Genomic DNA, 57,671 nt, shown 5'->3' on the forward strand with positions numbered 1-57,671 from the left:
TTCCACGCCCGTTTTGTATCGTGGAGGTACTATAATGGAGCGGTTATTCTGCTAGAATGGCTCCGTCCTGCGCGGACCCGCAGGGTCCACGCTACTTTTCTCCAACGCGGGCCCAAACCTCTACGTTAGCACCTGCATGACGAAAGCTGTTTTTATCGCCACCGCCGAGCCCTACAGCGGCAAGTCGCTGGTGGCCCTTGGGCTCGTAAATATGCTGCTAGGGCAGGCCCGCCGGGTCGGCTACTTCAAGCCGCTCATCGACCACGACCCCACCCAGCAAACCGACCCGCACCTGGCGGCCATCATCAGCTACTTCAAGCTGCCGCTGCCGGCCGCCGACACCTACGCCTACACCCGCGCTGAGGCCCTGCGCTTGTTCGAAACCGGCGCCCAGGGTGAGCTCATTGACACGGTTATCCGCAAGTTCAAGCACTGGGAGGACAGCTGCGATTTTACGGTGGTGGAGGGCAGCGACTTCGTGGGGCCGGGCACGGCGTTCGAGTTCGACGCTAATGTATCGATTGCTAAGAATCTAGGGGTGCCAGTTATCCTGGTCATTTCGGGGGCGGGCAAGAGCGTGGCCCAGGTCGTCAGCACGGCGCTCACCACGCTGCGCAGCTTCGAGAGCCGCGAGGTACCGGTGCTACTGGTGGTGGCCAACCGCATCGCGCCGGCCCAGCTAACCGATGTGGAGGCGCTGCTACGCAGCCAGCTGCCGGCCGAGATTCTGCTCTCCGTCATCCCCGAAGACCCGAATTTGCTGCACCCCACCATGCGCGAGATTCAGGACGGGCTGGGGGCCAAATTGCTCTTTGGCGAAGCCGGGCTGAGCAACCAAGTCGACAACTATGTTATCGGGGCCATGCAGGTGCCCAATTTCCTGAACTACCTCAAGGAGAACGTCTTAATCGTGACGCCCGGAGACCGGGGCGACATAATCGTGTGCGCGTTGCAGGCCAACCAGTCGGCGAGCTACCCTAGGGTGGCGGGCATCGTGCTCTCGACCGGCTCGGAGCCCGACGAGCCGGTGCGGCGCCTGCTGGAAGGCCTGCCCAACGTGGTGCCCATTATGGTGGTGCCCACCGGCACGTTTGAAACCACGACCCGCGTGGGGGCCATCCGCTCACGCATCACGCCCGATAATCCTAAGAAGATTCAGCTGGCCATCAGCACGTTTGAGCGCTACGTGGCAGTGCGGGCGTTGGAGGAAAAGCTGGTGAGCTTCCAGCCCGAAGGCCTCACGCCGCACATGTTTCAGTATCGACTCTTGCAGTGGGCCAAGCGCCAGCGCCGTCACATTGTGCTGCCCGAGGGCAACGACGACCGCATTCTGCGGGCGGCGGCCCTACTGCTGCACCAGGATATCGTGGACCTCACCATCCTGGGCGACCCCGAGCAGGTGGCGGCCTCGGCCAAGCGCCTGGGCATCAACCTACCCCTAGGGCACCTGCGCGTGATTGACCCCGTGAAATCGGACTACTACGCCGACTACGTGGCTACCTTTTATGAGCTGCGCAAAAGCAAGGGCGTGAACGAAGACATGGCCCGTGACCTGCTGCGCGACGTGTCGTATTTCGGCTCGATGATGGTCTACAAGGGCCACGCCGACGGCATGGTATCGGGGGCGGTGCACACCACGCAGCACACCATCCGGCCGGCGTTGCAGTTCATCAAAACCAAGCCCGGCGTGTCGGTAGTGTCGTCGGTGTTTTTCATGTGCCTGCCCGACCGCGTGGCCGTGTTCGGCGACTGCGCCGTGAACCCCAACCCTACCGCCGAGCAGCTGGCCGAAATTGCCATCTCGTCGGCCGAAAGCAGCCGCGCCTTCGGCATCGAGCCCAGGATAGCCATGCTCTCCTACTCGTCGGGCACCTCCGGCGCGGGCGCCGATGTAGAGAAAGTCCGCCAAGCCACCGAGCTGGTGCGCCAGCGCCGCCCCGACCTCAAGGTGGAAGGACCCATCCAGTACGATGCCGCCGTGGACCCGCTGGTGGGCCGCCAGAAGCTGCCCGACTCGGAGGTAGCTGGCCAGGCCAGCGTCCTCATTTTCCCCGACCTCAACACCGGCAACAACACCTACAAAGCCGTGCAGCGCGAAACCGGTGCGTTGGCGATTGGGCCAGTATTGCAGGGGCTGAATAAGCCGGTGAATGACCTCAGCCGCGGCTGCACCGTGGATGACGTGTACAATACGGTGGTGATTACCGCTATTCAGAGTCAGCAATAACGTATCGTGGACCCTGCGGGTCCGCGCGGGGGTAGACCTTAGGGAAATTACTCCTACCTAGAGCGCACTACTCCCGCGCGGACCCGCAGGGTCCACGGTACTCTTTTCTCCATGAACATCTTTGTTATCAACTCGGGCAGCAGCTCCATCAAATACCAGCTCTTTCGTTGGCCCGCCGAGCAACCGGTGTGCAGCGGACTGGTCGAGCGCGTGGGCTCAGCGCAAGCCACTATTACGCACAAGGTTTTTGACGCGGACGGTGCGCCCACCGAGCAGCGCCTCACCCTGCCCCTCCCCGACCACGAGGCCGGCCTGCACGAGGTGGTGCGCCTGCTCACGGCCGGCGTCATTCAGGACCCCGGCGACATCGACGTGGTGGGCCACCGCGTGGTGCACGGCGGCGAGTCGTTCAGCCAAGCCACACCAATAACGCCCGAGGTGAAGGCTGAAATCAAGCGCCTGTTTGAGCTGGCGCCGCTGCACAACCCGGCTAACTACCTAGGGATAGAAGTGGCCGAGCGGGTGTTTCCGCGGGCGCGGCAGGTGGCGGTGTTCGACACGGCGTTTCACCAGACGCTGCCCGAAAAAGCGTTTCGCTACGCGCTGCCCACAGCCCTGTACACCGAGCAGCGCATCCGGCGCTACGGCTTTCATGGCACCAGCCACCAGTACGTGGCCGCGCAGGCGGTGGCCTACCTAGGGCAGCCCGACGCCCGGCTCATCACCATTCACCTCGGCAACGGGTGCAGCATGGCGGCCGTGCGCGGCGGCCGCTCGCTCGATACCAGCATGGGCTTCAGCCCTCTAGCCGGCCTCGTGATGGGCACCCGCTCGGGCGACATTGACCCCTCGGTGCTGCTGCACCTGACGGGGCCACTGGGCTACTCGCCCGAGCAAGTCAACACCCTGCTCAACAAAGAAAGCGGTATGCTGGGCCTCACCGGCCAGAGCGACATGCGCGACATCAGCCAGGCGCTGGCCGCCGGCGACACCGCGGCGCAGCTCGCTTACGACCTCTACGCCTACCGCATCCGGCAGTACATTGGCGCCTACGCGGCCGTCCTCAACGGGCTGGATGCCATCATCTTCACGGCCGGCGTGGGCGAAAACGACGCCCTGGTGCGCCAGCTGGTGTGCCAGGACATGGACTTCTTCGGCCTGGCCCTAGATGAAGCCCAGAACCAGCAGCGACAACCGGGCCTGCGCGACCTCAGCGCGCCGGGCTCGCGGGCGAAAATCCTGGTTGTTCCGACCAATGAGGAGCTGGAAATAGCGCAGCAGTGCGCGGCACTGGAGGCGTCTGCTTCCTAGAAGCCGTTTGACTCAGTTTTTAGCAAGCAAAAAACTGAGGTAGAGACGCAAAATCTTGCGTCTTACGTTGCTCGGCAATGTTGCTTAACAACGTAAGACGCAATATTTTGCGTCTCTACCCGGTGCTAAGCGGCACTAAAGCGCTCGTCATTGCGAACGCAACTAAGCAATTGCACCTATTGGAGCCCTCTCAGAAAACGGAATAAATAGCACGTTAAGGCATTTGACCGACGAGTAAGCACAAAACTCAATTGGTCGACTTGGCTGCTGCGGCTTTCCAACGACTGTGGACGACGCCGCCCCGCTGATGCAGGTATTTATAGCGCGTGACTTTGGAGATGCGCAAGCGCTGGGCAATCCCGTTCACCCCGAGCTGCTGTTCGCGATAAAGCGTAGACTTGCGCCGTCGCGTGCAAGTCGGGCTCAACAAGGGCGAAGCGCGTAACGCGCTGGCCCGGGCCGTCTTCTTCCACCGGTTGGGCAAAATCCAGGACCGGGGCTTTGAGCAGCAGCGCTACCAGTATTCCGTTTTCTGAGACGACCCCATATTGAGCGCATGGGCGGCCGCTTGGGTCGAGCGGCTCTCGCCCGCTAAAGGCAGGGCCTCGGCCCGAAAGATGACATCATAGCGCCGACGTTTGGCAGGTGGGAGCTGTCTTTCATGACGTTAGAAAGAGCAGACCCTATTCTGTCCATAACTACCCGACCACTTCATTTCAGAAAACAGAGAATATAGTACGTTGAGTGGCACCATACTTTAACGAAATCCACCTTTTTCTAAATTGCCAAAGGCATTATAACCGATACGAGCGAGCCAGCTGGTTCGCTCGTTTGCGGGTGGTGTTACGTTGGTTTCAGCCTCGTTTAGCGCGAAGCCTATTTCAGCGCTAGGCCTACTGGCGGAAGTGGGCTTGCAGCACGTCGTTCACCTTGTCCTTGTTCAGAGGCTTACTCAGAAAGCCGGCTACAGAGAATTGCTGCAGGCGCTCCATGTCCTGCGGGTGTAGGGAGGTGGTGAGCATCACAATGACGATGGCCCCGCGCTGGGGCAAGGGCAGCTGCTCGTAAGCGCTCAAAAACTCGAACCCGTTCATCTGAGGCATGTTGATGTCGAGAAAAACGAGCGCGGGGCAGCTCCGGCTGGCTTCCGTGCATTGCGTCCGCAGCACCTGCAGGGCTTCTTCCCCGTTGAGAGCCACGACCACCTGCTCGGTGACGTCTAATTTTTCCAGCAGCCTGCGGTTGAGGTAGTTGGTAGTTTCGTCGTCGTCGACGAGCAGGGTGCAGCAAAGCTTAGGAACGGACATATCGGGGGATTAGGGTCGGGGAAAATACACGGTGAAGGTGGAGCCCTCCCCTAGGGTGCTGTGTACTTCAATTCGGCCGCCGGTGTTTTCGACCATGCGCTTGACCATGTAGAGGCCGATGCCCGAGCCTTCCACGTGGGTGTGGTAGCGGCGGAACATGCCAAACAGCTCCCGTTCGCGCGTTAGGTCCAGCCCCAAGCCGTTGTCCTGCACTTCCAGCACGTGGCAAGCACCTTCTTCTCTTCCCCGCACCCGCACGAGGGGCACCCGGTCGGGGTGGCGGTACTTGAGGGCGTTGCTGAGTAGGTTGTAGACCACCGAGCGCAGGTTTTTGACTGAAAACTGCACGGTGGGCACGGCGCGCACGTCGATGTCGAGCCGGCCGCCGGTTTGCTGCAACAGCGGGGCCAGGTCCAGGCGCACGTCCTCGATAATGCCCGCCAGGAGGACTGACTCTTGGGGCTGGTCGTGCTCTTTTTGCAGCCGGCTCACGTCGGTTAGGTGCTCGATGGTGCGGGTAAAGCGGTTCACCGAGTCCTGCATCAGCTCCAGGATGTAAGCGACCTCGCCACCCGCGGCCAGCGGCGGCAGCTCGTCACGCAGAGTATCGAGCAGGCCTTCGATGTTGCTGATGGGCGCCTTGAGGTCGTGGCTGGCGGTATAGATGAAGTTGTCTAGGTCCACGTTGGTGAGCGTGAGCTGCTGGTTGCTGTTGCCCAGCTCCGCGTTGGTAGCCTGCAGGGCCTGGTTGAGCTCCTGTACCTGCTGACGGGCCCGAACCTGGGGGGTAACGTCCACGGCCACGCACATGATGCCGGTGGTACGTCCCGCGGCATTGCGCAAGGGCACGTAGTTGAAGTTGTAATAGCCCGATTCTCCGGGGCGGTGGTAGGGCAGCCGCGCCTCCTGCTCGTGGGCCACGTACTCCTGGCCCGAGTGCCAGACCTGCGCGAGCAGGTCGCGGTAGCCTTGGTCGGCCAGGCCCGGCAGCAGGTCGAAAAACCGCTGGCCCAGTACCTGGTCCGGCGGACTGCCCACTATCTGCCCCATGCCGGGGTTGATGATTTCGAAGACGTACTCTTCGCCGCGCACCACGAAAATGGCGACCGGCGCCTGCTCGAACATGTCGCGCAACTGCTGCTGCTGCGCGGCGCGTTCTTGCCGGGCCCGCACCTGCTCGGCCACGTCGAAGGCAAAAATGCTGATGCCCACGACCTGCCCGTGCTCCCGGTAGACCTGGTAGGTAAAGGTGAAGTAGGCCTGGCGGGGCGGGCGCCCGTCGGGCTGCGTGATGGCCAGCGGCAGCTCGTTGCCGAAGAAGGTCTCGCCCGTGCGGTACACGCCGTCGAGCAAGGCTAAGAAGCCCTGGTCCACGGCGTCGGGCAAGGTCTCCGCGATGGTGTGGCCCACCAGCTCGCGCCCCGGAAAGAGGTCCTGGTAGGCCCGGTTGACGTAGTCGAAGCGGTGCTCGGGCCCGCGCAGCAGGGCAATGCAGGCCGGGGTTTGCTCGAAGACCTCGCGGAACGCCGCGCGCTCCTGCGCCTGGCGCTCGGCGGCGGCCAGCAGCTCGGCCTGCAGGCGCTCGGCCCCCTGGCGGGCGCGCACCCGCTCGGTCACGTCCAGCACAAACACCTGCACACCGGTCGTCTGGCCGTGCGCGTCGCGCAGGGGTTGGTACGTGAAATCGAGGTAGTGGGCCGTAGGCACGCCGCCGGGGGGGTGCAGCTCAATCGGCGTTTCGTGGCCCAAGTAGGGCTCGCCGGTGCGGTACACCCGGTCGAGCAAGTCGATGAAGCCCTGCCCGACGACTTCGGGCAGGCACTCGGCCACGCGCCGGCCGGGCGCGGCGCGGTGACCCACCAGGGCGTCGTAGCCGGGGTTAGTGAAGGCGAAGCGGTGCTCGGGCCCGGTGAGGGCGGCTATCATCGCCGGGCTTTGTCGCAGCAGTTCGCGCAGCCGCCGGTCCTGCTGCTCCAGCGTGTGCTGGGCCTGCTGAAAGTCGTCGATATCGAGGTTGGAGCCGAACCACTGGCGGGGTCGGCCGGCGGCCTCGGCTTCAGCCAGCGGCTCGGGCACGCCCTGGCTGGCAAACCAGCGGTAGTGGCCCTCGGCCCCGCGCAGGCGGAACTCGTAGCGCCAGGGCCGGCCCTCGGCTAGGGCCGCGCCATACTCGTGAGCAATGACGGGCAGGTCATTGGGGTGGATGAGTGTGGGCCAGACTTCGTTGAGGGGCGCATCGGGAGCCATGCCGGTGTAGGCGTACCACTGCGGGCTGATGTAGAGCACCTCCCCGCTTTGGTCGACAGTGAAGCTGGTGCTGGGCAGGCTGTCCGTCACGTGCCGCAGGCGCTGGACGGCGGCCACCGATTCGGCCTGGGCGTGGCGCAGGGCCTGGGTGCGCTCGAACACGCGGGACTCCAGTTCCTGGTTGAGCTGCTCCACCTGTTGGCGGACTCGCACCTGCTCGGTGATGTCGGTACCCACGCTAATAATGCCGCTGATGCGCCCGTCGGGCCCGCGCTGGGGCTGGAACACGAAGTTCCAGTACACCGTCTCCGGCCGGCCGTAGCGATGGAGGATAGTGGGCTGTTCGCGGGCCGTGTAAGAAGTGCCGGTAGCGAAGACGCGCTCGAAAATGGCCACCACCTCAGGCGTGGCCGCCTCGGGCAGCACCTCGAACACGGGCCGGCCGAGCACGGCATCCAGGGGGCGGTCCCAAATGGCGAGCGTGGTGGCGTTGGCCAGCTCCACGCGGAACTGGGGGCCCCGGTACACGGCCACGGCCACGGGGGCCTGCTCCAGCAGGGAACGGAGCTCGGTGCGCTGCTGCTCGGCGTCGGCGCGGGCGGCCCGTTCGGCCGCCTGGGCTTCGCGCAGGGCCACTTCCACGGCCGTGCGGGGCTGGTCGGCGGTGTCGGTGAAGCTGACGACGAGCAGGTCCTGGTAGCGCTGGGCGGCGAGGCGGAAGTAGTTGTCGAGGCCATCGGCCTGGTAGTTGACCTCGAAGGTATCGGGCGTGCCGGCGGCGTAGGCGCGGCGATAGAAGTCAAAAACGCCGCTGGCGGCCATTTCAGGAAAGCGCGTCAGAGCCGTGGTGCCCGGCTGCTCGGGTAGGCCCGCCATACGCTGAGCGGCGGGGTTGAGGTAGTCGAGGGTGAAGTCGACGATGTCGGAGCCATCAGGGCCGTACACCGGGCTGAGCAGATTGACGGCCGAGAGCGAAACGGCCAGCAGCGTGGGCAGCAGGGCGTCGGGGAAGGGATATGGAGACGCGGGTGGGGCACCGGGAGCCATAGGCGGATGGGGGGAAGCCAAGAAAGAACAAGGTAAAGAAAGCGAGGAGCTTTGCTACCCAGAAAAAGGGGACACAAAGGTTAAGCCTGCACGGTGGTACTCTCCGAAAAAAGCAGCAAGCGGGCTAGGTGGTCCGCTCACTGCTTTAAGAACGGCGCTTGCTTTTAATCAACTGCATAGTCAAATAAAATTAACGACAGGCTTACTATTCAAGGTTTGCGAAATGCGTCCCCCACGGCGCGTTTCGTAAACCTTGAATAGTAGACTCGTTTTGTAAACTTGCTCGAATTAAATAGGGGTTCGTGGAGCCTGCTTCGCTTCCCCTCGCTCATGAGGAGCGTCGTGTTGGGGGAGCGATGCAAGGCCGCTTAACGTGCTATATTTTCCGTTTTCTGAGAGAGAGCCCTATTAAGCGCGCTATTCGAGTGCGATTGCTTCGCTGCGCGCGCAAGGACAAACGCTTTTGGACGGTATTGGCTTATCCAGCGCGTACCTCCATTCCTGACCCACCTTGCTGGAGGCATAACATCTTGAGGGGGAGAGAACCGGCCGCTGACTAACGCTACAAATCCAGCTCTTTGTACTGTTAAGCTCTAAAAATTAAATACGTATCTACTTAGTTACTTATATTGTTCATTGTAACTTCACAAAAGGACACCTAGGATAGTTATATCCTGCCGACTTCATTTGTATTAACCTTCTTACAAGCCAGGGCTTTCTACTTTATTTATAGCAGTATAACACCTCATCAGTGGCGGTTTTCAGCCTGTCACTTGGTCGCACTTAGCAACCGGCGGCAGCAGCTTAGCTTTTGAAGCTTCTTTGCCGCCGCCCGGCCCTACCGCCGGCGCCCGCATGTGTTGGTGACTACCGGCGGCATTATCAGCTTCTACGCAGTCTCGCGGTAGCTGCCGAGCTCACGCCGACGCAATTTTAGTAGCTCTATTCCATTCCTTTTCCCACCCCCTATATGTTTAAACCGCTTTTCTACGCAGCGCTCTTTGTCGGACTGGGCAGCTGCAAAAAAGACCTTACCCCCCTCGAACAGCTACCCGCGGCCACCCAGGATGGTAATAACACCGCCGGCTGGCTGCTCGACGGCCGCGCTTGGGTACCCGTGCGCAGCACTATCAGTACTGGCCCACCCGTCAGCGGCTCTTGGCAAAAAACTAAGAGTGGCCATGCGCTTAGTGTCAGCTTTCACCAGTTTTCAATAGAAGAAAATTGGGGCGCTGGCTTTTCTCTACTTGATATTCGACAAGCAGGTACGTTCACGCTCAATCAAAGCTCCACCGTTAGTGGTGGGCGCTTTGCCGCTTCCTATGGTCAATATTATCACTCCCGGCCAGCCCCTGACCTTAACTGCTACACTGGCCCCGACGCGCTAGGGCAGCTTATTATCACCCGCTTCGACACGGTGCAGAACATTGTTTCCGGCACTTTCGAGATGACCCCGCGTGACTATACTACCGGGACAGCCGTCACGATTACCAACGGCCGCTTCGATGTCCATTTCGAACGCTAGGCGCTAGACTTCCTCTCCCAACGGGATAAGGTTATGCGCCTAGGTAGCGCCCACAAAAAAGCGCCCCGCCGGCCGAAGCCAGCGGGGCGCTTTTGTAAGCACCTAGAAAGCGGATAACTACGAAACTACCTGCTTCTTGTCGTCCTCGGCGGGCTCGCCGCTGAGCACGCCTTTGGCTACTTTCACCACGTTCTCGACCGTGAAGCCGAACTCTTTGAGGAGGTAATCAGCCGGGGCCGACTCGCCAAAGCGGTTCATGCTGATGCTGGCACCCTCGTCAGTAGTATACTTGCTCCAGCCAATGGGCGAGCCGGCCTCTATGCTCACGCGCTTGCGCACATCACGGGGCAGCACTTGCTCGCGGTAAGCCTTGTCCTGGTGCTCAAATAGCTCCCACGAGGGCATGCTCACCACGCGGGTGGCGGTGCCTTCGGCTTGCAGGACTTTTTGCGCTTCCAAAGCCAGGGGCACTTCCGAGCCGGTACCAATAAGGATAAGCTCGGGTTTGCCGCCCTGGGCTTCGCTCAGCACGTAAGCGCCTTTTTGCACGTTGCCGGCGGCGGGGGTCAGCACCGACTGGTCGAACGGGAGCCAGCCCTGGCGCGACAAGATGAGGCAAACCGGCGACTTAGGCGTGTTCATGGCAATGCGCCAAGCCTCGGTGGTTTCGTTGGCGTCACCGGGGCGCAGCACCACGATGTTGGGCACGGTGCGCAGCGAGGTCACCTGCTCGATGGGCTGGTGCGTGGGGCCGTCTTCGCCCAGGCCAATGCTGTCGTGGGTGAACACGAAGGTCGAAGCCGACTCGGCCAGGGCCGTGAGGCGGATAGCGCCGCGCATGTAGTCGCTGAACGTGAGGAACGTACCGCCGTAGGTACGCAGGCCGGCGTGGTGGGCAATGCCGTTCATGATGCCGCCCATGGCGTGCTCGCGCACCCCAAACCAGATGTTCGAGCGTTCGTAGTGGCCGGGCTGGAACGAGTCGTCGCCCGACTTATCCATCTCGTTCGACGAGGCTAGGTCGGCCGAGCCACCGAACATGAACGGAACAGCTTTCTTAATGGCGTTCAGCGCCTTACCCGAGGCTTGGCGAGTGGCCAGCTTGCCATCGGCGGGCGTGTACACGGGCAGGTCCTTGTCCCAGCCTTCGGGCAGGTTGCCGTTGAAGGAGATGTGGAACTGCTCAGCTTCGGCCTTGAACTCGCTTTCGTAGGCAGCGAATTTCGCGTCCCACTCCTTTTGCAGCTCGGCGCCTTTCTCGCCGGGGCCTTTCAGGTGGTCGTACACTTCCTGGGGCACGTAGAACGACTCATCGGGATTCCAACCAAAGAACTCCTTGGCTTTCTTCACGTTGTCGGGGCCGAGGGGGCTGCCGTGGGCCTTGTTGGTGCCGGCCAGCGGCGAGCCAAAGCCGATTATGGTCTTAATAGAGATAATCGACGGCTTGTCCGTTACTGCTTGCGCAGCTTTAATGGCCGCTTCGATTTCCTCCACGCTGTTGCCGTCCTTTACCTGCGAGGTATGCCAGCCGTAGGCATCGAAGCGCAGCATCGGGTTCTCGGTGTAAGCCAGGTTGGTGGGGCCGTCAAGCGAGATGTCGTTGTCGTCGTAGAGCAGGATGAGCTTGCCGAGCTGCAAGTGGCCGGCCAGCGAAGCCGCCTCGGCTGAGATACCCTCCATCAGGTCGCCGTCGCTCACGATGGCGTAGGTGTAGTGGTCCTGCACGCCTTCGTGGCCGGGCTTGTTGTACATGGCACCTAGGTGCGCCTCAGCCATCGCCATGCCCACGGCATTGGCAAAACCCTGGCCCAGCGGACCGGTGGTTACTTCGATACCGGGCGTCACGTTAGACTCGGGGTGGCCGGGTGTGCGCGAGCCGGGCTGGCGAAACTCCTTGATTTCGTCCATCCGCAGGTCGTAGCCATATAGGTGCAGCATGCTGTAGAGCAGCGCCGAGCCGTGGCCGGCCGACAGCACAAAGCGGTCGCGGTTGGGCCACTTGGGGTCTTGGGGGTTGAAGCGCAGGAACTTCGACCAAAGCACGTAGGCCATCGGGGCGGCACCCATGGGCAGGCCGGGGTGGCCGGAGTTCGCTTTTTGCACCATATCCACCGACAGCAGGCGGATGGTGTCAATGCTCAGTTGGTCGATAGAGACAGCTGGGTTGGGCATGTGGGGAAGAAAAAATGGATATAATCGGGTGAATTGTAAGGCGCGTGTGTGCCTCCACGGCCGCGCTTAGGGCTGTGGGGGCAGCCGTAAAGGTAGGGAGCCGCTTGCACGCGCCAACCTATCCAGCCGCTTGCGGAATCTTCCCGTATGAAGCTGGAGTTCCTACCTCAACCAACACCACAGCTTATTTAAGCTGAGTCGGAACCACGTACTTTGCCGCATGAAATCCTTTTCCCTCCGGCGCTGGCTGGCCATTGGATTTTTACTACTGCTGACCTTGCTGCTCGGGTTAGGCGCGGCCGTGTGGCTGCTTGGGCGCGACTACGCCGTGCAGTACCTACAGCGCACCGTGCGCGAGCAGCTCACCAAAAGCTCGGGGCTGGTGCTGGCGCCCTTCACGGTGGAACTGTCGCCGTGGAGCGATTTTCCGCACGTCACGGCCTCCCTAGGGCACCTTTCGCTTACTGATACCAGCCACCACCGGGCCGTGCCCGTGCTGCGCGTGGGCCGCGCCAACCTGCGCATAGAGCTGGTAGACCTCTGGCACCGCAAGGTGCGCGTGACCCGCCTCGAAGTACATGACGCCGACTTCCGGCAGTACGTCGACTCCACGGGCCACAGCTGGGGCCTGCGCGGCAAGAAAGCCCGCCGCCAGGGCGAGGGCAAGGACCCGCTGCTGAATTTCAGCCTTGATTCCATTGTGGTTTACAACTTCCACATGGTGACCAAGAACGACTACGCCCACAGCACGCTAGCCGGGCAAGTGCAGCGGGCGCGCCTCACGGGCGGCATTCGGCAGGGCGCACTGCGGCTGAGCGGCGTGCTCGATGGCTACCTAGAGCAACTCGCCAACCGCTCGGGCACGCTGCTGGCCCACGAGCCGGTACGCGTTTGGCTCAACTACCGCTACGCGTTTAAGGCGCGGCGCGGCGAGTTTTGGCGCACCCGCGCCACGCTCAACGGCGATACCATTCGCATTGCCGGCACCCACACCGTGGCCGCCGACCAGCCCACCGGCACCATGCTGCACTTGCAGTTTGCGGGCACCCAACCCTTGGTCGATGTGCTGCACGCGGCCCTGCCGCCGCGCCTGCGGCCCTACCTGGTCGGGGCTTCCAGCCCCAGCCACGCCCGCATCGTGTATACCATTTCGGGCCTGAGCGGGCCCACCGTGCGGCCCCACACGGTGCTGACCTTTGGCCTGCAAAATGCTAGCTTGGCTTGGCCCGACTCGGCGCGCCGCATCAACCGCTGGGATTTGCAGGGCACCTACGACAACGGCCCTGCCCACAGCCTGCGCACGGCCAGCGTGACGCTCGAGCGCTGCCGCATCTACTCGCCCGTGGGCCAGCTCGACGCCAGCTTTGTCCTGCGCAATTTCCTGCGCCCCTACGTGGAGGGCCACCTGCGCGGGCGCACCGAATTGCCGGAGCTGGCCACCGTTATCTCGCCCGGCCTGTGGCGCGCCAAGAAGGGAATTGCGGACCTAGACATCCGGCTGCGCGGCCTGATACCGCCCCTGGGCAACCAGATGTTAGCTCGTACCCAAAAGAGCTTGTCGGTGCGCGGCACCGTCGAGCTGCGCGGCGCCACCTTCAGCATACCGGCCCGCCGCATTGCGATGTCGGAGGTGAACGTAAACATCGGGCTGCGCGATAGCCTTTGGCGCCTCACCAATGCCTCGGGTACGTTTGATGGCATGCACTTTAAGGCCGCCGCCACTACTACGTACCTGCTCACCTACCTCACCGGCCAGCACCCGCGCACCGAAATCACGGGCAAGTTTGAGGTTGATGAGCTGCACATCGACCGCCTGCGGGCCCTAGGTAATGCCCCTACCCGGCGCGTGCTGGCCGCCGCTAGTGCCAAGCGCCAAGGCCGCCGCCCGCGCCGCAACGCGCGCAAGCTGGCCATGACCATGGGCAGCCACCTGCTACCCGATGAGGTGCGCCTAAACGTGGACCTGCACTGCGGCCGCTTGATACTGGGCCCCGACACGCTCCGCCGGCTGGCCGTAAACCTGCGCCACGATGGCAAGCAGGTCAACCTCTCGCACATCGAGGCGCGGGTGTGGGGCGGGCGGCTTTTTGGGCAAGCCAGTTGGCCCACCGACACGACCAACGACGTAGCGCCCGTTGATTTTCAGCTCGGTATCAAGTTCGCTACGCTCAATTATAGCAAGCTGATTTCCCGACTTTCGCGCCCGCCGGGCGCGGTGGCGCAACGCCGCAAGGCGGCGTTGGCTGCCCGCAAGCCGAATGCCCCCGCCGCCACGCCGGCCCTGCGCGAGCTGCTGCTCGCGGCCGATGGCTCGCTGACCTGGGACATCGACAAGCTGGTGCTGCCCGTGGGCGAGCCGCTGCGCGACCTGCACCTGCGCTTTGAGAAGGAAGACTCTTTGATGCGCATGCCCTACCTGCGCTTTGTGGCCCCGCAGGGCGGCGTGGGGCGCGCTTCGGGGGCGGCTATCGTGGCGGGCATCCACCTCACGGCGGCCACGGCCAATGTTGACCTGCGCTACGCCTCGCTCGATGTGCAGCAGCTGCTCAGCATGCTGGCCAGCCTCAAACCGCCCCGCGATACTGTTAAGTACCAGTCGCGCAGGGTAATTATGGCGGCCCGCCGGGCGCGCCGCTTGGCTCATATGCGGGCGCGCAACCGCAAGCCCAGCGCCCCCTCGCCGGCCGGCGTATTGCTGGCCAGCGGTGGCGTCACGGCCGTGCTGCGCGTGCAAGCCGACCGCGTGCACTACAACTCTATCGAGGGCGGCAAATTTCAGCTCGTGTCGCACCTAAGCCCCGGCGAGGCCCGCCTCGACGAGTGCTCGCTCGATGCCTTCGACGGGCATATCACCCTGAACGGCCTGCTGCGCACCGATGGCGGGCGCCAGCACCACCCGCTACGCATTCAGGCCCTGCTGGAGGATATCAAGCTGCCCGACCTGTTTGCCACCACTACCGCCATGGGTTTGCAGCTGCTCGCGAGCGACAACGTTCGGGGCCGGCTGCGCTGCGCCGCGGCCCTGCGCACCGACCTTGACTCTACGTTTCTGCCCGTGCGCACCCGAACATTCGGCTACGTCAAGGCCGACCTGCGCGACCTGGAGCTACTTAACGTGGAGGCGCTGGAGCAGTCATTCAAGTTTGTGAAGAAGGAGCGCACCGGCCATCTGTTTTTTGAGCCGGTCAGCACCGAGTTCTTACTCAATGGCGGCCAAATCCTTATTCCCAGCCTCAAGCTCAACAGCAACCTCACCGAGCTGGAAGTGAGCGGCCGCTACAACCTCGACGGCCGCGCCAACCTCTACGTGGGCATGAACCCGCTCAACGTGCTGTTTGGCAACAACAAGCGCCGCATCGAGCGCATCCAGAGCGGCGAGCCCATGCGCCCCCGCACGCCGCGCCTCACCTACGTAAACCTGCGGCGCGACGTGCCCGGCGCCAAGTACCAGGTCAAGCTTTTTCAGAAGAAAGAGCAGCAGCAGCAGCAGACCGCGTTGCGCCAGCAATACCGCCAACTGCTAGTAACCCAGCGCCTCGATACCACCATGCGCCTGCTACCGCGGGGCCGCATTACGGGGCCTGTAGGCACGCCTGCGGCGCTGCCGATGCCCTAGGGTGGCGTGCCCGTCGCTCGTGAACCTCACCCCCTAGCCCCCTCTCCAAAAAAGAGGGGGCTAGGGGGTGAGGTTCACGAGCGACGGGCTAACTTAACCTTCCGCCAGAATTGTGTCGATTCGCGCCAATTCCTCACCGCTGAACTGGTAGTTGGTCGCGGCGCCTACGGCGTCAGTCACCTGCTGCGGCTTGCTAGCACCGATGATTACGGAGGTCATGCGCGGGTCTTTCAAGACCCAAGCCAGGGCCATTTGGGCCAGGGTCTGGCCGCGCTGCTGGGCTAGCTCGTTGAGCTGCCGGGCTTTTTCGATGTTTTCGGGCGTGAGCTGGCCTTCCTCAATGGCGCCGTTGCCGAGGCGGCGGGCGGCGCGCGAATCGGCCGGCACGCCTTGCAAGTACTTATCAGTCAGCACGCCCTGGGCCAGGGAGGAAAAGGCGATGCAGCCCACGCCCTCGTCGGCCAGCGCGTCGAGCAGGCCCTCTTCGGGCGTGCGCACCAGCAGCGAGTACTTGGGCTGGTGGATGACACAGGGCGTACCTAGGTCGCGCAGGATGGCGCAGGCGCGGCGGGTTTCGGCGGGCGAGTAGCTGCTCAGGCCCACGTACAGGGCCTTGCCCTGGCGCACCAGCGCGTCGAGGGCGCCCATGCTTTCTTCGAGCGGCGTGGCGGGGTCGGGCCGGTGGTGGTAGTAGATGTCCACGTAATCGAGGCCCGTGCGGCGCAGGCTCTGGTCGAGGCTGGCCACCAGGTACTTGCGCGAGCCACCGTCGCCGTAGGGGCCGGGCCACATGCCATAGCCGGCCTTGGTCGAGATGATAAGCTCGTCGCGGTGCGCCCGAAAATCATCGGCGTACAGGCGCCCGAACGTTTGCTCGGCGGCGCCAGCGGGCGGGCCGTAGTTGTTGGCCAGGTCAAAGTGCGTGATGCCCGCGTCGAAGGCCGTGCGCAGGATGGCGCGGCAATTACCTAGGGCATCTACCTCGCCAAAATTTTGCCACAGGCCAATCGAGATGGCGGGCAGCTGCAAGCCGCTGCGGCCGCAGCGGCGGTATTCCATGGTGTCGTAGCGGGCGGGGTTGGGGGCGTATGACATGGGAGCGGGATAAGCTGAAAGGGCTAAAAGTAGCACGGAGCCAAGGTAACTGTGCCAGCCTGTGTAGCCGAGCGGGGCGGGGCCGCCTCGCCCGGCGAGGGGTTGCCTCGTGCGGGCACGACCGTCGGCAGCCATGCTATCAGGCTGGCATAAAAATTTAACATTAAATATTTACTATTATATATATTATATCAAATAAACTTAGTAGTATTGCCCCGCGATAGCGCGAGGCTATCAGCCGGACTGGCCGGGGCCCCGCGCCGGTTCGCACCTAGTTGTTGGGCCCCCGCACACCGGGGGAGTGGTCTTGGCGGCTCGCTACCAAGTGAATACGAAAACGCTGCCTTACGCAAGCCTACCTGCGCTGGGTGCGGGCTTTGCAGCCGCACGCCAGCCGCGCTTACTGCTCGCCAGCTGACTTATAGGGCCTGGCCCCTACCCTAGGGCGGCGTTGGCTTGCCCATTTCCCACCTATTTCTTAGCCATCCTTATGTCAACGCTCCTTGACACGGCGCCTGGCAGCGCGCTCGCCGAAGCCGCGCCCGCCGCCAGAGTGGCCCTAGGCTACGACCCCAATTTTCTGAGCCAGCCCGTGCCCACGCCCACGCTTACGGAGGCTGGCCGACGCAGCGCCGTGGGGGCTGACGCGGGCACCGAAGTGGTGCGCCACACCCACTTCTCCCTAGTGATGCACGCCGAGCGACGGTTTGCCTTTTGGGTGGGCTGGAACATCGACGGCGGGCAGATGCGGCGCCTAAGCCGCCAGGGCCTCCAGTTTGGGCCCGACCCCCTAGTGGCGGCCAAGTACCAAGTAACCGACGCCCTCTATGCAGGCAACCGCCTCGACCGGGGCCACCTGGCCCGGCGCGCCGACTTGTGCTGGGGCACCGAGGCCGAAGCCCGCCAGGCCAACCGCGAGTCGTTCTACTTCACCAACATCACGCCCCAGATGGAAAACTTCAACCAGAGCCAGCAGGGCGGCATCTGGGGCAAGCTGGAAGACGCCCTCTTTATGCAAGTGGACGTGCAACACCTGCGCGTGAGCGTGTTTGGCGGGCCTCTCTTTCACCCGGCCGACCGGCTGTATCGCGGCGTGCAGATTCCGCGCCAGTTCTACAAGGTACTGGCCTACGTGGCCGGCGGCCGGCTGCGGGCCCAGGCATTTTTGCTCACGCAGAATCTCGTTAGCCTCCAGGATATTGACCTAGAGCAATTCCGGGTTTACCAGGTTACGCTGGCGGAGGTGGAGCAGCGCGGCGAGTTCCGCTTTGCGCCGGTGCTGAAGGCGGCCGATAACTACACCCAGAATCTGGCCAGCACGCCCCAACTCGCCGCCCAGCGCCCCCACCTTACGGAGCTGGCTGACGTCGTGTGGTGAACCCACGCCCGGCCCGGCGGGCCGCCCCTTTTACTTCCTACCCCTGGCAACCTAGCGTTGCCGCTCGCTCCCCGGCGCCGGGCCAGTGCTGCTTGCGCAGGCACCACTGGCTGCGGCCACTACCTCACGTGCTTAAGTTTTGGTTAATCAGTATTTTTCTTTTTACAACCCATCATGGCTAAGCAAAATAAAAATGACGCACCCGACGGGTCGGGTGCCAACCACGCTTCTTCCTCCATCGACGACCTGCTGCTAGCGGCGCTGGCCCGCGGCGACGAAAGCGGCGATACGGGCCGCTACCTGATTACGTTCAAGGACGGGGCGGGCGAGGACGGCCTCAACTCGCTGCGCACGCAGGGCCTGCGCGTGGCCGATGCCCGCGACTTTAACGACCAAGCCGTGGCCTTCGATAGCCTCGGCGACGCCGATACCGTGCTGTTCCCCGAAATTGGGGTGGCGCTGGTGGGGGGCGACGCAGCCCAGGCGCGCAGCATGGGCGCGGCGGCCGATATTGCCGCCGACAGCCCCATCGAATCCATTGACGCCGAGCGCTTTGTGTTCGCCGAAGCGCTCTACAACAACTACCTGCGCGGCACGGCGCAGGTGCAGGAGCTCGACGGCTTTGGGCCAGCCACGGCCGAGTCGCCCACCGGCGAGTACCTGCGGGGCTTTTTGCGGGCAGCCGAGCTGATTGCCAAGGAGCTAGGGCACGCCCCCAACGGCGGCTCGCAGCAGGAACTGGACCTGCAGGAGGAAATAATGGTGCTGGGGGCCACTTGGGGCCTTACGGCCTGCAAGGTGCCATCGAGCGTGCGCAGCGCGGCGGGCATCCGCATCGCGGTGCTCGACACGGGCATGGACCTGGGCCACCCCGATTTTGCGGGGCGCCCCATTGTGGGGGCCACCTTCGTGGGCCAGCCCGTGCAAGACCTGCACGGCCACGGCACGCACTGCATCGGCACGGCTTGCGGGCCCAAAGCCCCGGCGGGCGCCACGCCCCGCTACGGCATCGGCTACCGCTCCTCCGTTTATTCGGGCAAGGTGCTCAGCAACTCCGGGTCGGGCTCCACGGCCAGCGTGCTGGCGGGTATGAACTGGGCCATTGCCAACCGCTGCCAGGTTATTTCGATGTCGCTAGGTGGGCCGGGTGGGCCGCAGCCGGCCTACACCGCCGCTGGGCAGGCCGCCCTCAACAACGGCCTGCTGATGATAGCCGCCGCGGGCAACCCGGGCGCCGGGGCACCCGCCGGGGCACCCGCTAACTCGCCCACCATCATGTCGGTAGCTTCGCTCGATACCAACCTGGCGCCGTCGAGCTACTCCCCCACGGGCAAGATTGACATTGCCGCGCCGGGGCGCGACGTGTTCTCCGCGTGGCCGCGGCCGACGCGCTACAAAACCATCAGCGGCACCAGCATGGCGGCCCCGCACGTGGCGGGCTGCGCCGCGCTGTGGGCCGAGTCGGCCGCCAACCTGCGGGGCCTCGCGCTGTGGCGCAAGCTGCTTGCCACGGCCCGGCGCCTGCCCTACCCCGTAGTGCGGGTGGGAGCCGGCCTGGTGCAGGCGCCCTGAGCACCACCGGGAGCGAGCGAGGGTAGTTGCGTGGTACCCACCGGCCTCCGGTTGCCGGTGGGTACCTAAGGGCTCATTTCACTTAAACTGCATTATGGCTACTTCTAAAAGATGGATAATCACTACTTCCGGCGAGCAGCCATTACCCGCCATCGAGCGGCGGCTAGCGGCCGCCGGCTTCGTAGTAGAGCAGGTGCTCACTGAAATTGGCTGCATCACGGGTACAGCGCCCGAAGATGCGGCCGAGCAGGCGCGGGCCATTCCCGGCGTCGCCGACGTGTCGCCCGAAGGGCCGCCCATCACCATTGGTCCGCCCGATGCCCTCATTACCTAATTAATAGCACTGTGCCCGGGCGGCTTCCACCGCGGGGCAAGCAGGTCCCGTTCCTGCGTACCAAGCAGCGCCAGAGCATTTTCGCCAGGTATTCAAGCTAGATTCTGGGCGTGCTGCAAGCGGCGGTATAGCTGCACAGGTCGGCGGCTCGCCGGTGCTGCACTTACCAAAGCCGCGCGGCGCCTCCTTAATATAATGGCCGATGTTGAGATAATTTACCTTTACCAGCCGCCGCGCCGTACAACGTGCTTATATGAAACGGCGCGCTTTTCTTCCGCTCATCGGGCTGGCGCCCTGGGGCCTGGGCGCCGCCCTCCGCCAGCCCTTTCGCCTGATGCAACCTGAGCAGCTTCTCTTTAAAGACGATGGCATTATCCCCAACAGCGCCTACCCGCTGCTGGTGTACCGGCAGGCCTTTACGGCCCGCGACGCGGCCGGGGCCGCCTGGCTGGAGCGGCACTTTGCGGCCAACAACTGGACCAATTCGTGGCGCAATGGCGTGTACGCCTTCCACCACTACCACAGCACTTCGCACGAGGTGCTGGGCGTGTACGCGGGCACCGCGCTGCTGCACCTAGGTGGTGAAAAAGGCCAGAAGGTGACCGTGCAGGCCGGCGATATCCTCGTGATTCCGGCCGGGGTGGGGCACAAAAACCTTGGCAGCACCAACCTAGGTATCGTGGGCGCTTACCCCGACGGCCGCACCTGGGACGTGAACCGCGGCCTGCCCGGCGAGCGCCCCCAAACTGATAAAAACATCGCGGCCCTACCCCGCCCCGGCACCGACCCTTACCTGGGCAAGACTGGCGGCCTGCTCACCAGCTGGCGGTAGGGTGGTTACAAGTATAATAAGGGTAACCAAAACGCTCGTCATGCTCATCTGGCGTCCGCGCAGTTGAGCATGACGAGCGTTTTGGTTATCGCGTAGAAGCCAGCCTACCCTAGGCGGCCTGCTTCTGGGCGTGCCACAGCACGAGTTGCCAGCCGCTGGCGTCGGTTTTGATGTACACCACCACGTACTTGATGCGAGTGTGGGCGGGCTGGCCATCGGCACCGGGCCCTAGGTCTATCTGGATGAGGCCGTTGACGACGGCCGTGCGGTCGTCGTTGTAGGCGCGCACGGTCAGGTCCTCGATATCGACTTTATCGTAGCGGCTCTGGCCGCTGCGAATGGAGGCGAGGTAGCTCGTTTTACTGTCCTGGTGGCCGTTGGAATGGGTGTAAATGAGGTCGTCGGCGAAGATTTTCTCCAGCGTCGGGAAGTCTTGGCTCACCTGCGCGTCGAAGCGCTGGCGTTCGAGCTGCTCAATGGTTTGGGCAGTGGTCATGGGAGTGGTGCTGAGTGAGGTGAATGAAACCGGCCCGGGACCGGGCCGGCCGCAAAGGTGGGCCTAGCGCGGGAAGTACACCGCGAAGGCCGAGCCCACGCCCACCTCGCTGGTGACCTCAATGCGGCCGCCGGCGTTTTCGACCATGCGCTTCACCATGTAAAGGCCGATGCCCGAGCCCTCCACATGGTCGTGCAGCCGCTGAAACATGCCGAAGAGCTTGCCCTGCCCAGCCTCGCTGATGCCCAGGCCATTGTCCTGCACCAGCAGCCGCACGTGGTGCTCGGCGCACTCGGCGCGCACCAGCACCCGCGGCGGGCGGGCGGGGTCGCGGTACTTCACGGCGTTGCTGAGCAGGTTGTACACCACCGAGCGCAAGTTTTTCTCCGAAAACAGCACGGGCGGGCAGTCGGCCACGTCCACCGTGAGTTGCGCGCCCACCGAGCTGATGAGCGGCTCCAGGTCGAGCAGCACGTCGTGCACCACCGCCGCCAGGGGCACCTGCCCGGTAGCGGGGCCGTGCTCGCGCTGCAGCTTGCTCACGTCGGTGAGGTGGTCGATGGTGCGCTTGAAGCGCTCCACCGAGTCCTGCATCAGGTTCAGAATAAAGCCCACTTGCGGGGCAGGGCGGGGCTCGGCCGGGCTGGGTAACTCGCTACGCAGGGCCTGCACTAGGCCTTCGATGTTGGTGATGGGCGCCCGCAAATCGTGCGAGGCGGTGTAGATGAAGTTGTCGAGGTCCACGTTGACGCGGGTCAGCGCCGCGTTGTTGTCGCGCAGCTGCTGCTGCGCCTGGTCGATGCGTTCGAGCGCCAGCCGGTGCTCGTGAATGTCGGTAAACGTGCCTATCCACTGGCTGATGGCGCCGTCTTCGGCGTGCAGGGCCCGGGCCCGGCCCAGCATCCAGCGGTAGTCGCCGGTCTCGCCGCGCAGGCGGCACTCTAGGTCGAGCGGCACGCCGGTAGTCAGGCTGTGCTGCCAGCGGTGCATGCTGGCCTCGTAGTCGCTGGGGTGCACGCGCGAGGTAATGGGCGTGTCCTGGTTGGACTCAGCCGGGCCCGCGTAGTCGAACCAGCGCTGGTTGAGGTAGGTATTTTTGCCCTCCGGCGTGGCCGTCCAGGCTATCTGCGGAATGCCTTCCAGCATGCCCCGGGCCTGGGCAGCGGCTTGCTCTATGGCCAGGCGCGCCACCTGCTGGCGCACCAGCTCCTCGTTTGCGCGGTCGATGAGGGTGTTCTGCTTGGCCACCGCCGCCCGGATGGTACTGATTTCCTGCTGCGCCGACACATCCGTCACCAGCACGGCCAGGGCCGGCGCCCCGTTAAAGCTGAGCTTGTTCATCGACACGGAGCAGGGCCGCAGGGCGCCGTCGCGCGTTTGCAGCGGCAGCTCGCCGCGCACGCGGCCGGCCCAGCCCTGGGCCACCACCCCCGCCCAATAGGCCTGAAAACCAGCGGGCACGAAGCCGGCCGCGGTGCTCCCCAGCACTGCCTGCAAGGGGTAGTGCAGCAGCTCGGCCAGCGCCTCGTTGCAGTATAGCACCACGCCGCCGGGGCTCAGCAGCAGGGCGCCCTCATTCATTTGCTCCACCAGCATGCGGTAGCTCTGGTCGGCGCCTTCCAGGGTGAAGATGCGCGGCCCGTCGGCGCCCTGAATGGCCAGCGCATCGATGGCCCCGGTACGCACGGCCGCAATCAGCTCCTCGGCCTCACGCAGCTGGTGGCGCAGCTCCTCATTTTCGCGGGCCAGCTCAGCAGCACTCAGGGGAGCAGGCTCGTTCATACTGGCTTAGTTAGCGGCACCCGACTGCGGAACGCCGAGCGAAATTAGCACGGCCGCCCGGTTTGACAAGTCGCCCACCAGCTGCCGCCGGGGCAGCGGGCGCACCCGTATCAGGGTGGGGGCAGCTATTATCTGCTCTTGCTGGGCTAGGTCGGGCTGCTGGTAAATATCAATAATCAGCAGCTCGTAGCGCCCGGCCAAGTGCGCTTCGCAGATTTCCTTGATGTTGCGCACTGCCCGCATCGAGTTGGGCGTGGCGCCCGTGATGTAGAGGTGCAGCAGGTACTCGGCTTCGGCAGCGGAGGGCGCGGGCGCAGAATGATTCATCGGCGGGCAGCTTAGCGGTCGCCGCGCGGGCGAATGTCGAGCCCCACCAGCACCTTCTCCTCGTTCGATAAGTCGCCGATGATTTTGCGGATGGGCTCGGGCACTTTGCGCACCAGCGTGGGAATGGCCAGAATCTGGTCGCCCTCGGCCAGCTGCGGAAACTGCAGCAAATCAATTACTTCCAGCGTGTAACGGCCCATCAGGTGTTCTTCGCAGTAGCGCTTTAGGTTGGCGAGCGCCGCCACCGACTTGGTTGTTTGGCCCGCCACGTACAGGCGCAGCTCCCAGGTATTGGCAGCGTCAGTAGTAGCCGTATCAGTTCCCCTCAAATCCATATTCTATCTTGTACGAGTTAGCTAGGCCGGGCGTTGGCTCGCGCCCAAAAGTCGGTTGTTTAAGTTTTCGGCCGCCGAGTCACGGGCCTTATCGCTCGCTTGCTGGCGCGACTGCTCCTCGCTGTGCACTCGGCGCAGCTCCTCCTCCACCGACTCAAACTCGGTGCGCAGGTTGGCGATGGTGGCTTCGAGCACGCGGCGCTTGCGCTCCAGCTCGCGGTCTTTGCGGTCGGCTTCCTGCTGCTGGGCCGTGAGGTGGGCCTGCTCCTGAATACGCTGCGTGAGGCGGCTGGCCCCCGTGATGATACCTAGGGGCCCAATCACCACATCGAGCAGCTGAATGCCCTGGTCGGTCACCAAAAACTCGCGCACCTGATTGGAGTGCGCCATGCCCCGCGCCTTAAAGATGCTCAGGCCCCGGTTGCGCTCGCCGATGCCCTCTAGGTCGCGCACCGACAGCCAGGTATCAACCAACGACGAGATGCCTTCTTCGGTCAGCTCCATGCGCCCGTCGCGCCCGCTCACGAGGGCCGTAAACAAGGCCGTAACGTTACTAACCTTCAGGAAATCAATCAAACGCGTGAGCATGCTACGCACCTCGCTGATGCTGCCCACCGATATCAGGTTGCTGATGGGGTCGATGACCACGGCCTGCGGCCGAAACTCCTTGATGAGCTTGTGCACCGTCACGAGGTGGCGCTCCAAGCCGTTGAGCGTGGGCCGCGAGGCTTCAATGAGCAGCAAGCCCTGGTCAACGCAGGGCTGCAGGTCGAGGCCCACCGTGCGCATGTTGCGGATGAGCTGGGCCGGCGATTCTTCAAAGGCGAAGAATAGGCAGCGCTCGCCGCGGCGGCAGGTTTCGAGGGCGAAGGAGGCGGCCAGCGTGGTTTTGGCAGTGCCCGCCGTGCCCGTAATCAGGATGCTGCTGCCCTGGTACCAGCCCCGGCGCGCAAACATCTCGTCGAGCGAGGGCACGCCCGACGAAATGATGGTATCCGAGACCGTGTGCTCGAGCTTGAGCGAGGTCACGGGCAGCACCGAAAAGCCGTCTTCGGTAATGAGGTACGGGTATTCGTTGGTGCCGTGGGTGCTGCCGCGGTACTTCACGATACGCAGGCGGCGGGTCGTAATCTGGTCAATGACGCGGTTGTCGAGCAGAATTACGCAGTCCGACACGTACTCTTCCAAGCCCTGGCGCGTGAGCGTGCCCTCGCCGCGCTCGGCCGTGATGACGGTCGTGACGCCCTTGTCTTTAAGCCAGCGGAACAGGCGCCTGATTTCAGAGCGCAGCACGGCCTCGTTGGGGAAGCCCGCAAACAGCGCTTCGATGGTATCGAGCATCACGCGCTTGGCCCCGATGCTGTCGATGGCGTACCCTAGGCGGATAAAGAGGCCTTCCAAATCATACTCGCCGGTCTCCTCAATCTCGGAGCGCTCGATGTGCACATGGTCGACGCGCAGCTTTTTGTCGGCCTGCATGGCCTGGAGGTCAAAGCCCAGCGAGGCCACGTTGGCCGTCAGCTCGTTGGCGGTTTCCTCAAAAGTCATGAGCACACCCGGCTCGTCGTAGTCCAGGATGCCGCGCACCAGAAACTCGATGCCCAGCAGCGTTTTGCCGCAGCCCGCGCTGCCGCAAACCAGCGTGGGGCGGCCCAGCGGCAGGCCGCCCTCCGTTATTTCGTCCAGGCCCTCAATGCCAGTGGGGGCCTTGGGCAGCTGGGGCAGCGCGGTGGGCGCTAGCTTGTAGTGATGCATGCAATAGGATAAGGCTAGCGGATTTTGGCCGGAAGTTACGGCACTGCGAGCGCTCAGGCACGGGGCAGCTTACCGCCGTTTGGCCCGGGCCGCCCGCCGCTGGCGCAGCCCCGCCAGGCGTTCGCGCTCGGCCCGGCGCTCTTCGCGCAGCAGCAGGCGCTCGGGCAGGCGGGCCATGAGGCGCTCGCGCACGTACTGCGCCAGGCTGGAGAGCGGGATGGTCTGGGTGGTGCGCAGAAACTGCGCTACCTCGCGCTGGCGCAGGGTGCTGGCGCCCGCCAGGCCCCGCGCCAGCAAAAACTGCTTGACCTCCTCTACCCACAGCAGCGCCGCCAGCGGGGCGCGCTGCACGGTGGCGTTGTAGCCGGCCGGGCGGTGCTGGCGCAGCCCTAGGCCATCGGCCTCGGCCACCAGCACACCCACCCACGCGGGCAGGCGCGGCAGCAGCTTGGCCACGTGCTTTTCGGTCACGACGAAGGTGACGAAATCGTAGACCTCAGCGTAGCAGCGCAGCTGGTTTTCCACGCGCTGCAGGGTGTCGCCGTCGCCCTTCACCTCGTAGCCGTGCATAAAGGCCTCGGTGATGTGCACTACGTCGGCGCGGGTGGCGCCGGTGGGCAGCTCGTCGATATACACGCCACCCAGGAGCAGTGGGTAGAGCCGGGCGCGGATTTCGGGGTCATTCATGAGCGGCCTCAAATGTATAACGGCGTGGCACTCCGTTTCGGCGTCTTTGTTGTTATTGTCTATCCATACGCCCCTTGCGCCAGGCGGAGTGCCACTCCGTTTTACCTCTTATGCCCGACATCACCACCGAAGCCGACATCAAAACGCTGGTCGACAGCTTCTACGCCCGCGCCCTGGCCGACCCGCTGCTGAAGCCCGTCTTTGTCGATTTTGCGCACATCGACCTCTCGCACCACCTGCCGCAACTCTACGATTTTTGGAGCGGCATCTTGCTGGGCAGCAGCCGCTACCGAGGTTTTCCCATGCGCAAGCACTTCCCCCTACCCCTCGAATTAGTGCACTTCGAGCGCTGGCTCGAGCTGTTTCACGAAGCCGTGGATGCCCACTTTGAAGGGCCAGTAGCCGAAACGGCCAAGCACCACTCGCTGCAAGTGGGGCGCGTATTCGCGGGCCGCCTAGGGCTGCTGGAAGGGATGTAGCGACGCATTCTTGCGTTTTGCGTTAGGCGGGCTTAACAACGCTGAGACGCAAAGATGCGTCTCTACACTTCTCAGCCTAAAGCCTTTCAACTATGGACCAGCCCACCCGCGCCGCCCTCGTCGCCGAGCTTACCCAGCTGCTCACCGCCGGCAATGCCCACGCCACCTTCGAGCAGGCCATTGCCGAGCTGCCACCAGCCGTGCGCAACCAAACCGTGCCCGAAGTGCCTTACACTATCTGGCACCTGGTCGAGCACCTGCGCATTGCGCAAGCCGATATTCTGGAGTTTTGCGTGAACCCCGCGTACGTGGCCCCCGAGTGGCCAGCCGGCTACTGGCCCGACAAAAAGGTACTCGTGGACGAAGCCGGCTGGCAAGCCGCGCTCACGGCCATTCGGCACGACCAGCAGCAGTTTATCGACTTGCTCGAAAACCCGGCTACCGACCTCTTCACGCCTCTACCGCACGGCGATGGACAGAATCTTTTCCGCGAGGCGCTGCTCATCGGCGACCACGCCGCATACCACGTAGGCGAAATTATCCTGCTGCGCCGACTGCTGGGCGTGTGGCATTAAGCACCCAAGCCAACCAAGCCGTTCTCGTTCAAGAGCGGCCTGGTTGGCTTGAATGCTTAATCGAGGCCTGGCTACTGAGCGCCAGCCCCTAGGTATGCTTTTTTTAAAACCTAGGTACTGGCGCCCGGTGGCTTAGCGCAGCAAGGGCGCGAGGCGGGTGCCAATCAGCTCGGTCGCCCGCAGGATTTTTTCGTGCGGCTGCACGGCTACATCCATCTGAAACGTCACCCGCGAGACCCCACCCAGCGCCTCGCTGTGCCGCAAAATCTTGGCCGCCACTTCTTCAGGGTTGCCCACCAGCAGCGCTCCTAGAGGGCCGGCCTGCGCCGTAAAGTGGGCCCGCGTGAGGGGACTGCCGCCCCGCTCGCGCGAGCGCTTGCTAAACGTCTCGATGTAGCCGGGCACAAATTCGGCCACGGCTTCTTCGGTGGTGGGGGCCACGTAGCCCAGCGAGTGCAGGCCCACTTTGAGCTGCTCGGGGGCGTGCCCGGCCCGGCGGCCGGCCTCGCGGTAGAGGTCTACCAGGGGCCGGAAGCGGTGGGTGTCGCCGCCAATAATGGCCACCATCAGGGGCAGGCCCAGCGTGCCGGCCCGCACAAACGACTCGGGCGTGCCGCCCACCCCCAGCCAGATGGGCAGCTGCGCCTGCGCCGGGCGCGGGTACACGCCCTGGCCCGTAAGCGCCGGCCGGTACTGGCCCTTCCACCGGATTTTTTCCTGGTCGCGGATGGCCAGCAGCAGCCCTAGCTTCTCGCTAAACAGCTCGTCGTAATCGTTCAGGCTGAAGCCGAAGAGCGGAAATGCTTCGGTGGACGAGCCGCGCCCCACCACCATTTCGGCCCGGCCCTGCGAAATCAAATCCAGGGTGGCAAACTCCTGAAACACGCGCACCGGGTCGGCGGCCGATAGCACCGTGACGGCGCTAGTGAGCCGAATACGCTTGGTGCGCGCGGCCGCCGCGGCCAGAATCACGGCCGTGGCCGAGTCGAGGTATTCGGCCCGGTGGTGCTCACCGATGCCGAATACGTCGAGGCCCACTTGGTCGGCGCGCTCAATGCGCTCGAGCAATAGGCGCATGGCCTCGGTGCCGCTCAGGTGGTCGCCCCCGTTCTGGAGCAGGTGCGAGGCAAAACTATCGATTCCAACTTCCATGATGCTGTTTTATAGTAGGCTTTAGGAACGCAAGGCGAAGTAGTCTGCGCCGCTTTTCATGACAAATGTACATACATTTAATGTAAATACATCATTCGAAACAAGTCGTTAGTACAGCTCCCAACATCCCGCAAGTCTACTAGCTTTTGCGCGTGTGCATTCGCTCTTTGCCAGTGTCCATTATGGCTATGTCACGCTAGCCTATCTTGTACTGAGCAGGCTCCAGACGCAGCAGCTACCGCAGAAAGTCTAGCACGGCGGCCAGCACCTGGTCGGGCTTTTCCTCAAACATGTAGTGGCCGCTGTCGAGCAGGCCGACTACCTGCGCATTTGGCGCGATGGCGGGCAGGCCCTGCTGCAAATTTTCGTAGGCTACGTAGCTGCCGATGCCCAGCACGGGCATGGTGAGCGGCGCGTAGTTGTGGGCATCGGCCATGTCCTGCCCTAGGGCTTGGTACCAGGCATTGGCCGCCCGGATGCTCTCAGGCTGGTTGTAAGCGGCGGCGTACACGGCCCGGTCGAAGGCCGACATCTTGCTTTCATCGCGCATGACGTAGGCAAAGAGGTAATCGAGCAGGTGCTGGAAGCGGCTGGCCAGCAGCTTTTCGGGCAGGCCCTTTACTTGGTTGAAGGCCATCCACCAAACGTAAGGTTGGTGACCGTCCATCTTCTGCTCGAAAGCGCCGGGCGCGGGCAGCATGGACATGTAGCGCATGCCGTCGCTGGGGTGCGAGGCATCGGCCAGGATGAGCTTTTCGGTAGCCTCGGGGTAGTTGAGGGCGAAGCTGGCCGCCACCATCCCGCCAATATCGTGGCCCAGCAGAGACACTTGCGCCAGCCCTAGGTGCTGCACTAGGGCGTAAATATCCTGCGCCATCGTCTTCTTGTCGTAGCCGTCGGCGGGCTTGTCCGAAGTGCCCATGCCTCGGATATCGACGATGATAACGCGGTAGTGCTCGGCCAGCTTCGGAGCCACCGGGTGGAAGGAATACCACGTCTGGGGCCAGCCGGGCAAGCATACCAGCGGCTGCCCGCTGCCGCCCTCCACGTAATGCAGGCGCACACCATTCACGGTGGCGTAGTGGTTAGTGAAGCCGGGCAAGCGCTTGATTAGTTCGGCATCGGTATACGCCGCTTCGGGGCCGGGCGCCGCCGCGGCTTCGCCCGGCGCGGCTAGTACCGCGCGGGCGCTGGCCCACGTCAGGCCAGAGTAGCGGCTGTTGTCCAGCGGGTTGTTTTGCACGCTGAACATGCTGAGCAGGTACTGCATCTGCTGCCAGTCGGCGTACAGCTCGTGCTCGCCAGCCGGGTTGGCAGCGCGAACCTGCTGAATGCGCGCGGCAAAATCGGCCCGCGAGCCCAGCCGCACCACCTCAAAGTGCCCGCGGCCCGCCGCTTCGGCTGCCGCCGCCAGTTCACGGGGGCTGAGTTGAAAGCTGGCGATGCGGAGCCACCTGGGCGAGTCGGCATCCAGGGCCGCCGCGGCCGTGAAAGCGGCCGTATCGTCGATAGTCGTGAAGTCGATTTTCCAATCGGCATCTTCCCAATAGCCCACCTGCTGTTGCTTAAAGTCGAGCAGCGGAATGTTGTAAGTCAGCACCTCGGCAAACGCGCCGTTGAGAATGGACGTAGCCGCGATGGGCGCCTGGTCGAGCAGGGCTTGAAACTCGCGCCGCAGGTCAAAATTGCGGTTTTGGCCGGCGGGCTGCTGGGTGTAGTCGCTGCAAAAATCGGAGGGAATGAAGCGCGGCACCCCAGCCGCTACGGCTGCCGCCAGCAGCGTCGATTGCGTGTCTACGATAACCTCGCGCAGGCCCGCCACCGCCGACACTACGCACCCGGCCCCAACGCAGGCCTGGGTGAGGGCGGCCGCATCGGCCATATCTACGGGCCGAACGTCGACCCCGCGCTGGGCTAGGTCGGCGATTTTGGCGGGGTCGGTTTCGGGCCGCACTAGGGCGCGCACGGTGGCGCCGCGCCGCAGCAGGGCTTCAATAATACGGCGGCCCAGGTTGCCGGTGGCACCGGCTACTACGATGGGGAGATTCATAAGGAGTTGAATTAGGGAGGTTTCGGCAGCGCGCGGCGGCCGGTTTGCGTGCTGCAAAATTCCTCCCTAACTACCCCCTAGGTCTGCCCGATTCTTGCTGGGTTCTTACAAATACTTGCTGTTTTGGCTGGATGGCTTGTAGCGCAAACTTTGTAGTTCGCGTTTTCACAAGGTGCGAACGGCGTAACAAAGCGAACTACAAAGTTCGCGCTACTTCATCCCCGCTGAAACGTACGCGGGCTCTGGCCCACCGCCCGCTTGAACGCCGCCGAAAAGTGCGCGGGCGAGGCAAAGCCCAGCGTGTCGCTGATGACGGCCACGGGCTGGTTGCCGGCCCGCAGCAGCTGGCGGGCGCGCGTTATTTTCCAGTCGAGCACGTACTGGTAGGGCGAGCGACCGATGGTCAGCTTGAAGCGGCGGGCGAAGTGAAACACGCTGAGGTTGGCCAGCTCGGCCAGCGCCTCTAGGGTAATTACCTGTTCGGCCGCGGCCTCGATATAGGCCTCGATGCGGGCCAGCACCGCGCCGGGCAGCCGGGCGCCGGCATTGGCGATGCGCTGCTCGTAGCTGGCGTAGTGCGTGATGAGGTGCAGGCTCAGGGCCGTGGTCAGCGACTCGGTGTAGAGCTGCCCTAGGGCGTGCTCGGCCCCGGTGGCCGTCAGCAATTGCCGCCCCAGGTGGGTCAGCAGGCCATCTTCCAGCCGAAATTGGTCGCGCAGGGCAAAGTGCGTGAGGTCGAGGCCCTGGCGAGCACGGTCTTCCAGCAGCTGCGGATTTAGGTGCAGGTGCAGCACGTCGGCGGGTCCGTCCCAGGCCAGGGGGCCGTACTCGCCGGCCGGGTACAGGCCGCCATCACCATAATGAAAAAGGTCTTCCTCAACCCGGCTGCCACTGCGGCGACGCGACACCACGGGCTGCGCGCCCTGGTGCAGCAGCAGCAGGTGGTCGGCGTGGGCGTGGGCGGGCAGCGCCGTCGCGTCGAGCTGGTAGCGCTCTACCCGCAGCGCTGGCCCTGCTGGCGCCAGGCTAGCTTCCAAAGCGGGGCGGCCATATAGCTCGGCGGTATTGGGGTACGTGAGGGGGGCGGCCATGAGGAGGGAAGAACTAGCCTAACTCCTACTAAAGCAAGTTGTTTGCGGTAGGTCCTAGCTATCGGTTTCTCGTCCACTTCACGTTCAGGATTTTAAACTCCTTGTTGGCTTTGGTATCCAGCCGGTAGATTTCCAATAGCTCGGTGTTTTCATCGACAAAGGTGTACACCTCCTTCATGTCGCTATACTGGCCGGTGGTGTTGCTGAGCTGCTGGTAGCGCATGGTGGTCGATTTGGTGGCCGGGTCCCAGGGGCCTTCCATGGCCACGCCATTGCCGCCATCCTGAATCATGGCGCGGGTAAATATTTTTTTGGTTGCATCGTAGCCCGTCACCCGCACCCCGTGAAGCTGCCGGCCATTGATGGTATAAATAACCTCCGAAACCTGAAAGAGTCCATCCATCACCATGCTATTGGTGAGCGTGGATGTGCTGGTGATGGGCGCCGCCGTGGGCGAAAACGTCATGGTGGCCTGTCCCGTCCAGACGCCATTCGCCCGCGCCAGCAGCCGGTGGAACTCATCTGCCGGCGCGGCTTGAGGGCTGGGCGCCGGTACTTTCGCATTAGTTAAGGCCGGTGCCTGCTGCCCAAACGCAGCCTGAGAAATTCCCCAGCTACCAAGCACCGTGAGGATAATCGCTTTCATACAGCTAGCCAAGTAAGAGGGTAAAACAAGGAGCACCTGGAACTCCCAGGCTTTATAAAATTAAAAATATAAATTATTTATTTATACTATTAATAATAAATCAGCTCCTAAGTCTTGCCCCAGCGCCCAGTTGCTTTGCACGGCCGTTATTTTGTTGTGGCCAGCGGCAGGCCTGATGCAGGGCAGGGAAATGCCCCGAGGGTATCCGGGCAAAAGCCCCGTTGAGGACAGCCCGGCCGCGCTGGGCGTCTGGATGAGGCAAACCTTGCATTCGCGCCGCAGGTCAGGAAGGCGGCTTTGGCCGGCGGTGGCTGGGTGTAGCTGCCGTTTCGCTGCCTTTTATTATTTGCTAAGGATTGCAACGCTTACCCATCAAAAAGATACTTACTTGCGATACCTCTTCCTTTTCCTTAGCCATGATTATTTCTCGCCTCATCCTAGGTGGCTTCCTACTAGGTTCACCCCTGCTTGGCCTTGCCCAAGATAACCCAGCCGCCGCGGCTCCCAAGTTCTATGCGGGGCTGGCAATTTATAGTGGCTCCTACCATTCGCTAGGCCGTTTGAGAGTTCCTGCATCTGTAAGCACCCACTCAACCAGTACGTACCAGCTACCTGTGCAAGCCACCTTGGGCTACCAGTGGCGGCCGCGGCTGGCGGTGCAGCTCGGGCTAGTTTACAGTGGTCGTAGAAACGACTACACGTCGGCGTATGAGTATACCGATGCCAATTCAAATATGATTCGCTTTAACAGTACGGGTAGGTCTACGCTGCGCCATTACACAGCCTCCCTGCAAGCGCGCTACACGCTCACCCGCAAGCCGGAGCACCGCTTCCAAGTCGATGTAGCAGGGGGTGTGGCCTATGACCACCAGTATTACCGCGGGGTAAGCAATGAGGAGTATACCAACGTCAGCCAGGGCACTGCTACCGTTACCAATCATGATGATACGTTACCATACAACGAAGCCTTCGTTAGCGTTGGGCCCAGCTTGCGCTATCGTTTTGGCCAACGCTTAGAAGTGGTGTATGACCTATTGCTGAACCAGCCGCTTAGCCGCCAATCTAATTCTGGCTCGATGGCCCTAGGTCTGCGCTACCGCTTCGGGCCCAGCTAGATCACCCCACCGGCTTGTTCTTTTGAAAAAACCGGCTTGCCATTTTGAAAAAACAACGTCCCGTTCGGCCCCGCGCCGGACGGGATTTTTTATTTAATACTCTATTAATAAGCATTTTATAAAATAGCTAAATAACTTTCCTCCGAGTCGGCACCAGTCTTGGCATTAGGTACACATCCCTCACCTACTTGCCCACACCGACTATGGCTATTCTGGATAATCTGGTCCGGGGCGTCAAGGACTTCTTCGTGGAAGAAGGCCACGCCGCTCCCGCCGCCCCGGCAGCAGCCCGGCCGCTGCCCACTGCCCCCGCCCCGGCGCTGGCCGACCTGGCGCCCGGCCAGGCGCAGCCCGAGCAGCGCCACCTCGACCACATTGCCCAACTCCTGGCCGGCGACGGGCGCGACTTCCACGCCTTTACCAAAATGGTGAAGAGCCTGGCCGCCAGCGGCCTCAGCGGCCCGCTGCTCTACCAAACGGCCTTCAACGCCTTTGCGGCCGTGACGGGCCAGGACCTGCCCGCACTACTCACCTCAGCCGAGGCACTCACCCAAAAGCTGGCCGACGACCGCGCCAAAGTGCAGGCGCACCACCGCGAGAAAACGGGCGAAACCGTGCCCCTAAAAGGCGCCCCCAGCGCCCTGGCCCAGCTCCGCAACCAGGAAGCCCAACTGCAAGCCGACGTGGTGGCCCTCACCAAGCAGCTCACCGACAAGAGCCAGCAGCTGCAAGAAACCCAGCAGCAAGTGCAGCAGGAAAGCACCAAAGCGCAGTCGGCGCTCGCCAGCTACGAGCTGGCCAATGCCGCGGCCGCCGCCGAGCTGCAAGTGCATCAACAAGCCACTAAATCATTTTTAATCAACAAGTAAACCGTCTTTCTGAGTATGAAAACCCTCCTTTCAAACGACCTCAACCCTACCCTGCCCAAGTGGCAGCAACCCGAGAAAGTAGCTGGCTGGGTAGTAATGGCCGGCGCGGCCGGCGCGGGCGTGTACTACTGGGGCCAAATTGTGCCCTACCTCGTTGACATCGTGTTTAATAGCGTGAAGCTCGGCATCGGCCTAGGGGCGCTGTTCGTGCTGTTTTTGCTGGGCACGAATAAGCGGATTCAGACCGGCATCTGGTACGCTGGGCAGCGTGTTTTACGGACCCTAGCGGGCATTTTCGTGAACACCGACCCCATCGGCATCATGGAGGACTACATCGCCAATACCGAGAAGGAGGCCCGTCAAATGGAAGGCGAAATCGGCCACATTGAGGGTGCTCACGAGCTGGTGAAGCGCAAGCTCGCCGCCAACGAAACTCAGATGAAGGAGTACCTGGCCCTGGCCGATTCGGCCACCCGCCAGCACGAAAAAGACGCCGCCGAAGCCTACGCCAGCCGCGCCGCCCAAATCCTGGATTACAACCAGCGCCTGCAACCCATGGCCACGACGACGGCCAACGTGACCGTAGTGATGCGCCAAATCCTGAAAGCCGCCCTGCGCCAAATCGACGGTAGCAAGTTCAAAGTGGGCCTGCTAAAAGACGAATACGAACTCGTGAAACGCACTAGTTCAGGAATGCGGGCCGCGATGAACATCCTGCGCGGCGACCCCGACAAGAAGTACTTCTTCGACCTCGCCACCGACCGCGTGGCCCAGGATATGGCCCAGCAACTCGGCCAAATCAAGCAGGCCATGCGCTACTCGCAGGAGTTTGTGAAGGAGATGGACATCCAGAACGGCGTGATGAGCGAGAAGGGCCAGCGCCTGCTCGACCGCTACCAAAAAGGCGATTTCAACGCGCTCATGGACAGCACCAAAGCGCCCGTTTCCACTTCCGTAGCCGCCACTAAACAACGCTCCGATGATGCCTATTCTAGCCTGCTTGATTAGTGGCCTGCTGGCCTTGTTGCTCTGCGCAGTGCTGCTGTAGCACCTCTACAAACTATGGCGCGGGGCTCTGCCCCGTGCCGACTATCCGCGGGCCTCTGGCCCGCACGCTAGGGCACGTCAGGGCATACTAGCTCAACAACGTTCGCCCACGCCGCCAGCCAGAGGCCGGCAAATAACCAGCACGGGGTAGAGCCCCGCGCCATCCCCCCTAAAATTTCAACCTCCATGACAACTCGCGGTAAAATCGTATTGGGCGTCATCCTCGTCGTCCTCACCTACTTCGGCATCAATAAGCTGGTCGCCAGCAACCGATTCTTCAAGAAAGCCGATACCCAATCGGTGCTCCTTAGCTCCATCGAGCTGCCCGCCGCGACCAGCGGCAACCGCGCCACGCTGGTGGTGCCGCTGGCCCCGCTGCCCGGCACCGCCCCCGCCGAAAACGGCACCGCCGTGGTGTGGGAGGTAATGGCCTGGAACAGCCAAATGGCCGGCATGCTCGCCAACGGCGGCCCCCGCACCACCCAGGGCTCAGCCCTGGCCGCCAACGGCGTAGACATGCAGATAGTGCGCCAGGACGATGTGAGCAAGATGCAGGCCGACCTCGTGAAAAACGCCCTCGACCTGCAAAGCAACCCCAGCACGCCAGGTCTGATTGTGAGCATCATGGGCGACGGGCTGCCCGCCTTTTCGGCCGTGCAAAGCCAGCTCGAAAAGGCCGGCACGCAGCTCCAGATTATCCCCTACTCGGTGGGCAAAAGCTTTGGCGAAGACAAATTGATGGGGCCGAAAGAATGGCTCGATAACCCCAAGGCGGCCCTGGGCAAAACCATCGCCTGTTACCTGCGCGACGGCGACCAGAACATCGCCCTGAAATGGTGCGCCGACAACGGCCTGAAAGTCAACCCCGACGAAACTACCTATGACCCCGAATCCGTGAACTTCATGGCCGCCAGCGACTTCCTGGTAGCCGCCGAGAAGTACATCACCGGCAAGCCCGAAAGCCGCCAAAAAGTGGTAAACGGCCACAGCACCGGCGTAAGCGTGGACGTAGCCGCCGACGCCGTAGCCACCTGGACGCCCGGCGACGTGAACATCGCCAAGCAAAAAGGCGGCCTTGTCAACATCGTGAGCACCAAGGACTACTCCAACCAGATGCCCAACATCATGGTGACCACCAAGCGCTGGTACGACGCGCATCAGCCCGCCATCAAGGGCCTGATAACTGCCTTTGCCGTGGCCGGCGACCAGGTAAAAAGCCACCCCGAAGCCCTAGGTCGCGCCGCCGAGGTTTCGGCCCAGGTGTACGCCGACCAGGACAAGCCCGCCTCCTACTGGCTCAAGTACTACAAGGGCACCAGCGAAGCCGACCGCACCGGCCAGGTAGTGGAGCTGGGCGGCAGCAAAGCCTTCAATTTCAACGACAACCTCACGCTCTTCGGCCTCGACAACGGCGGCACCAACATCTATGCGGCCGTGTACAAAACCTTCGGCGACGTGCAAAGCCGCCTCTACCCCAAGGAGCTACCCAGCTACGTACCGCTGGCTAATATGCTCGACCTCACGCTACTGAAGCAGCTACAAGCCCAGTACAAAGGCAAAACCCTGGCCCCGGCCGAAACCCAGCGCTTCACCGCCGACGATGAAATCCGCCGCAGCGTGAGCAAGCGCGCCTGGAACATCGAGTTCAACACCGGCCAGAGCACTTTCACGCCCGCCGCCCAGCGCGAGCTTAGCCAACTCTTCGACGACCTGCTCGTGGCCGGCCGCCTCAAAGTGGCCGTCCACGGCTACACCGATAACACCGGCCTACCCACCGCCAACCAGCAGCTCTCCGAAGCCCGCGCCGAGGCTGTAGCCCACTGGCTCGAAGCCAAAAGCGCCAGCGCTTTCCCCGCCGGCCGCGTGCAAGTGTACGCCCACGGCGCCGCCGAGCCAGTAGCCTCTAATGCCACCGAGGCCGGCAAAGCTGCCAACCGCCGCGTGGAAGTGGTGTTAGGCAACTAGTTGCGCGGACTTTGTAGTCTGCGAACGAGCGCCAGCGAGTATCGGCGGACATTTTCTTCCAGAACCTTTTTCCAAAATACGAGCGCAGCCGACAGTTACTAGCTGCGCTCGTCCGCGGACTACAAAGTCCGCACAACAGGCTATGAACTCCCTTTTCATCCCTAATGCCCACCCGCGCCGCGCCACCTTCGCCGCGCTGGTGGCGGCCCAAGTCGCGCTGCTGCTGGCTATCTGGCTCTTCTACCCGCTCCAGATTTTTCCGCGCCTCGGCGAGGTCCTAGGTGCCTTGGGTAGCCTTATCACCAGCCAAGGCCTGCTGCAAGAGCTGTGGGCCAGCCTCACCACGGCGTGGCATGCGCTGGGTATCGCCACCGTTTTGGCCCTAGGTATCTCGTACCTCACGGCGCTGCCGTTCTTCCGGCCGCTGGCGTTTGCGGCGTCCAAGCTGCGCTACCTCACACTCACGGGGCTCACGTTTTTTATGGCGCTGCTGCTCAGCTCGGGCCACCAGGTAAAGCTGACGGTGCTGGTGTTCGGGGCCACGGTGTACCTCGTAACGGGCATGACGCAAGTCATCCTGGGTACCACGCAAGAGGAGCTGGACCACGCCCGCACCCTAGGGCTGGGCGAGTGGGGCAGCTTCTGGGAAGTGGTGGTGCGCGGCAAGCTCCCCGACATGCTCGAAGTTGTCCGCCAGAATTTCGCCATCATTTGGACCTTGATAACGCTCGTGGAAACGCTCTACCAATCGGAAGGCGGCATCGGGCTGCTCTTGTATAAGCAAAACCGGTACCTGCACCTAGATGGAGTTCTGGCGATTCAGCTGGTGATTTTGGCGCTCGGGGTGGCGCAGGATTATGGGTTTGAGGGGGTGCGGAGGGTGGTATTTCCGTATGCGGGGCTGGGGCGGGTGTAGCGAAGTACCGTGGACCCTGCGGGTCCGCGCGTGGGTAGGTGGCACGGTTGTCAATAAAATACAATCTGCCTACGCGCGGACCCGCAGGGTCCACGGTACTATTTCACGTAGGAGTGCGGCCACTGTTGCCAGTCATCCACCAAACCGGCTTTTACCGGGTTTTCCAGCACGTAGGCCATAATCCGCTCCATCTCCCCGTTGCGCACTACGTGGTCGTAGCTCTCGGCCTGCCAGAAGGTGCCGCTGCGCCCTAGCAGCCGGTTGGCTTGCGTAGCGGTGTAGCTTTTCAGGCGCTGCAAGGTCTTGGTAAGGGGCGGCGCTTCGGGCGCAATGCCCATTACCAGATGCACGTGGTTCGGCATCAGGCAGTAGCCGTGCAGGTCATACGTCCGGCCATCGAAGTAGTGCAGCGACTGCTTGACCAGGGCCGCTATATCGGGTTGCGCGAGCCAGGTTGGGCCAAACGCTGCCTGGTTGAGGTGGTGGTCGAAGCGGCCGAAGTATTTCTTCTGCGTGGCGTACAGCTGCTCGGGGGTGATGTCAACGCGATTGACGAGCAGGGCGGTTTCCTCGTGCAGATGCGCCAAGAGTTGCCTAGGCAACGTGTCGGCTAAGCGAAAGGTGAGAAAAATAACTTCGCCAGGCGGCAAACGGTGCGGCAGATGCCGCTCATAGTGAATTAATTGCTGCACTTCACAAAGTAAAGCGCTGTACCGTGGACCCTGCGGGTCCGCGCGTGTTTTCGCAAAAAAGTATCCGAAATACTCTTCTCAATCCTTGCACGCGCGGACCCACAGGGCCCACGGTACTCTTCTCAATTCTTATCACGCGCGGACCCGCAGGGTCCACGGTACTACTCGCCATGACCGCCCTACCCTACTCCTACAAGTCCCCGCTACTCACGCTTGACCACGTGTCGATGCGCTACGGCAACGACCTCGTTTTGCGCGACCTTAATGCCCAGGTGCTCGATGTGGTGCGGCCCGGCCTCAGCCAGGGGCAGGTGGTGGGCATTTATGGGCGCTCAGGCATCGGCAAGTCGGTGCTGTGCCGGCTGCTGGCGGGGCTGGCGGCCCCGAGCGCCGGCGCCGTGCTGGTGGGCGAGGCGCAGGAGCCCGTGCGGGCCGGCATGGTGGGCTACGTGCAGCAGCGCTACCCGCTCTTCAATCATTACTCCTTGCGCGATAACCTCTTGCTGGCGGCCCGCCGCCACCACGAGGCCGCCGAGGCCAAGGCCCGCGTCGAGCACTACCTAGGGCGCTTTGGGCTGGCGGCGCACGCGGGCAAGTACCCGGCGCACCTCTCGGGCGGGCAGCGGCAGCGGGCGGCCATTGCGCAACAGCTGCTGTGCTCCGAGCACCTGATTTTGCTCGATGAGCCGTTTTCGGGCCTCGATGTGGCGATGATTGACGAGGTCAAACAGCTCATCATCGAGGTCACGACCCTGGACGAGCTCAACACCGTGCTCATCGTGAGCCACGACATTGCCACCACCACCGCCCTCGCCGACCGCCTCTGGCTATTGGCCCCCGAGAGCAGCCCCGACACCGGCCAACTGCTGCCCGGCGCCACCCTCAGCCCCCGCCACCAGTACAACCTGGCCCAACTCGGCCTAGCCTGGCACCCCGACGTGGAGCGCGAGCCCGAATTTGCCCAGTTCGTAGCCGAGCTTAAGAACGAGATAAGGGAGAGCTAGGGCACTGTTGCGCGGACTTTGTAGTCCGCGTCCGGCTGCCCGCTTACGCACGCGGACTACAAAGTCCGCGCAACAACAAAAACGGCCTCACCGCGGAGCGATGAGGCCGTTTTTGGCACGAAGCGGCGACCCTTACAAGTCGTTGTCGAGCACGATGCGGTAGTGGGCCTTGCCCGAGCGCAGGTGGTCCATAGCGGCGTTGGCCTGGCTCATGGGGAAGTGCTCGGTGAGGGGCTTGATGTCGTGCTGGGCGCAGAAGCGCAGCATCTTATCAATCTGAGCGCGGCTGCCGGTGGGCGAGGCGCCGAGCGACTGGTTATTGAGCAGCAGCGGGAATACCGAAACCGGAATCGGCTCGAGCACGGCACCCACGATGTGCAGGCGGCCATTGGGCTTGAGCATGGCGATGATGTCGTTCCAGTCGAGCGACACGTTGGCCGTGATGAGCAGCAGGTCGAAGGTGCGGGTCAGCTTTTTGAGCTCGGCCGTGTCGGTGCTCGACGCCGTGCGGGTGGCGCCCAGCTTGTGCGCCTCCTCGATTTTGCGCGGGCTAGAGGTGAAGGCGGTGACATCGCAGCCCCACTTGTTGAGGAACATCACGGCCAGGTGGCCCAGGCCGCCGATGCCGAACACGCCCACGCGGTCGGTGGGCTGCACGTGGTCCAGGATGGGCGAGAATACCGTGACGCCGCCGCACAGCAGCGGGCCGGCCTCAGCGGGGTCTACGCCCTCCGGAATGGGCACCGCCCACACCCAATGGCTGCGCACCTGCTCGGCAAAGGCCCCGTGCCGCCCCACGATGGTGGGCTGCAAGGTGGTGCACATCTGCTGGTCGCCGTGCAGGCAGGGCTCGCAGTGCAGGCAGCTGCTGGCGCTCCAGCCCACACCCACACGCTGGCCGATTTCGAGGCCTTTTTGGGCGGCTACGTCGCCCAGGCCCACGATGCGGCCGATGGCTTCGTGGCCGGGTACGAAGGGATAAGCGGAGATGCCCCACTCGTTGTCGAGCATCGAGAGGTCGGAATGGCAGACGCCGCAGTACTCCACGGCAATGTCTACTTCTTCGGCACCGAGGGGGCCGGGGTCGTAGCTAAACGGTTTGAGCTGGCCGTGGGCGGCGCTGGCGGCGAGGGCTTTTACTTCAGCCATTGGGCAGGTAGTGGTTTGGTTTGGAGAAGGGTAAACCGGCGTTTCACGCGGAAACGAGCAGTTGCTTGCTCCAACCGCTAGGGGGCTGCTAGGTTTGGTGAGTTTTATTACGAGAGCAAAACTTGATAAACTAGGTAATATATTTATCCCAAAACAGGAAAGTTTGCACCAATAAAAAACCCTAGCCTTATACTTAGATAATAGAGCACAAGGTTAGTCTAAAATAATTTAGTAGTTCAGTATAGAGTTATAAAACCGCAAAACAACACTTGAAAAGGGGTTGCAACTAAAACCAATTAAAGCAACAAACATAATATTTTTCAATCTATAAAATTCACCAGCATGAACATTTACAATGATATCCTTTCCCTAAGGAATATAAAAAATAATGCAGATAGAGGATATAAATTTGAGCAGCTAATTAGAGAAATACAGCCTTGGGATAGAAAACCGGCTATTGTAGCATCAACGCCTTCAGAACAATTTGATGGAATTTTCTTATGGAAAGAACAAGCTTATTTAATCGAATCAAAAGCAAAGAGAAGCCCTATTACTCCCGGTTCTTCTGATTGGGAAGATTTTGAGCTAAAAATTAGGAAAAGAAAAAATAGTGTAATAGGCTTATATTGTTCATTATTCCCGGTATCAGAAAATATATACAAAGATGCTGAGCAACTAAATAAAGAAGGACATTTTATAATTGTTCTTGCAGGAGATTTTTGGGACGAATTAAATAAATACCAGCTTCCAATTAGTGATATACTATCATACATGAACCTATATGGAAGAATAAAATTTATCTCCAAAACTCCTGATTTAAAGATAATTAACGACTGGTGTTATAATAAAGATTCTGTTAATAATGAGATTGGAGACTTATGCAAAAAGAACTCATCATTATTTTTAAGAAGATATAGGTCAGCACATCATGACGAATTGTATATAAAACGTGATATTGATAAGCAAATCATTGCGTATTGCAACGATATAAGGCCCTCGTATTTGAAAAAAGCCAAGGATAAGCCCAAACAAATATGCTTAGTAAGAGATTATTCAGGCTCGGGAAAGACAACTTTATCGCTAGAATTATCAAGCAACAGTGTAGAGTCTTATTTCGGGACAGGCGCAACTGCAAACGAGAGTGATATTGATAATAAAATAGTTAACTTTTTTTCATCTTTAGGCGATTATCATGGGCTACTCAAGCTTATTTCAGTCAACAAACCTATTGCATATGTCATCGACTCCTTAGATGAAGCAAATAAAGATTTATATGAAAAAAGAAAACAGGTTAAAGGGGTAATAAAATTTATTGATGAATTAAATAAGGTAGCAAGCAGCTTAGGTTTATTAGCTTTTCCAGTACTTTTTATTTTTACAATTAGAGAAGATTATTGGAGGGACTGGGAATCTATATTTGAAGGTCAAAGAAGAAGTGATATCAATAAGAGAATATCCTCATTTTCTACAAGTGAATTTCCTATAGCGCTTAACAACTACTCTAAATGCTATAACTACAACATTACGAACACTATAACTCCTGAAACAAAGAGAACGTTATCAATCCCTATAAATCTTCTTATTTTTTCGGAAACATATCGTTATCAAGGTAATATTACCATCAATGAAGTATGGGAAGGAAATGTAATAGACTCCTACTTCGTTCGCAGGCAGAATGATATACATAAGCGATACATATCTGGGCTGACGTCTAAAATTTTCATGAAATTAATATCGTTAATTTCATTTCATGTTATTAAAACAAAAAGCAATATAATACCCAAAAACTCTATAGAGCTTATTATTTCCAATAACTTTCAACTATTAGAACCATACTCCGACGAGATTATCCATGCATTAATATCCGAAAGCATACTAATAGAGGATGCTGCAAATAATTCTTTTGTAATGTTTAGACATACACGTTTTATAGAATTTTTAGCAGCATACTACATAGTATACTCTGTTGAGAGCAGCAACAATCTGAACAGCTTAGATTATTACGCGCAACTATCTTTTGAATCTGGCATAGTACTCATGTTTCGAGTACATGATGATATTAGATATATAGCAAAGAGTAAATTTATTAAATTATTTTCTGATATAGAAGACTACTATTCTACTTCAGAGTTGTTCATGTCAAAAAAGCTTTCTCTATTGCGGTCCGAAATTGCTTCTAATAGCGAAACTTGTTCCGAGGATATAGATTTGATACTTAAGAATATAAGCAGTAATAACTCAATTGTTTCCGCTAATTCATTTTTCGTAATCGCAGCGAAATCAAATAAACAACCAAAAGATATTATTATAAGCTTATTTAGATTAGCATTCAGTGGTAGCAATCAAAAACGAGAGAGATATAAGCTAATTATTAAGCTAGAACAACATGATTTACTGCTCCATGAAACAACCCTTAGTTGCTTAGTTAATTCAACATACCCAAAAGATTGGGAGGTGTATTTAGGATTAATTATAAAAAATAATTTTAATGATTTTTTCAAAGAACTTTGGCAGCAAAATGGGGATTACATGGCTTTAAATTCGATTATGATTTCTACTCCAAATGAAGACTGGTCCCAAGTCAATAGATTATTTGAAGCAATAATTGAAAACAAGGCTTTCGTTCTAGGTGATTTTGACAATAGACAGAGCAGATTACAACTATAGTCCTCTGCTTTATTACAATACTACCCTACTCCCGCCCCAGCGCCTCGCGGATGCCGCCGATGCCGCCGGCGATATGTTCTAGCTGGGTGAGAACCTGGAGCAGCTGGCCGCCGCTGCTGGTGCGCAGGTTGCGGGCGAAGGTGGCTTTGATGTCGGCCCAGCGGGTGGCTTCGGCGGGGGTAAGCCAGCCAAGGAGCTCGCGGAGCTTTAGCAGGTTGGCTTCGGTGCCGCTGGTGAGGGTCTGGGCTTCGCTGGTGTAGTGGGTGGCGAGCAGGGCGTCGATTTCGGCGTCGTTCTGGATGGGGCTGACTTTTTCGGCGAGCTTACTCATGTTGCGGTACGAGCCCTGAAGCTTGAAGGGCGGCTCGGTGCGGTAGTCGTGGGCCTGGGCCGCCGAGCGGATGTACTCCTCGTTGACGCGGGCCACCACGTCGCGCAGGCGCAGCAGCTTTTGTAGCACGGCCACGTACTCGGCTATTTCCTGGGGCGAGTGGGTGGCCTCGAAGGTGAGGCCGGTGCTGTCGCTGGTTTCGGCCAGGCGCAGCAGCGGGTACACGTCGGCCTGGCTTTTGGCGGCGAGGCGGGCCAGGGTGGGGTTGGCCACCAGCGCGTTTTCGATGTAGCTAAGCAAAAAGGCGGGCCGGGTGTCGCCGATGATGTCGCCGAGGTTGTAGATGTCGGCGCGGTTGGCGAGCATGTCGGGGATGCGGAACTGCTCGCCCGACTCGGTGTAGGGGTTGCCGGCCATCACCACGGCCACCTTGCGGCCCCGGAAATCGTAGGTTTTGGCGCGGCCCTGGTACACGCCCTCGATTTTGCGCTGGGCGTCGCAAAGCGAGATAAATTTCTGCAAAAACTCGGGGTTGCAGTGCTGAATATCATCGAGATATATGATCACGTTGTCGCCCATCTCGAAGGCCAGGTTGAGCTTCAGCAGCTCTTCGCGGGCGCCGGAGTTGGGGGCCTGGGCGGGGTCCACGCTCGTAACGGCGTGGCCGATAGCCGGGCCGTTGATTTTCATAAAAATCAGCCCCAGGCGGTTGGCCACGTATTCGAGCAGGGTGGTTTTGCCGTAGCCGGGCGGCGAGACAAGCAGCAGCAGGCCCATGAGGTCAGTGCGCTTGTCGGCCCCCGCCGTGCCGATTTGCTTGGCCAGGTTGGCCCCGATGAGCGGCAGGTACACCTCATCAATGAGCTTGTTGCGCACAAACGACGCCAGCACCCGCGGCCGGAACTCATTGAGGCGCAGGTCCTCGGCGGCGCGGGCAAGCAGGTCTTTTTTCAGGTGCTGAAACGCCTCGAACTGCGGCACCACGGTGCGGGTGTAGTGCCCCAGGCGACGGCGGAAATCGGGGAAATCAAGCTGGTAATTACGGTCCTCGATGCGCGGGTGCGTGCCCTGAAGGTTGGGTAGGGTTTCGCGGAGGGGCGTGCGGATGACGCGGGCGGGGTCGAAGGAAGTAACGAGCAGGGAAGTGGCTTCAACTAGTGCGGGGGTGGGATTATCATGCTCGGACTGACTGCGCACGAACGAAGAAACCCACTGCCGCACCAGCTGAAACTGCGCGGCCGGCTGCTCCACCAGCGCGGCCACCGACGCCTCGTACTGCGCAGTAGCCCCACGCTCCTTCAGCGACTGCTGAAACTGCTCGTACAACGCCGCCGCTTCGGCCGAAACCACGAAGGTTTCGCCCCGCGTCAATTCGTAGAATAAGTACTCGCCGGCCTCGGCCACTTCCTCCGGCGCGAAAAGCCCGGTGCGGGCGGCAAACTCGTCTACCGCGCGCTGTAAGTCCTGCATCAGGCCCCGAAACTCCCGCGCATCAGGAAAAACCTGGAGCAGCACCCCGATGCCGTGCAACTGGCGCTGCCAGCTGGCCCGCTGGGTTTCGGGCGCAAAGCGCTGCCAGTAGAGCGCCGCCGCGGCCCGCACCGGGGCGGGGTAGCGCAGCAAATCGGCCGTGCGGGTGAGGCGCACGAGCGCCCCGAGCAGCAGGGCAGCGTCGGCATCGTGCACGCCTTTGAGGTAGCCCTCGGCGTAGCGCGGGGCCATGAACTGCTGCACGTAGGCGGTTAGTTCTTCGGGGGTTAGCTTGGCTAGCTCCTCGATACTTAGCACGGCGGGCGTGTCGGCCTGGGCGTCCCTAGGCTGCTCGGCGGCTTGCAGCACCAGCCAGGCCAGGTACTCGGCGCGGTACACGTCCGCGTTTTCGGAGGCTACCGCTTGGTCCCAGACCGGGCGGGCGGTGAGGATGGCCGGGTCGGTTATTTTCTGGAAGAAATTGGTGCCCGTGAGGTGGTAGTGTAGCTCGCCGTCGCGCAGCACGATGGTGAGGTCGAGCGGCTGGGTGTTGACGGTGAAAGCGTACGAGCCGAACTTCAATGCCTGCCCACCATCCGTGAACAGCTCGGCGCGGTCCTTGAGCTGGCGCACGGCGTCCTCCTTCACCGTTTTGAGGCGGCTTTGTAGCTCGTCGGCCTTCACGGTATCGCCTAGGTCGAGCAGGTCTTGCACGGTCTGGCGCACCTTTTCCACCAGCATATCGGCGGCAAAATACCCGTTAATATCGGCCAGCGTTTCAAGCCGACTTAGGCGGTTTTGCACCGCTTTGATGATGCGCTCGGCCGACTGCGCCAAGGCCGAAGCGCGCTGGTTGCGCGCCGCCACTAGGCTCACCTTGCGCGACTCAAACGCCTCGTACACCGTTTCGCGGCGCTCCGCAATTTGGGTCAGAAACTGGTCAAAATCGGGGAATTTGCCTTCCAGTTCTTCCAGCTGCACGAGCAGCTTGGTGCTGTACTCGTCGCACTTGGCGGGCGTGTCGCTTAGGTCCAGGTAGTTGACCAAGGCCTGCTCCAACAGCTTGAGCTGGGCCGTGAATTCGGCCTGGGCCTCGGTACCGGCCAGCGCCTGCCGCCGCCGTTTCAGCGCCGCCCGTATCTGGTTGAAGCCCGCGTAAATCGTGGAAATACTGTCGATGATGCGCGTGGTTTGCGTGGGGTCGTCCATCGGCAAATTGCCCACCACTTCAATCAACAATTCCAGCTCGCCCGATACGGCGTTGGCTTCTTTTTCGCGCTCGTTGGCCTCGCTTACTTTTTGCACTTTCTCCACGCTATCGGCAATGACTTGCACGCGGGTGGCGTAGGGTTTCAGCGCCTCGGGCCGCAGCAGAAATTCGATGGTTTGACCGGCTATTTGCTTGCTGGTTTCGGTGAGGTCGGCGGCGGCTTTTTCCACGGCCGGCGCGTCCACGTAGCGCAGTTCTTTGAGCGAAATAACCTCGCCCCGCGTGGCACGCAGCTCGGCGAGCAGCTGCACGTATTCGTTGACCTCCGTCACGTCGGCCATCCGGCCGATGCGGGCGCGCAGCTCGTCGGCCTGGCCCAGCACGCGCTGCACGGCCTCGGCCGTGCTCTTGCGGATAGCGCGCACTTTATCAAACTCTTCCACCGCCGCCGTGGCCGTTTGCTGAATGTCGCGCAGCGGCTCGGCCAGGTTTTGGGCGTCGGGGTCGCCTAGCCAATAGTACACGTCGGCGAGCGTGGTCGTGCGCCGAATCAAATCCAGGTAAAGCCCTGAATAGCTGTCCTCCTTGCCCACCAGCGTCAGCACTTCCTGCACCTCGGCCATCGCCTGCACAATCTCCTTATTCCCCAGCTTGTAGAGCGCCGAATCCGTGGTCACGGGCAGCTCAAAATCGGGGGCCACGTAGGGCGTCTGCCAGATTTGCACGGCATGGTGCTTTTTAGCTTCGGCATCGGGCCTCAAATAGCACAATTCGCCGTCATCAAATAGCGCGTACCCACTACAAATAATCGGGTTATCAACGCGCTGCGCAATCAGGTTGTACGACAATAATAAATACGTACCGTTTTCTTTGTTGTAAAATACATACAGAAAATCCTCGCCGTTGGGCGAGGCAATCCGCTTCTCAAACAGCATGTCGCGCAGGCCGTTTTCGAATAATTTTCCTTCGCCGGTTTGCAAGTAAAACCCATGCGGAAAAATCAAGCCCTGGCCATCGGGCAGCAGCACGCAGGCATCGGCCAAGGCATCGAGGCGCTGGGCCGTGCGCAGCTTGGTATTGAATAAAAAATACCGATACACCGGCTCCTGATACGGCTTTATTTTCAGCAGAATTAAATTATCAATTACGGCGTAATGAATTTCCGAATCGTCGAGCGTTTGGTCTTTATCGGCCACCGGCTCGGCTAATATTCCCCGGCCCGTTTCGGTGTTATTTTCGACTTTTATAGTAAGGTCGCCGCCGATAGTTTCGACAAAAACCTTGTCCTCGATGCTGATATGCGGGTATTTACCCGCCACCTGCATATCGCGCGTGGCCCGCTTCCAGGCAAACTCGTGCTGCGGCGGAAACACGTATTCGTGGTCGCTTCGATTATCGAGATACGTGAGCGTATCGTCCTTGAGCAGCCACTTAAAAGTCTTGATATCGTTCGGGGTTTTGCCCACCCGAAACACCATAAAAACGTGCGGCCCTAGTACCGCGAATTTTACGAATTGGGTGTTTTTATAATACCGATATAAATTCCGAAACTCCTCCAAAAACTGCGGATTTTCCAGCAGCTTTAAATCCAACGGCCGAAACTCGCGGTTGGCATATTCATACACCCCAAAAACGTCGCTCAATTCCGTCTCCGTTTTCAGGCCAATCACGACGTTAAAACCGAAGATGAATTTATTGCCGACCGGCACCATGTCCCACGGCACGCAATTGTTAGTGGTCGTGATACGGGTAGTGCCAAGCAGGCGCGTATCAATGGCCCCGAATACGGTCTTGCGCTCGGTGTTAAGCGTGGCGAGCCGCGCTTGCAGGTCGGCGCCGCTCTTTTGCAAACGGCTGCGGAGGATTTCGTAGGTGCCGCCTTCGAGTTGGGGAGTGGGTTCCATAGAGGAGAAATTGCCCTACTGGCTAGCCTACATTCTCCTTGAAAGTGGCCAGCCAATAGGGCAATTGAGAAGATTCAATGTTCTTATTTCAAATCAATCGACTTCACCTGCTTATCGCTGATACCCAGCGCCGCTGCCGTGCTCGCCAGCTGCGAAATCGTACTGCGCGTCTTCTCATCCCCCGCTTTATTCATCAGTTGCAGCAGCAGCGCCGATACGCTTAGGTTCTTCATATCGTCGCTACTCAAGCCAAATTGATTGACAAATTTGCGCAGGTTAGTTTTGAAATCACCGCCGCCGTTGTGGTCAAAAAAGGCGTCTTTTACTGTGCTTAACACCTCGCTATTATGCACGGCGCGGTCGATAGACTTGCCCTTCGTAATGGAGCCGATAATCTGGTCGAAGAACATTGTTTCGCCACCCACAATATCGATTTTAGCCGCTTTCAAGGCCGCGCCAATTACGTCGGCTTGCGAAGCGGCAATGTCCTTTTGGATGTTGATTTGGGCCAGTTCCACCGACTTTTCTTTGTCGAGGCGCAGCTTGAATTCTTCGTGGTCTTTACCCACGCCATCGAGCTTTTTCATGGCATCGGCCTTGGCTTCGATGCCCTTGGCTTCGACCGTAAAGCGCTGTTCGTTGACGGCCACTTCGGCGAGGCCTTTTTTCTGGTCGGCGGTAGCGCGGGCTTCCACTACGCTGGCCTCGGCGAGGCCTTTTTCGCGGTTTACTTTGGCCGCCACGAAGCCTAACTTTTCGTCGGCTTCGGCTTGTGCGGCAGCTTTTACTTGGATGGCCTGCGCCTCAGCCGTGGCGGTGAGCTGCATCACGGCGGCGTGGGTTTCGCCTTCTTTTTGGTGGGCGGCGGCTTTGGCCTGCATCACCTGGGCTTCGGCCAGGCCCACGGCAGCGGCTTTGCTAGCTTCGGCGTCGGCCATGATGCGCATGGCGGAGGCGCGGTGGTCGGCGGCGGTGCGGTCGCCTTCGGCATCAATTATTATTTGTTTGGCGCGGAATTCGGCGGCCTGGCGCTCCATGTCGGCATTGCCAACCATGTTGATGGTAGCCGTTTCGTTGCGCTGGTGAGCAGCCGTCAGGGCCACCGATTTTTCGCGTTCGGCCAGGGCCTGGGCGCGGGTATCCTTGATGCGCTCCTCCTCCTGCACGGTCGCTTTTTCGACGGTAATGCGCTCGCGGATAATGACCTGGATATTTTTCTTCTCTTCTTCCAGGGCTTTCTCCTTTTCAATTTGGGCCAGTGCCACCAGGCGCTCGCGCTCGTTGGCTTCCAGGGCCTGGGCCTGGGCCACGCGCTCGGTTTCGATGGCGTCGGTGCGCTGCTTGTTGCGCTCGGCCACCAGCACCTGGCGGTCGCGGTTTTGCTCCGCAATTTTCACTTCTTCCTCCGTGGTAATGCGGGCGCGCTCACCTTTCAGGCGCTCTTCCTGGCGCACTTTCTCAATTTCAGAGGCTTCGCGGGCCCGGATGCTGGCGATTTCGCGGAGCTGCTTTTCCTGGTTTTCAGTTAATTGTTTTTCAAGTTGCAGAATAGTTTCCTGCGCTTCAACATCTTGCTTTTTAATGGTTTTCTGCTGGTCGCGTTGAATTTGATTGGCTTGAATTTTCTGCTCCGACGTGAGGGCGATGATTTTCTTAATGCCCTCCGCATCCAGAATATTATCCTGGTTGAGCGCGTGCAGCGGGGTTTGCTCCAGGTAATCGATGGCGCAGTCGTCGAGCACATAGCCGTTGAGGTCGGTGCCAATAATGCGCAGAATCTCCTGCTTGAATTGCTCGCGGGAATTATACAGTTCGATAAAATCGAAGTGCTTGCCCACCGTTTTCAGCGCTTCCGAAAACTTGGCGTCGAACAGCGCTTCGAGGGCTAGCGGGTCGGAAGCGCGGTGCGCGCCGATGCTCTGCGCCACGTTCACCACGTCGTCGTGGGTTTTATTGACCCGCACGAAAAAATTCACTTTCACGTCAGCGCGCATATTGTCTTTGCACACCAAGCCTTCAGCACCAGCGCGGGCTATAATAATGGTTTTTAGCTTAATATCCATCACCTCCAGCTTGTGCAGAATGGGGACGATGAGGATGCCGGAAAACGACACTTTGGTGTCGCCCATGCCGGTGCGCACCAGGGCTTCGCCCTGCACGGCTTTTTGGTACATCCGCGCCACAATGGCCAGAAAACCCAGCAGTAAGAAGCCGAGAATTACCAGAACAGCCCAGGAAATTTGTGCAGCCATGAGAAGAAGTAAAAATGCAGAATAGATGAAAGTTGAAATTGAATTTTATTAATTAATCGCCGGTCATGCTGATAACGGAAGCAGCTTGTCGGTTCGGCGCTCTTCGGAGTTTAGTGATTCAGCCAAGGGGCTTTTTTCGTCAGCATGACCAACAGTTTTTAGGCCATTTTGACCAGCAGCTATCCTGCGGCATAAGCTTCGATTAAATAGCAGCGCCGCTGCGCGTCGTAGTCAATTACCAGCGCGGTTTCGCCCTTCGCTAACGCGCCCGATAAGGCGCGCACGTTGAGCATGAGCGGCGCGCCGTCGATGTGCACGCTAGCTTGCCCTAGGTGCTCGGTGGTGGCAGGTAGCAGCACGGTGCAGACTTTCCCCAGGGCCACGGCCCCGCCGTCGTGGTTTTTTTCGAGGGCGGCGAACAGTCGCACGAAGGGTAGCGTCAGGAACTTAGCCACGAAAACGCTGCCTACCAGCAGGGGCAGCAGCAATGCTAGCCCCCGCAGCAGCGAGGTATTGCCGGTGTAATAATTGACCAGGATGCTGCCCACCCACAGCGGCAGCACCACGAAGCTGATGAACACCATGAGCGGTACGCGGCCGAGGTTAAAAAATGCCAGCGCGCCATTGAACCAGTCAGAGTCGCCGCTGTGCAGGTGCACGCCATCGGCATGGCCGCCGAGGTGCAGGTCGGCCGTTTTGAAGTCCAGCAAACCGATAATCACCGTGAGCCAATACAGCAGCACAAACACCAGCAACCCGGTAGCTACTAGATTGGGCGGCAGCACGGCAGCTTGTAAAAGTTCGGTCATAAGAGGTAAGCGTATTCCGGCAGGACTATCTATCGTGGGCTGGCTCCAAGCATTACAGGACGGGACTTTATTCAGTCAGGCCCAGCTTAGCCTTGAGGGCTTGCAAGTCTTCGGCGGCCTTGCCTACCCCCACTTGACCGATGGCCTTATCAATTTCGGCGTCAATGCTTTTGCTTTCCTGGGCAATCTCGCCGTATGCCTCGCCCAGGGCTTCCTGCACGGCTACTTTTTCCTTCATCCGTTCGAGCAGTGCCACCGTGCCCGACGAGTCGAGCTGGGCCAGTTGCTTGTTGATGGTGGCCGTGGCGGCGCTCACCGTCACGCGGGCTTTGAGGGTTTTAAGCTCGTTTTCCCACTGGCTGATGGTGCTTTTGAGGGTTTGCACGCTCTGGTCGAGCTGGGCGGCCGCTTGCTCAAACCGGGCCTGCTCCTGGGCCGAGCGGGCGGCGTGGGCTTCGTTTTCGGCCTTTTTGAGCAGGGCCTCGGTGGCGAGGCGGTCGGCTTCGGCGGGGGCTAAGTCGCCTTTGTGAGCGCGCTGGAGCAGCAGCACCGCCTTGTTTTCGTAGTCGGTGGCCTTGGTGCGGAAGCCTTCGCCTTCGTGGCGGGCGCGGATAACCATGGCCTTTACCTCGGCTAGGCCGTGGAGAGCTTTATCGAGGTCCTGACGCAAGTCGCGCAAGCCCTGCTCGGTGAGCTTGATGGGGTCTTCGAGTTGGTTGACCGCGGCGTGGGCTTCCGATTGCCCAATTTTGAAGAGTCGTTGCAGAATGTTCATGGCACTTGAAAACAGGGGGAAAAGCGTCAACCAGCATCGCCCGGCGGTAGCTCGTTCGCTACGCAGCCGCTTCGGCGAAGCCAACCCAGCCTCGGAATACTGCTAAACAGCAGCACTTTGGCTAGCCTGGCGATAAATGTAGTGCCGTTTTCTCGCTCGCCTGCTCTGCTTACCCCACCCGCTCGCTACGGCCGCACCATGTGCACGTGCGGAATACCATCCTCCAGGTACCCCTCGCCTTCCACCACGAAGCCGAAGCTTTGGTAAAAATCCAGCAGATACTGCTGCGCCCCAATCTTGATGGGCTGCGGCCCAAACTGCGCCGCGCACTGCGCGATGGCCTCGTGCAGCAACTGCCGACCTAGGCCGCGACCCCGGTGGCGCGGCGAGGTAATGACCCGGCCGATGCTGGCCTGGGCGTAGCTGCGCCCGGCTTCGAACAGGCGGGCATACGCTGCTAGCTCGCCCTCGGCGGTGTGGCCCAGCAGGTGCAGGGCGACTTGGTCTTGCCCGTCGATGTCTTGGAAGGCGCAGGTTTGCTCTACCACGAAGACTTCGCTGCGCAATTGCAGCAGGGCGTAGAGCTCGGCCAGGGTGAGGGCGTCGAAGGGCTTGGTGGTCCAGTGGATGGTCGGGGTCATAGGTCCGCGAAAGTAGCACCGGGCTCGGGCTACCTCACGCCGGGGCAGCAAGCCGAGTTGAGCCGTTGCTATATATAAGGTAAGCGGTAGCCCGCACCCTAAGCTCGGCCCGCGGCCAGGAGACGCTGTGCTGTATGAAGTATCGTACCTGGCCACAGCCATCCGCTGACCCGCCAGCCAGAAAATCTAACCAAAATTCTGAAGTGAATTTTTCGAATTGTTATTTCGAATATTCTACTATCTTTGGGCTGTGCTGCTGAGGTTTTCACGGCACGGATGGAAGGCTACCACAACGAGACCACTTGTCAGCTACCCGCGCGAGTAGAGAGGCCACTGCCCACTGACAACTTTAGTCGTCCTCGTTTCTCCTATATAATTCAGGTCTCGACGCTGCTTCCCAGCAAGCAGCTACTCGCCGAGTAGAGGCCTCGCAACTCCCAACGTATCCACCTAGCCCCTCCTTATATAGTGGAAGGCCATCCAATGAACTGCTCGCACCAGAAAACCCGGAAGAAACTGCCCCTGCTTCTCGTCAGCTGCCTTTGCCTGGCAAAGCCGTTGGCCAGCCAAGCCCAAATCTACACGGCGGGCAACTACGCTGCCATTCCGGCTGGCAGCTCGCCTGGTGCTATCATCCAGAAGGCGGCCAGCGTGGTGCCCTCGCCGCGGCAACTGCGCTGGCAGCAGCTAGAGCTGACCGGCTTCCTGCACTTCGGCATGAACACCTTTAGCAATAAGGAATGGGGGGATGGCACCGAGAGCCCGTCTTTGTTTAATCCTACTTCGCTCGATGCCGGGCAGTGGGTGAAGACGTGCAAAGACGGCGGCATCAAGCAAGTCATCATCACGGCCAAGCACCACGATGGCTTTTGCCTGTGGCCATCCAAATACACCGAGCACTCGGTGAAGAACAGCCCTTGGAAAGGCGGCAAGGGCGACGTCGTGAAAGAGGTGGCCGACGCCTGCCGGGCCCAGAACATGGGCTTCGGCGTGTACCTGTCGCCCTGGGATAGAAACTCGGCCAATTTCGGCGATTCGGCCAAGTACAACAACTACTTCGTCAACCAACTCACGGAGCTGCTCACCAACTACGGCCGGGTCGATGAGGTGTGGTTCGACGGCGCCAACGGTGAGGGGCCCAAGGGCAAAAAGCAGGTCTACGACTTCAACCGCTGGTACGCGCTCATTCGCAAGCTCCAGCCCACGGCAGTTATCGCCGTGATGGGGCCCGACGTGCGCTGGGTCGGCACCGAGTCGGGCTACGGCCGCACCACCGAGTGGAGCGTGGTGCCCACCGAGGCCCAGCGCCAAACCAACGTGGCGGCCAACTCGCAGAAAGAGGCCACCTTCGCGCCCAAAGACCGGATGGAGGACGACCTAGGCAGCCGCGCCAAAATCAAGGACGCGCCGGCCCTGGTCTGGTACCCGGCCGAAATCGACGTGTCCATCCGCCCCAGCTGGTTCAACCACCCCACGGAGGACGACAAGGTGAAAACCCCGGCGGAGCTCTTCGACATCTACACGAGCTCGGTGGGCCGCAATGGCGTGCTGCTGCTGAATATTCCGCCCGCCAAAAACGGGCTGATTGCCCCGCCGGACATTGCCAACCTGAAAGCGTGGAAAGCGGCCGTGAACGAAACATTCGCTACCAACCTACTGAGCGGCAGCAAGGTGAGCGGCACCGGCGCCGACAAAGCCACGGCGCTGCTCGACACCAAGTACAACACGTACTGGACCACTCCCGGCCGCGATACCACGGCCACCCTCAGCTTTTCGCTACCCAAGCCGCAGCGCTTCGACCTACTGCAATTGCAGGAAAATATTGCCCTAGGGCAGCGCATCGAAAGCTTTGTGCTCGAATACAAGAGCGGCGCGGAGTGGAAAACGGCCGTGGCCGGCACCACCGTCGGCTACAAGCGCATGCTCAAGTTTGAACCCATCCAGGCGCAGGAGGTGCGGCTGCGCATCACCTCGTCGCGCCTCAACCCTACCCTCTCCGCCATCGGACTTTACAAGCAGGCGGCGGCCGTAGCGAGCAGCAAATAACGCGCCTCTGGTTTTAGCATAACAGTCTATTATACATGAAGAAAGCAACCCTGGCCCTAGCTCTCCTCGCGGCGGCTAGCGCCCTACCCGCCTATGCCCAGCAGGGCGTGCACCAGCAATCGACCGAGTACGAAGCCCCCACCGACCCGCTGGTGGTGCAGAAACTGGACAAATGGCGCGACCAGAAATTCGGCCTCATCCTGCACTGGGGTTTGTACGCCATCCCGGGCATCATCGAGTCGTGGACCATCTGCTCGGAGGACTGGATTGAGCGCGACAGCACCATCGCCTACGAAGACTACAAGCGGCGGTACTGGGACTATAGCAAGCAGTTTAACCCGGTGAATTTCAACCCTGAGCAGTGGGCCAGCGTGGCCAAAAAGGCGGGTATGCGCTACCTGGTGTTCACGACCAAGCACCACGATGGCTACAACATGTTCGACACCAAGCAGTCGGATTTTAAGATTAGCAATGGCCCGTTCAAGAGCAACCCCAAGGCCGACGTGGCCAAGTACGTGTTCGATGCGTTCCGCAAGGAAGGCTTCATGATTGGGGCCTATTTCTCGAAGCCCGACTGGCACTCGCAGGACTTTTGGTGGTCGAAATATGCCACGCCCAACCGCAACGTCAACTACGACATCAAGAAGTATCCGTGGCGCTGGAAAAAGTATCAGGACTTCACTTACAACCAGATAAGTGAGCTGATGCACAATTACGGGAGTATGGATATTCTGTGGCTCGACGGCGGCTGGGTGCGGCCCAAGGAAACCGTGAACGCCGAAGTGCGCTCCTGGGGCGCCCCCATCCCGGAGTTTAGCCAGGATGTGAACATGCCGCGCATCGCCACGATGGCCCGCCAGGCCCAGCCCGGCCTGCTGATGGTAGACCGTACCGTGCACGGCCCCTACGAAAACTACCAGACCCCCGAGCAAAAAGTGCCTGACCACCAGCTCGCTAACCCCTGGGAAAGCTGCCTGACCCTGGCCAACAACTGGGGCTACGTACCCAACGACACGTACAAATCGCCCACCAAGATTATCCACTCGCTGGTCGAGGTAGTGGCCAAGGGCGGCAGCCTGCTCCTAGGGGTCGGCCCCAAGCCCGACGGCACCCTGGACCAAGAAGCCGTGACGCGCCTCACCGCCATCGGTAAGTGGCTGGACGTGAACGGCGCCGCTATCTACAGCACCCGCGCCACGCCTCTCTTCCAGGATGGCAGCACCTACTTCACGCAGGGCAAAAAAGGCACTCGCTACGCCATCGCCTGCCTACCCGAAAACCAGGCGGCCCCGGCCACGCTTTCCTGGACCGGCAACGTGCCCAAGAAAGGCAGCAGCCTCACACTGCTGCAAACCGGCAAACCGGTAAAATGGACCGCCACGGGCAATAAAGTAACGCTGACGCTGCCCGCCGGCCTAGCCAAGCAGGTAGGTGCTTACCCGGCTCTGGCCTTCGTTTTTACGGCTGAGTAAGCCCCTAGGGCGGCCATAGTAAATAATTGAGACCCAAGTAGACTGTCATGCTGAGCGCAGCCGAAGCATCTCTACCGCTTCATCCAGACCGTCCAACGGTGCGGTAGAGATGCTTCGACAAGCTCAGCATGACAGTTAGATACATCCGCTTGCTACGCTTTTCAAGTTGACTTTCATGTTCCAATCCTCCTTTAGTAAAGGCTACCTGGGCTTGCTGCTGGCAACCGGCCTCACCGCCCAGGCGCAGCAAAAGCACACGTTTGAAATCAAGGACGGGCAGTTTCGCTACGACGGCCAGCCCACCCAGATTCATTCGGGTGAAATGCACTACGCCCGGGTGCCCAAGGAGTACTGGCGGCACCGCCTGAAGATGATGAAGGCCATGGGCCTCAACACAGTAGCTACCTACGTATTCTGGAACTACCACCACCCCACGCCGGGCACGTGGGACTTCAAAACCGGCAGCCACAACCTGCCCGAGTTCCTGAAAACGGCCCAGGAGGAAGGCTTGTTCGTTATCCTGCGGCCGGGGCCCTACGCCTGCGCCGAGTGGGAGTTTGGGGGCTACCCCTGGTGGCTCCAGCAGAATAAGAACCTGGTTATTCGGGCTAATAACCAGCCGTTTCTCGACTCGTGCAACGTGTATTTGCGCAAGCTGGCCGGGCAGGTAAAAAGCTACCAGGTGAGCCACGGCGGGCCGGTGATTATGACCCAGGTCGAGAACGAGTTCGGGTCCTACGTGTCGCAGCGCCCCGACGTGCCGCTGGCCGAGCACCGCAAGTACAACGCCGCCATCAAGCAGCAGTTGGCGGCGGCCGGCTTCGAGGGGCCGTTCTTCACGTCCGATGCCTCCACGCTGTTTGAGGGCGGCGCCACGCCCAGCACCCTCCCCACCGCCAACGGCGAGGACAATGTGGAGCGCCTGAAAAAGTCCGTAAACCAGTACCACGATGGCCAAGGCCCCTACATGGTGGCCGAATACTACCCCGGCTGGCTCGACCACTGGGGTGAGCCCTTCACGCGCGTCAGCACCGAGCAGGTGACCAAGCAGGTCGAAACCTACCTTAAAAACGACGTAAGCTTCAACTTCTACATGGTGCACGGGGGCACCAACTTCGGCTTTACGGCGGGCGCGAATTACAACGAAGAGCACAATATTCAGCCCGATATCACGAGCTACGACTACGACGCGCCCATCAGCGAAGCGGGGCACGTGACGCCCAAGTACACCGCCATCCGCGAGCTGATGAAGCGCTACGTGAAGTACCCGGTGCCCGCGGTACCGGCGCCGATACCGGT

Annotated in this window: 41 protein-coding genes and 1 pseudogene (1 of these 42 cut by a window edge); 21 read left to right on the forward strand and 21 right to left on the reverse strand. The window is 60.7% G+C overall.

Annotated features, from left to right (window positions below; all coding sequences use genetic code 11):
- Positions 1–136 precede the first annotated feature (136 nt).
- The 3 genes and pseudogenes from pta to ACFSDX_RS17045 all read left to right on the forward strand — a co-directional run.
- Positions 137–2,227, forward strand: a complete 2,091-nt coding sequence (gene pta / locus ACFSDX_RS17035) for a phosphate acetyltransferase (RefSeq protein ID WP_382315692.1) — start codon at positions 137–139, stop codon at positions 2,225–2,227.
- A gap of 111 nt (positions 2,228–2,338) precedes the next feature.
- A complete protein-coding gene (locus tag ACFSDX_RS17040; protein ID WP_382315694.1) occupies positions 2,339–3,538 on the forward strand; it encodes an acetate/propionate family kinase in 1,200 nt (399 codons plus the stop codon).
- 389 nt (positions 3,539–3,927) lie between these two features.
- A pseudogene (locus ACFSDX_RS17045) lies at positions 3,928–4,065 on the forward strand (Tn3 family transposase); the annotation flags it as partial.
- 366 nt (positions 4,066–4,431) lie between these two features.
- On the opposite strand, the gene ACFSDX_RS17050 reads toward ACFSDX_RS17045, so the two are convergent.
- Both ACFSDX_RS17050 and ACFSDX_RS17055 read right to left on the reverse strand, forming a co-directional pair.
- A complete protein-coding gene (locus tag ACFSDX_RS17050; protein ID WP_382315696.1) occupies positions 4,432–4,845 on the reverse strand; it encodes a response regulator in 414 nt (137 codons plus the stop codon).
- Positions 4,846–4,854: 9 nt separating this feature from the next.
- Positions 4,855–8,139: a PAS domain-containing protein gene (locus ACFSDX_RS17055; protein ID WP_382315697.1), complete on the reverse strand. Its 3,285-nt coding sequence runs from the start codon at positions 8,137–8,139 to the stop codon at positions 4,855–4,857.
- A gap of 970 nt (positions 8,140–9,109) precedes the next feature.
- Here ACFSDX_RS17055 and ACFSDX_RS17060 point away from each other — a divergent pair.
- Positions 9,110–9,664 (forward strand): Riean_0653 family protein, encoded by a 555-nt coding sequence (locus ACFSDX_RS17060; RefSeq protein ID WP_382315699.1) that lies wholly within the window; start codon positions 9,110–9,112, stop codon positions 9,662–9,664.
- 117 nt (positions 9,665–9,781) lie between these two features.
- On the opposite strand, the gene tkt is transcribed toward ACFSDX_RS17060, so the two are convergent.
- Complete coding sequence (gene tkt, locus ACFSDX_RS17065; RefSeq protein ID WP_382315701.1) at positions 9,782–11,836, reverse strand: transketolase; 2,055 nt, start codon at positions 11,834–11,836, stop codon at positions 9,782–9,784.
- Positions 11,837–12,056: 220 nt separating this feature from the next.
- Here tkt and ACFSDX_RS17070 point away from each other — a divergent pair, with 220 nt between their 5' ends.
- Positions 12,057–15,452, forward strand: coding sequence for an AsmA-like C-terminal region-containing protein (locus tag ACFSDX_RS17070; RefSeq protein ID WP_382315703.1), 3,396 nt, complete (start codon positions 12,057–12,059; stop codon positions 15,450–15,452).
- Positions 15,453–15,545: 93 nt separating this feature from the next.
- Here ACFSDX_RS17070 and mgrA read toward each other — a convergent pair whose 3' ends face one another.
- Entirely contained in the window at positions 15,546–16,547 is a 1,002-nt protein-coding gene (mgrA, locus tag ACFSDX_RS17075) for an L-glyceraldehyde 3-phosphate reductase (RefSeq protein ID WP_382315705.1), read from the reverse strand.
- 490 nt (positions 16,548–17,037) lie between these two features.
- Here mgrA and ACFSDX_RS17080 point away from each other — a divergent pair, with 490 nt between their 5' ends.
- The 4 genes from ACFSDX_RS17080 (at position 17,038) to ACFSDX_RS17095 (ending at position 20,663) form a co-directional block, all read left to right on the forward strand.
- Positions 17,038–17,925, forward strand: coding sequence for a DNA/RNA non-specific endonuclease (locus tag ACFSDX_RS17080; protein WP_382315707.1), 888 nt, complete (start codon positions 17,038–17,040; stop codon positions 17,923–17,925).
- Between the two features lie 174 nt (positions 17,926–18,099).
- On the forward strand, positions 18,100–19,497 hold the full coding sequence (locus ACFSDX_RS17085) for a S8 family serine peptidase (RefSeq protein WP_382315709.1): 1,398 nt from the start codon (positions 18,100–18,102) through the stop codon (positions 19,495–19,497).
- Positions 19,498–19,591: 94 nt separating this feature from the next.
- Entirely contained in the window at positions 19,592–19,831 is a 240-nt protein-coding gene (locus tag ACFSDX_RS17090; protein WP_382315711.1) for a hypothetical protein, read from the forward strand.
- Positions 19,832–20,084: 253 nt separating this feature from the next.
- Positions 20,085–20,663 (forward strand): cupin domain-containing protein, encoded by a 579-nt coding sequence (locus ACFSDX_RS17095; RefSeq protein WP_382315713.1) that lies wholly within the window; start codon positions 20,085–20,087, stop codon positions 20,661–20,663.
- A gap of 109 nt (positions 20,664–20,772) precedes the next feature.
- Here the strand turns inward: ACFSDX_RS17095 and ACFSDX_RS17100 are convergent, their stop codons facing one another.
- From ACFSDX_RS17100 to ACFSDX_RS17125, 6 genes are all read right to left on the reverse strand, one after another.
- A complete protein-coding gene (locus ACFSDX_RS17100; RefSeq protein WP_382315715.1) occupies positions 20,773–21,159 on the reverse strand; it encodes a nuclear transport factor 2 family protein in 387 nt (128 codons plus the stop codon).
- 63 nt (positions 21,160–21,222) lie between these two features.
- Positions 21,223–22,941, reverse strand: a complete 1,719-nt coding sequence (locus tag ACFSDX_RS17105) for an ATP-binding protein (protein ID WP_382315717.1) — start codon at positions 22,939–22,941, stop codon at positions 21,223–21,225.
- A 6-nt stretch (positions 22,942–22,947) separates the two neighbouring features.
- Complete coding sequence (locus ACFSDX_RS17110; protein WP_382315719.1) at positions 22,948–23,268, reverse strand: circadian clock KaiB family protein; 321 nt, start codon at positions 23,266–23,268, stop codon at positions 22,948–22,950.
- A gap of 11 nt (positions 23,269–23,279) precedes the next feature.
- A complete protein-coding gene (locus ACFSDX_RS17115) occupies positions 23,280–23,603 on the reverse strand; it encodes a circadian clock KaiB family protein (RefSeq protein ID WP_382315721.1) in 324 nt (107 codons plus the stop codon).
- Positions 23,604–23,624: 21 nt separating this feature from the next.
- Complete coding sequence (gene kaiC / locus ACFSDX_RS17120; protein WP_382315723.1) at positions 23,625–25,358, reverse strand: circadian clock protein KaiC; 1,734 nt, start codon at positions 25,356–25,358, stop codon at positions 23,625–23,627.
- 69 nt (positions 25,359–25,427) lie between these two features.
- Positions 25,428–26,045 carry a sce7726 family protein gene (locus tag ACFSDX_RS17125; protein ID WP_382315725.1) on the reverse strand — a complete coding sequence of 206 codons (618 nt, stop codon included), beginning with the start codon at positions 26,043–26,045 and terminating at the stop codon, positions 25,428–25,430.
- Positions 26,046–26,155: 110 nt separating this feature from the next.
- On the opposite strand from ACFSDX_RS17125, the gene ACFSDX_RS17130 reads away from it, so the two are divergent.
- Positions 26,156–26,524, forward strand: coding sequence for a group III truncated hemoglobin (locus ACFSDX_RS17130; RefSeq protein WP_382315727.1), 369 nt, complete (start codon positions 26,156–26,158; stop codon positions 26,522–26,524).
- 92 nt (positions 26,525–26,616) lie between these two features.
- On the forward strand, positions 26,617–27,099 hold the full coding sequence (locus ACFSDX_RS17135; protein WP_382315729.1) for a DinB family protein: 483 nt from the start codon (positions 26,617–26,619) through the stop codon (positions 27,097–27,099).
- A gap of 132 nt (positions 27,100–27,231) precedes the next feature.
- Here the strand turns inward: ACFSDX_RS17135 and ACFSDX_RS17140 are convergent, their stop codons facing one another.
- The 4 genes from ACFSDX_RS17140 to ACFSDX_RS17155 all read right to left on the reverse strand — a co-directional run bounded on the left by ACFSDX_RS17140 (position 27,232) and on the right by ACFSDX_RS17155 (position 32,038).
- Positions 27,232–28,251 (reverse strand): Atu2307/SP_0267 family LLM class monooxygenase, encoded by a 1,020-nt coding sequence (locus ACFSDX_RS17140; RefSeq protein WP_382315731.1) that lies wholly within the window; start codon positions 28,249–28,251, stop codon positions 27,232–27,234.
- Positions 28,252–28,486: 235 nt separating this feature from the next.
- Positions 28,487–30,301, reverse strand: coding sequence for an alpha/beta fold hydrolase (locus tag ACFSDX_RS17145; RefSeq protein WP_382315733.1), 1,815 nt, complete (start codon positions 30,299–30,301; stop codon positions 28,487–28,489).
- A 215-nt stretch (positions 30,302–30,516) separates the two neighbouring features.
- Entirely contained in the window at positions 30,517–31,392 is an 876-nt protein-coding gene (locus ACFSDX_RS17150) for a helix-turn-helix transcriptional regulator (protein WP_382315735.1), read from the reverse strand.
- Between the two features lie 58 nt (positions 31,393–31,450).
- Complete coding sequence (locus ACFSDX_RS17155) at positions 31,451–32,038, reverse strand: DUF1579 family protein (RefSeq protein ID WP_382315737.1); 588 nt, start codon at positions 32,036–32,038, stop codon at positions 31,451–31,453.
- Between the two features lie 416 nt (positions 32,039–32,454).
- Between ACFSDX_RS17155 and ACFSDX_RS17160 the strand changes: the two genes are divergently transcribed.
- The 5 genes from ACFSDX_RS17160 (at position 32,455) to ACFSDX_RS17180 (ending at position 37,950) form a co-directional block, all read left to right on the forward strand.
- Positions 32,455–33,153 (forward strand): outer membrane beta-barrel protein, encoded by a 699-nt coding sequence (locus ACFSDX_RS17160; protein WP_382315739.1) that lies wholly within the window; start codon positions 32,455–32,457, stop codon positions 33,151–33,153.
- Positions 33,154–33,356: 203 nt separating this feature from the next.
- Positions 33,357–34,022 carry a hypothetical protein gene (locus ACFSDX_RS17165; RefSeq protein WP_382315741.1) on the forward strand — a complete coding sequence of 222 codons (666 nt, stop codon included), beginning with the start codon at positions 33,357–33,359 and terminating at the stop codon, positions 34,020–34,022.
- Positions 34,023–34,037: 15 nt separating this feature from the next.
- Positions 34,038–35,030, forward strand: coding sequence for a hypothetical protein (locus ACFSDX_RS17170; RefSeq protein WP_382315743.1), 993 nt, complete (start codon positions 34,038–34,040; stop codon positions 35,028–35,030).
- Positions 35,031–35,255: 225 nt separating this feature from the next.
- Positions 35,256–37,034, forward strand: coding sequence for an OmpA family protein (locus ACFSDX_RS17175; protein ID WP_382315745.1), 1,779 nt, complete (start codon positions 35,256–35,258; stop codon positions 37,032–37,034).
- Between the two features lie 142 nt (positions 37,035–37,176).
- On the forward strand, positions 37,177–37,950 hold the full coding sequence (locus tag ACFSDX_RS17180; protein ID WP_382315747.1) for an ABC transporter permease: 774 nt from the start codon (positions 37,177–37,179) through the stop codon (positions 37,948–37,950).
- Positions 37,951–38,048: 98 nt separating this feature from the next.
- Here ACFSDX_RS17180 and ACFSDX_RS17185 read toward each other — a convergent pair whose 3' ends face one another.
- Entirely contained in the window at positions 38,049–38,642 is a 594-nt protein-coding gene (locus ACFSDX_RS17185) for a transposase (protein WP_382315749.1), read from the reverse strand.
- Positions 38,643–38,812: 170 nt separating this feature from the next.
- Here ACFSDX_RS17185 and ACFSDX_RS17190 point away from each other — a divergent pair, with 170 nt between their 5' ends.
- Entirely contained in the window at positions 38,813–39,646 is an 834-nt protein-coding gene (locus ACFSDX_RS17190) for an ATP-binding cassette domain-containing protein (protein ID WP_382315751.1), read from the forward strand.
- 132 nt (positions 39,647–39,778) lie between these two features.
- Here ACFSDX_RS17190 and ahr read toward each other — a convergent pair whose 3' ends face one another.
- Positions 39,779–40,795, reverse strand: a complete 1,017-nt coding sequence (gene ahr, locus ACFSDX_RS17195; protein WP_382315753.1) for an NADPH-dependent aldehyde reductase Ahr — start codon at positions 40,793–40,795, stop codon at positions 39,779–39,781.
- Positions 40,796–41,137: 342 nt separating this feature from the next.
- Between ahr and ACFSDX_RS17200 the strand changes: the two genes are divergently transcribed.
- Positions 41,138–43,462 (forward strand): NACHT domain-containing protein, encoded by a 2,325-nt coding sequence (locus tag ACFSDX_RS17200; RefSeq protein ID WP_382315754.1) that lies wholly within the window; start codon positions 41,138–41,140, stop codon positions 43,460–43,462.
- A gap of 25 nt (positions 43,463–43,487) precedes the next feature.
- Here ACFSDX_RS17200 and ACFSDX_RS17205 read toward each other — a convergent pair whose 3' ends face one another.
- The 5 genes from ACFSDX_RS17205 to ACFSDX_RS17225 form a co-directional block, all read right to left on the reverse strand.
- Positions 43,488–48,377: a DNA repair ATPase gene (locus ACFSDX_RS17205; protein ID WP_382315755.1), complete on the reverse strand. Its 4,890-nt coding sequence runs from the start codon at positions 48,375–48,377 to the stop codon at positions 43,488–43,490.
- Between the two features lie 83 nt (positions 48,378–48,460).
- A complete protein-coding gene (locus ACFSDX_RS17210) occupies positions 48,461–50,629 on the reverse strand; it encodes a flotillin family protein (RefSeq protein WP_382315756.1) in 2,169 nt (722 codons plus the stop codon).
- 179 nt (positions 50,630–50,808) lie between these two features.
- Positions 50,809–51,438, reverse strand: coding sequence for a hypothetical protein (locus ACFSDX_RS17215; protein WP_382315758.1), 630 nt, complete (start codon positions 51,436–51,438; stop codon positions 50,809–50,811).
- A 67-nt stretch (positions 51,439–51,505) separates the two neighbouring features.
- A complete protein-coding gene (locus tag ACFSDX_RS17220) occupies positions 51,506–52,213 on the reverse strand; it encodes a PspA/IM30 family protein (RefSeq protein ID WP_382315760.1) in 708 nt (235 codons plus the stop codon).
- Between the two features lie 185 nt (positions 52,214–52,398).
- The gene (locus ACFSDX_RS17225) at positions 52,399–52,854 is read right to left on the reverse strand and encodes a GNAT family N-acetyltransferase (RefSeq protein WP_382315762.1); all 456 of its coding nucleotides are present in this window, start codon (positions 52,852–52,854) and stop codon (positions 52,399–52,401) included.
- Between the two features lie 558 nt (positions 52,855–53,412).
- Between ACFSDX_RS17225 and ACFSDX_RS17230 the strand changes: the two genes are divergently transcribed.
- From ACFSDX_RS17230 to ACFSDX_RS17240, 3 genes are all read left to right on the forward strand, one after another.
- On the forward strand, positions 53,413–54,900 hold the full coding sequence (locus ACFSDX_RS17230) for an alpha-L-fucosidase (protein ID WP_382315764.1): 1,488 nt from the start codon (positions 53,413–53,415) through the stop codon (positions 54,898–54,900).
- Between the two features lie 35 nt (positions 54,901–54,935).
- The gene (locus tag ACFSDX_RS17235; RefSeq protein WP_382315766.1) at positions 54,936–56,372 is read left to right on the forward strand and encodes an alpha-L-fucosidase; all 1,437 of its coding nucleotides are present in this window, start codon (positions 54,936–54,938) and stop codon (positions 56,370–56,372) included.
- Between the two features lie 175 nt (positions 56,373–56,547).
- Positions 56,548–57,671, forward strand: the 5' portion of a protein-coding gene (locus tag ACFSDX_RS17240) for a glycoside hydrolase family 35 protein (RefSeq protein WP_382315768.1). 739 nt of this gene lie beyond the right edge of the window; the window shows 1,124 of its 1,863 coding nt (coding positions 1–1,124); its start codon is at positions 56,548–56,550; its stop codon lies beyond the right edge, outside the window.

Source organism: Hymenobacter bucti, from assembly GCF_042681145.1.
In the GTDB taxonomy this organism is placed as follows: Bacteria; Bacteroidota; Bacteroidia; order Cytophagales; family Hymenobacteraceae; genus Hymenobacter; species Hymenobacter bucti.

Excerpts from the sequence above, each read along its gene's own strand:
- pta (WP_382315692.1), top strand. The coding sequence starts at position 137 with ATGACGAAAGCTGTTTTTATCGCCACCGCCGAGCCCTACAGCGGCAAG.
- ACFSDX_RS17040 (WP_382315694.1), top strand. The coding sequence starts at position 2,339 with ATGAACATCTTTGTTATCAACTCGGGCAGCAGCTCCATCAAATACCAG.
- ACFSDX_RS17050 (WP_382315696.1), bottom strand. The coding sequence starts at position 4,845 with ATGTCCGTTCCTAAGCTTTGCTGCACCCTGCTCGTCGACGACGACGAA.
- ACFSDX_RS17055 (WP_382315697.1), bottom strand. The coding sequence starts at position 8,139 with ATGGCTCCCGGTGCCCCACCCGCGTCTCCATATCCCTTCCCCGACGCC.
- ACFSDX_RS17060 (WP_382315699.1), top strand. The coding sequence starts at position 9,110 with ATGTTTAAACCGCTTTTCTACGCAGCGCTCTTTGTCGGACTGGGCAGC.
- tkt (WP_382315701.1), bottom strand. The coding sequence starts at position 11,836 with ATGCCCAACCCAGCTGTCTCTATCGACCAACTGAGCATTGACACCATC.
- ACFSDX_RS17070 (WP_382315703.1), top strand. The coding sequence starts at position 12,057 with ATGAAATCCTTTTCCCTCCGGCGCTGGCTGGCCATTGGATTTTTACTA.
- mgrA (WP_382315705.1), bottom strand. The coding sequence starts at position 16,547 with ATGTCATACGCCCCCAACCCCGCCCGCTACGACACCATGGAATACCGC.
- ACFSDX_RS17080 (WP_382315707.1), top strand. The coding sequence starts at position 17,038 with ATGTCAACGCTCCTTGACACGGCGCCTGGCAGCGCGCTCGCCGAAGCC.
- ACFSDX_RS17085 (WP_382315709.1), top strand. The coding sequence starts at position 18,100 with ATGGCTAAGCAAAATAAAAATGACGCACCCGACGGGTCGGGTGCCAAC.
- ACFSDX_RS17090 (WP_382315711.1), top strand. The coding sequence starts at position 19,592 with ATGGCTACTTCTAAAAGATGGATAATCACTACTTCCGGCGAGCAGCCA.
- ACFSDX_RS17095 (WP_382315713.1), top strand. The coding sequence starts at position 20,085 with ATGAAACGGCGCGCTTTTCTTCCGCTCATCGGGCTGGCGCCCTGGGGC.
- ACFSDX_RS17100 (WP_382315715.1), bottom strand. The coding sequence starts at position 21,159 with ATGACCACTGCCCAAACCATTGAGCAGCTCGAACGCCAGCGCTTCGAC.
- ACFSDX_RS17105 (WP_382315717.1), bottom strand. The coding sequence starts at position 22,941 with ATGAACGAGCCTGCTCCCCTGAGTGCTGCTGAGCTGGCCCGCGAAAAT.
- ACFSDX_RS17110 (WP_382315719.1), bottom strand. The coding sequence starts at position 23,268 with ATGAATCATTCTGCGCCCGCGCCCTCCGCTGCCGAAGCCGAGTACCTG.
- ACFSDX_RS17115 (WP_382315721.1), bottom strand. The coding sequence starts at position 23,603 with ATGGATTTGAGGGGAACTGATACGGCTACTACTGACGCTGCCAATACC.
- kaiC (WP_382315723.1), bottom strand. The coding sequence starts at position 25,358 with ATGCATCACTACAAGCTAGCGCCCACCGCGCTGCCCCAGCTGCCCAAG.
- ACFSDX_RS17125 (WP_382315725.1), bottom strand. The coding sequence starts at position 26,045 with ATGAATGACCCCGAAATCCGCGCCCGGCTCTACCCACTGCTCCTGGGT.
- ACFSDX_RS17130 (WP_382315727.1), top strand. The coding sequence starts at position 26,156 with ATGCCCGACATCACCACCGAAGCCGACATCAAAACGCTGGTCGACAGC.
- ACFSDX_RS17135 (WP_382315729.1), top strand. The coding sequence starts at position 26,617 with ATGGACCAGCCCACCCGCGCCGCCCTCGTCGCCGAGCTTACCCAGCTG.
- ACFSDX_RS17140 (WP_382315731.1), bottom strand. The coding sequence starts at position 28,251 with ATGGAAGTTGGAATCGATAGTTTTGCCTCGCACCTGCTCCAGAACGGG.
- ACFSDX_RS17145 (WP_382315733.1), bottom strand. The coding sequence starts at position 30,301 with ATGAATCTCCCCATCGTAGTAGCCGGTGCCACCGGCAACCTGGGCCGC.
- ACFSDX_RS17150 (WP_382315735.1), bottom strand. The coding sequence starts at position 31,392 with ATGGCCGCCCCCCTCACGTACCCCAATACCGCCGAGCTATATGGCCGC.
- ACFSDX_RS17155 (WP_382315737.1), bottom strand. The coding sequence starts at position 32,038 with ATGAAAGCGATTATCCTCACGGTGCTTGGTAGCTGGGGAATTTCTCAG.
- ACFSDX_RS17160 (WP_382315739.1), top strand. The coding sequence starts at position 32,455 with ATGATTATTTCTCGCCTCATCCTAGGTGGCTTCCTACTAGGTTCACCC.
- ACFSDX_RS17165 (WP_382315741.1), top strand. The coding sequence starts at position 33,357 with ATGGCTATTCTGGATAATCTGGTCCGGGGCGTCAAGGACTTCTTCGTG.
- ACFSDX_RS17170 (WP_382315743.1), top strand. The coding sequence starts at position 34,038 with ATGAAAACCCTCCTTTCAAACGACCTCAACCCTACCCTGCCCAAGTGG.
- ACFSDX_RS17175 (WP_382315745.1), top strand. The coding sequence starts at position 35,256 with ATGACAACTCGCGGTAAAATCGTATTGGGCGTCATCCTCGTCGTCCTC.
- ACFSDX_RS17180 (WP_382315747.1), top strand. The coding sequence starts at position 37,177 with ATGAACTCCCTTTTCATCCCTAATGCCCACCCGCGCCGCGCCACCTTC.
- ACFSDX_RS17190 (WP_382315751.1), top strand. The coding sequence starts at position 38,813 with ATGACCGCCCTACCCTACTCCTACAAGTCCCCGCTACTCACGCTTGAC.
- ahr (WP_382315753.1), bottom strand. The coding sequence starts at position 40,795 with ATGGCTGAAGTAAAAGCCCTCGCCGCCAGCGCCGCCCACGGCCAGCTC.
- ACFSDX_RS17200 (WP_382315754.1), top strand. The coding sequence starts at position 41,138 with ATGAACATTTACAATGATATCCTTTCCCTAAGGAATATAAAAAATAAT.
- ACFSDX_RS17205 (WP_382315755.1), bottom strand. The coding sequence starts at position 48,377 with ATGGAACCCACTCCCCAACTCGAAGGCGGCACCTACGAAATCCTCCGC.
- ACFSDX_RS17210 (WP_382315756.1), bottom strand. The coding sequence starts at position 50,629 with ATGGCTGCACAAATTTCCTGGGCTGTTCTGGTAATTCTCGGCTTCTTA.
- ACFSDX_RS17215 (WP_382315758.1), bottom strand. The coding sequence starts at position 51,438 with ATGACCGAACTTTTACAAGCTGCCGTGCTGCCGCCCAATCTAGTAGCT.
- ACFSDX_RS17220 (WP_382315760.1), bottom strand. The coding sequence starts at position 52,213 with ATGAACATTCTGCAACGACTCTTCAAAATTGGGCAATCGGAAGCCCAC.
- ACFSDX_RS17225 (WP_382315762.1), bottom strand. The coding sequence starts at position 52,854 with ATGACCCCGACCATCCACTGGACCACCAAGCCCTTCGACGCCCTCACC.
- ACFSDX_RS17235 (WP_382315766.1), top strand. The coding sequence starts at position 54,936 with ATGAAGAAAGCAACCCTGGCCCTAGCTCTCCTCGCGGCGGCTAGCGCC.